This is a genomic window from Sphingomonas sp. CFBP 8760 (genome assembly GCF_014841615.1).
In the GTDB taxonomy this organism is placed as follows: domain Bacteria; phylum Pseudomonadota; class Alphaproteobacteria; order Sphingomonadales; family Sphingomonadaceae; genus Sphingomonas.
This window is the reverse complement of the sequence record NZ_JACYUG010000004.1, coordinates 170,551-227,623: the sequence shown is the minus strand read 5'-3', so window position 1 is coordinate 227,623 and position 57,073 is coordinate 170,551. Positions and strand designations below refer to the sequence as shown.

The 57,073-nt window shown below is 68.6% G+C and carries 51 protein-coding genes and 4 tRNA genes (2 of these 55 running past the window's edge); 19 read left to right on the top strand and 36 right to left on the bottom strand.

Features of this window, described 5'->3' with window-relative positions; genetic code table 11:
* Positions 1–376, top strand: partial view of an SDR family NAD(P)-dependent oxidoreductase gene (locus tag IFT82_RS07475; RefSeq protein WP_192125796.1) — the end only. 422 nt of this gene lie to the left of the window's left edge; the window shows 376 of its 798 coding nt (coding positions 423–798); its start codon lies beyond the left edge, outside the window; its stop codon occupies positions 374–376.
* 64 nt (positions 377–440) lie between these two features.
* Entirely contained in the window at positions 441–1,862 is a 1,422-nt protein-coding gene (locus tag IFT82_RS07470; RefSeq protein WP_192125691.1) for a sugar porter family MFS transporter, read from the top strand.
* Positions 1,863–1,874: 12 nt separating this feature from the next.
* Here IFT82_RS07470 and IFT82_RS07465 read toward each other — a convergent pair whose 3' ends face one another.
* From IFT82_RS07465 to IFT82_RS07425, 9 genes are all read right to left on the bottom strand, one after another.
* Positions 1,875–2,966 carry a LacI family DNA-binding transcriptional regulator gene (locus IFT82_RS07465; RefSeq protein ID WP_192125690.1) on the bottom strand — a complete coding sequence of 364 codons (1,092 nt, stop codon included), beginning with the start codon at positions 2,964–2,966 and terminating at the stop codon, positions 1,875–1,877.
* Positions 2,967–3,084: 118 nt separating this feature from the next.
* Positions 3,085–3,990 carry an SGNH/GDSL hydrolase family protein gene (locus tag IFT82_RS07460; protein WP_244646578.1) on the bottom strand — a complete coding sequence of 302 codons (906 nt, stop codon included), beginning with the start codon at positions 3,988–3,990 and terminating at the stop codon, positions 3,085–3,087.
* Positions 3,991–4,033: 43 nt separating this feature from the next.
* Positions 4,034–4,720, bottom strand: a complete 687-nt coding sequence (locus IFT82_RS07455; RefSeq protein ID WP_192125689.1) for a GntR family transcriptional regulator — start codon at positions 4,718–4,720, stop codon at positions 4,034–4,036.
* A gap of 166 nt (positions 4,721–4,886) precedes the next feature.
* Entirely contained in the window at positions 4,887–5,072 is a 186-nt protein-coding gene (locus IFT82_RS07450) for a Trm112 family protein (protein WP_192125794.1), read from the bottom strand.
* Positions 5,073–5,090: 18 nt separating this feature from the next.
* On the bottom strand, positions 5,091–5,723 hold the full coding sequence (locus IFT82_RS07445; RefSeq protein WP_192125688.1) for an LON peptidase substrate-binding domain-containing protein: 633 nt from the start codon (positions 5,721–5,723) through the stop codon (positions 5,091–5,093).
* Entirely contained in the window at positions 5,720–6,613 is an 894-nt protein-coding gene (locus tag IFT82_RS07440; protein ID WP_192125793.1) for a tetratricopeptide repeat protein, read from the bottom strand. Before IFT82_RS07440 ends, IFT82_RS07445 begins: the two co-directional genes overlap by 4 nt.
* 62 nt (positions 6,614–6,675) lie before the next feature.
* Positions 6,676–10,176, bottom strand: coding sequence for an error-prone DNA polymerase (locus tag IFT82_RS07435; RefSeq protein WP_192125687.1), 3,501 nt, complete (start codon positions 10,174–10,176; stop codon positions 6,676–6,678).
* 250 nt (positions 10,177–10,426) lie between these two features.
* Positions 10,427–11,977 carry a Y-family DNA polymerase gene (locus tag IFT82_RS07430; RefSeq protein ID WP_342355070.1) on the bottom strand — a complete coding sequence of 517 codons (1,551 nt, stop codon included), beginning with the start codon at positions 11,975–11,977 and terminating at the stop codon, positions 10,427–10,429.
* On the bottom strand, positions 11,883–12,719 hold the full coding sequence (locus tag IFT82_RS07425; protein WP_244646577.1) for an ImuA family protein: 837 nt from the start codon (positions 12,717–12,719) through the stop codon (positions 11,883–11,885). The genes IFT82_RS07430 and IFT82_RS07425 overlap by 95 nt, the downstream gene beginning before the upstream one ends.
* Positions 12,720–12,849: 130 nt before the next feature.
* Between IFT82_RS07425 and IFT82_RS07420 the strand changes: the two genes are divergently transcribed.
* A tRNA-Gly gene (locus IFT82_RS07420) sits at positions 12,850–12,924 on the top strand.
* A 263-nt stretch (positions 12,925–13,187) separates the two neighbouring features.
* Here the strand turns inward: IFT82_RS07420 and IFT82_RS07415 are convergent.
* Positions 13,188–14,219: an alpha/beta hydrolase gene (locus IFT82_RS07415; RefSeq protein WP_192125686.1), complete on the bottom strand. Its 1,032-nt coding sequence runs from the start codon at positions 14,217–14,219 to the stop codon at positions 13,188–13,190.
* Between the two features lie 421 nt (positions 14,220–14,640).
* A tRNA-Ser gene (locus tag IFT82_RS07410) sits at positions 14,641–14,730 on the bottom strand.
* Between the two features lie 153 nt (positions 14,731–14,883).
* Between IFT82_RS07410 and IFT82_RS07405 the strand changes: the two genes are divergently transcribed.
* Positions 14,884–15,642: a DUF1134 domain-containing protein gene (locus IFT82_RS07405; protein WP_192125790.1), complete on the top strand. Its 759-nt coding sequence runs from the start codon at positions 14,884–14,886 to the stop codon at positions 15,640–15,642.
* Here the strand turns inward: IFT82_RS07405 and pyrC are convergent.
* A complete protein-coding gene (pyrC, locus tag IFT82_RS07400; RefSeq protein WP_192125685.1) occupies positions 15,639–16,682 on the bottom strand; it encodes a dihydroorotase in 1,044 nt (347 codons plus the stop codon). The two genes, IFT82_RS07405 and pyrC, sit on opposite strands and share 4 nt — an antisense overlap.
* Positions 16,683–16,766: 84 nt before the next feature.
* On the opposite strand from pyrC, the gene ygfZ reads away from it, so the two are divergent.
* Together ygfZ and IFT82_RS07390 are read left to right on the top strand one after the other, a co-directional pair.
* Entirely contained in the window at positions 16,767–17,474 is a 708-nt protein-coding gene (gene ygfZ / locus IFT82_RS07395; protein ID WP_244646576.1) for a CAF17-like 4Fe-4S cluster assembly/insertion protein YgfZ, read from the top strand.
* Positions 17,431–18,447 carry a DMT family transporter gene (locus IFT82_RS07390; RefSeq protein ID WP_199860367.1) on the top strand — a complete coding sequence of 339 codons (1,017 nt, stop codon included), beginning with the start codon at positions 17,431–17,433 and terminating at the stop codon, positions 18,445–18,447. Before ygfZ ends, IFT82_RS07390 begins: the two co-directional genes overlap by 44 nt.
* Before the next feature lie 185 nt (positions 18,448–18,632).
* Here IFT82_RS07390 and IFT82_RS07385 read toward each other — a convergent pair whose 3' ends face one another.
* From IFT82_RS07385 to IFT82_RS07350, 8 genes are all read right to left on the bottom strand, one after another.
* Entirely contained in the window at positions 18,633–21,989 is a 3,357-nt protein-coding gene (locus tag IFT82_RS07385; RefSeq protein WP_192125684.1) for a glycosyltransferase, read from the bottom strand.
* A 103-nt stretch (positions 21,990–22,092) separates the two neighbouring features.
* On the bottom strand, positions 22,093–22,500 hold the full coding sequence (locus IFT82_RS07380) for an Hpt domain-containing protein (RefSeq protein ID WP_199860366.1): 408 nt from the start codon (positions 22,498–22,500) through the stop codon (positions 22,093–22,095).
* 103 nt (positions 22,501–22,603) lie between these two features.
* Positions 22,604–23,983 carry a ribosome biogenesis GTPase Der gene (gene der, locus IFT82_RS07375; RefSeq protein WP_192125682.1) on the bottom strand — a complete coding sequence of 460 codons (1,380 nt, stop codon included), beginning with the start codon at positions 23,981–23,983 and terminating at the stop codon, positions 22,604–22,606.
* A gap of 75 nt (positions 23,984–24,058) precedes the next feature.
* The gene (locus tag IFT82_RS07370) at positions 24,059–25,384 is read right to left on the bottom strand and encodes an outer membrane protein assembly factor BamB family protein (protein WP_192125787.1); all 1,326 of its coding nucleotides are present in this window, start codon (positions 25,382–25,384) and stop codon (positions 24,059–24,061) included.
* 26 nt (positions 25,385–25,410) lie between these two features.
* Positions 25,411–26,124 (bottom strand): tetratricopeptide repeat protein, encoded by a 714-nt coding sequence (locus IFT82_RS07365; protein ID WP_192125681.1) that lies wholly within the window; start codon positions 26,122–26,124, stop codon positions 25,411–25,413.
* Positions 26,125–26,252: 128 nt separating this feature from the next.
* Positions 26,253–27,113, bottom strand: coding sequence for a 3-methyl-2-oxobutanoate hydroxymethyltransferase (gene panB / locus IFT82_RS07360; RefSeq protein WP_192125680.1), 861 nt, complete (start codon positions 27,111–27,113; stop codon positions 26,253–26,255).
* A 48-nt stretch (positions 27,114–27,161) separates the two neighbouring features.
* The gene (locus tag IFT82_RS07355) at positions 27,162–27,506 is read right to left on the bottom strand and encodes an ArsC family reductase (protein WP_446740947.1); all 345 of its coding nucleotides are present in this window, start codon (positions 27,504–27,506) and stop codon (positions 27,162–27,164) included.
* Positions 27,507–27,578: 72 nt separating this feature from the next.
* Entirely contained in the window at positions 27,579–27,944 is a 366-nt protein-coding gene (locus IFT82_RS07350; RefSeq protein WP_207105749.1) for a hypothetical protein, read from the bottom strand.
* Positions 27,945–28,143: 199 nt separating this feature from the next.
* Between IFT82_RS07350 and IFT82_RS07345 the strand changes: the two genes are divergently transcribed.
* From IFT82_RS07345 to IFT82_RS07330, 4 genes are read left to right on the top strand one after another with little or no spacing between them, the layout of a single operon-like run.
* The gene (locus tag IFT82_RS07345; protein WP_192125677.1) at positions 28,144–30,225 is read left to right on the top strand and encodes an NAD(+) synthase; all 2,082 of its coding nucleotides are present in this window, start codon (positions 28,144–28,146) and stop codon (positions 30,223–30,225) included.
* Between the two features lie 34 nt (positions 30,226–30,259).
* Positions 30,260–31,138: a CDP-alcohol phosphatidyltransferase family protein gene (locus IFT82_RS07340; RefSeq protein WP_192125676.1), complete on the top strand. Its 879-nt coding sequence runs from the start codon at positions 30,260–30,262 to the stop codon at positions 31,136–31,138.
* Entirely contained in the window at positions 31,138–32,229 is a 1,092-nt protein-coding gene (locus IFT82_RS07335; protein ID WP_192125675.1) for an inositol-3-phosphate synthase, read from the top strand. Before IFT82_RS07340 ends, IFT82_RS07335 begins: the two co-directional genes overlap by 1 nt.
* Before the next feature lies 1 nt (position 32,230).
* Positions 32,231–32,941 carry an NTP transferase domain-containing protein gene (locus IFT82_RS07330; RefSeq protein WP_192125674.1) on the top strand — a complete coding sequence of 237 codons (711 nt, stop codon included), beginning with the start codon at positions 32,231–32,233 and terminating at the stop codon, positions 32,939–32,941.
* Positions 32,942–33,011: 70 nt separating this feature from the next.
* Here IFT82_RS07330 and IFT82_RS07325 read toward each other — a convergent pair whose 3' ends face one another.
* Positions 33,012–33,362 (bottom strand): tRNA-binding protein, encoded by a 351-nt coding sequence (locus IFT82_RS07325; RefSeq protein ID WP_192125673.1) that lies wholly within the window; start codon positions 33,360–33,362, stop codon positions 33,012–33,014.
* A gap of 3 nt (positions 33,363–33,365) precedes the next feature.
* Positions 33,366–34,037 carry a glutathione S-transferase family protein gene (locus tag IFT82_RS07320; RefSeq protein ID WP_192125672.1) on the bottom strand — a complete coding sequence of 224 codons (672 nt, stop codon included), beginning with the start codon at positions 34,035–34,037 and terminating at the stop codon, positions 33,366–33,368.
* A gap of 120 nt (positions 34,038–34,157) precedes the next feature.
* Between IFT82_RS07320 and IFT82_RS07315 the strand changes: the two genes are divergently transcribed.
* On the top strand, positions 34,158–34,688 hold the full coding sequence (locus IFT82_RS07315) for a zinc dependent phospholipase C family protein (RefSeq protein WP_192125671.1): 531 nt from the start codon (positions 34,158–34,160) through the stop codon (positions 34,686–34,688).
* Between the two features lie 28 nt (positions 34,689–34,716).
* On the opposite strand, the gene IFT82_RS07310 is transcribed toward IFT82_RS07315, so the two are convergent.
* The 7 genes from IFT82_RS07310 to IFT82_RS07280 form a co-directional block, all read right to left on the bottom strand.
* Entirely contained in the window at positions 34,717–35,379 is a 663-nt protein-coding gene (locus IFT82_RS07310) for a GNAT family N-acetyltransferase (protein WP_192125670.1), read from the bottom strand.
* Positions 35,380–35,454: 75 nt separating this feature from the next.
* Entirely contained in the window at positions 35,455–39,960 is a 4,506-nt protein-coding gene (gene gltB / locus IFT82_RS07305; RefSeq protein WP_192125669.1) for a glutamate synthase large subunit, read from the bottom strand.
* Positions 39,957–40,439 (bottom strand): hypothetical protein, encoded by a 483-nt coding sequence (locus tag IFT82_RS07300; RefSeq protein ID WP_192125668.1) that lies wholly within the window; start codon positions 40,437–40,439, stop codon positions 39,957–39,959. The genes gltB and IFT82_RS07300 overlap by 4 nt, the downstream gene beginning before the upstream one ends.
* Entirely contained in the window at positions 40,436–40,729 is a 294-nt protein-coding gene (locus tag IFT82_RS07295) for a nucleotidyltransferase domain-containing protein (RefSeq protein WP_192125667.1), read from the bottom strand. Before IFT82_RS07295 ends, IFT82_RS07300 begins: the two co-directional genes overlap by 4 nt.
* On the bottom strand, positions 40,726–42,168 hold the full coding sequence (locus IFT82_RS07290; RefSeq protein WP_192125666.1) for an NAD(P)-dependent oxidoreductase: 1,443 nt from the start codon (positions 42,166–42,168) through the stop codon (positions 40,726–40,728). The genes IFT82_RS07295 and IFT82_RS07290 overlap by 4 nt, the downstream gene beginning before the upstream one ends.
* A gap of 148 nt (positions 42,169–42,316) precedes the next feature.
* Positions 42,317–43,117 (bottom strand): undecaprenyl-diphosphate phosphatase, encoded by an 801-nt coding sequence (locus IFT82_RS07285; RefSeq protein WP_192125665.1) that lies wholly within the window; start codon positions 43,115–43,117, stop codon positions 42,317–42,319.
* A gap of 28 nt (positions 43,118–43,145) precedes the next feature.
* On the bottom strand, positions 43,146–44,081 hold the full coding sequence (locus IFT82_RS07280; protein ID WP_192125664.1) for a complex I NDUFA9 subunit family protein: 936 nt from the start codon (positions 44,079–44,081) through the stop codon (positions 43,146–43,148).
* Between the two features lie 95 nt (positions 44,082–44,176).
* On the opposite strand from IFT82_RS07280, the gene IFT82_RS07275 reads away from it, so the two are divergent.
* A tRNA-Leu gene (locus IFT82_RS07275) sits at positions 44,177–44,263 on the top strand.
* A gap of 343 nt (positions 44,264–44,606) precedes the next feature.
* Here the strand turns inward: IFT82_RS07275 and IFT82_RS07270 are convergent.
* Positions 44,607–44,680: transfer RNA gene (locus tag IFT82_RS07270), tRNA-Gln, on the bottom strand.
* Between the two features lie 157 nt (positions 44,681–44,837).
* On the opposite strand from IFT82_RS07270, the gene IFT82_RS07265 reads away from it, so the two are divergent.
* Entirely contained in the window at positions 44,838–45,881 is a 1,044-nt protein-coding gene (locus IFT82_RS07265) for a Ppx/GppA phosphatase family protein (RefSeq protein ID WP_192125663.1), read from the top strand.
* Positions 45,882–45,905: 24 nt separating this feature from the next.
* The gene (locus IFT82_RS07260; RefSeq protein ID WP_192125662.1) at positions 45,906–46,601 is read left to right on the top strand and encodes an RlmE family RNA methyltransferase; all 696 of its coding nucleotides are present in this window, start codon (positions 45,906–45,908) and stop codon (positions 46,599–46,601) included.
* Between the two features lie 377 nt (positions 46,602–46,978).
* On the opposite strand, the gene rpoZ is transcribed toward IFT82_RS07260, so the two are convergent.
* Positions 46,979–47,321 (bottom strand): DNA-directed RNA polymerase subunit omega (gene rpoZ / locus IFT82_RS07255; RefSeq protein ID WP_192125786.1); only part of this gene is annotated, 343 nt, incomplete at its 3' end.
* 209 nt (positions 47,322–47,530) lie between these two features.
* Between rpoZ and IFT82_RS07250 the strand changes: the two genes are divergently transcribed.
* Positions 47,531–48,691 carry a phospholipase D-like domain-containing protein gene (locus IFT82_RS07250; protein ID WP_192125785.1) on the top strand — a complete coding sequence of 387 codons (1,161 nt, stop codon included), beginning with the start codon at positions 47,531–47,533 and terminating at the stop codon, positions 48,689–48,691.
* A 203-nt stretch (positions 48,692–48,894) separates the two neighbouring features.
* On the opposite strand, the gene IFT82_RS07245 is transcribed toward IFT82_RS07250, so the two are convergent.
* Positions 48,895–49,506: a class I SAM-dependent methyltransferase gene (locus tag IFT82_RS07245; protein ID WP_192125661.1), complete on the bottom strand. Its 612-nt coding sequence runs from the start codon at positions 49,504–49,506 to the stop codon at positions 48,895–48,897.
* 183 nt (positions 49,507–49,689) lie between these two features.
* Here IFT82_RS07245 and IFT82_RS07240 point away from each other — a divergent pair, with 183 nt between their 5' ends.
* Positions 49,690–50,016, top strand: a complete 327-nt coding sequence (locus IFT82_RS07240) for an antibiotic biosynthesis monooxygenase family protein (RefSeq protein ID WP_192125660.1) — start codon at positions 49,690–49,692, stop codon at positions 50,014–50,016.
* Positions 50,017–50,111: 95 nt separating this feature from the next.
* On the opposite strand, the gene IFT82_RS07235 is transcribed toward IFT82_RS07240, so the two are convergent.
* Positions 50,112–52,403, bottom strand: a complete 2,292-nt coding sequence (locus IFT82_RS07235; protein ID WP_192125659.1) for a CDC48 family AAA ATPase — start codon at positions 52,401–52,403, stop codon at positions 50,112–50,114.
* Between the two features lie 247 nt (positions 52,404–52,650).
* Here IFT82_RS07235 and IFT82_RS07230 point away from each other — a divergent pair, with 247 nt between their 5' ends.
* Positions 52,651–53,544, top strand: coding sequence for a LysR substrate-binding domain-containing protein (locus tag IFT82_RS07230; protein WP_192125658.1), 894 nt, complete (start codon positions 52,651–52,653; stop codon positions 53,542–53,544).
* 34 nt (positions 53,545–53,578) lie between these two features.
* Here the strand turns inward: IFT82_RS07230 and IFT82_RS07225 are convergent, their stop codons facing one another.
* The 3 genes from IFT82_RS07225 to IFT82_RS07215 all read right to left on the bottom strand — a co-directional run bounded on the left by IFT82_RS07225 (position 53,579) and on the right by IFT82_RS07215 (position 55,452).
* Entirely contained in the window at positions 53,579–54,322 is a 744-nt protein-coding gene (locus IFT82_RS07225) for a TorF family putative porin (RefSeq protein WP_192125657.1), read from the bottom strand.
* Between the two features lie 14 nt (positions 54,323–54,336).
* Positions 54,337–54,813, bottom strand: coding sequence for a hypothetical protein (locus IFT82_RS07220; protein WP_244646575.1), 477 nt, complete (start codon positions 54,811–54,813; stop codon positions 54,337–54,339).
* Positions 54,814–54,996: 183 nt separating this feature from the next.
* The gene (locus IFT82_RS07215; protein WP_192125655.1) at positions 54,997–55,452 is read right to left on the bottom strand and encodes a peptidylprolyl isomerase; all 456 of its coding nucleotides are present in this window, start codon (positions 55,450–55,452) and stop codon (positions 54,997–54,999) included.
* Positions 55,453–55,589: 137 nt separating this feature from the next.
* Between IFT82_RS07215 and mgtE the strand changes: the two genes are divergently transcribed.
* Both mgtE and IFT82_RS07205 read left to right on the top strand, forming a co-directional pair.
* Positions 55,590–57,011, top strand: a complete 1,422-nt coding sequence (gene mgtE / locus IFT82_RS07210) for a magnesium transporter (RefSeq protein ID WP_244646574.1) — start codon at positions 55,590–55,592, stop codon at positions 57,009–57,011.
* Positions 57,012–57,053: 42 nt separating this feature from the next.
* A protein-coding gene (locus IFT82_RS07205) for a DUF1489 family protein (RefSeq protein WP_192125653.1) crosses the window boundary here: on the top strand, positions 57,054–57,073 show its 5' portion. 397 nt of this gene lie beyond the right edge of the window; 20 of the gene's 417 nt are visible here — the first part of the coding sequence; it begins with the start codon at positions 57,054–57,056; its stop codon lies beyond the right edge, outside the window.

Here is a 57,073-nt window from a genome sequence, read left to right as displayed (position 1 = left end):
GGCGGTGGTGCCGGCGATGCGCGAGGCGGGTGGCGGCGCGATCGTCAATTTCGGGTCGATCAGCTGGCATCTCGCCCTGCCCGACCTGATCCTCTACCAGACCGCCAAGGCCGCGACCGAGGGGCTGACCCGCAGCCTCGCCCGCGATCTCGGCCGCGACGGCATCCGCGTCAACACGATCGTCCCCGGCAACGTCCAGACGCCCCGGCAGGAACGCTGGTACACGCCGGAGGGGGAGGCGGAGATCGTCGCCACGCAATGTCTGGACGGGCGTATCCAGCCCGCCGACGTCGCCGCGCTGGCGCTGTTCCTCGCCTCGGACGACGCACGGATGTGCACCGCACACGAATATTGGGTGGATGCCGGCTGGCGCTGACCCCGCGCCCGCCAACCACCAACGAATCGGAGCGCCCCTCGAAGGGCGCCGCAAGGAGAGGATCATGGCCGTGGATGCCGATACCAACGATACCGGGCTCAATCGTGCGCTGATCGGCCGCATCGTCGCGGTGGCGACGATCGGCGGCTTCATGTTCGGCTATGACTCCGGAGTCATCAACGGCACGCAGAAGGGGCTGGAGGCGGCGTTCGATCTCGGCCGGCTCGGCATCGGCGTGAATGTCGGCGCGATCCTGGTCGGCTCGTCGATCGGCGCGTTCGGGGCGGGCCGCCTGTCCGACCGGATCGGGCGGCGGGGCACGATGATGGTCGCCGCGATCCTCTTCATCGTCTCCGCGCTGCTGGCGGGGGCGGCCGGATCGTCCGCGATCTTCATCCTCGCGCGCATCATCGGCGGGCTGGGGGTGGGCGCGGCCAGCGTCACCTCGCCCGTCTATATCTCCGAAGTCACCCCGGCGGCGGTGCGCGGACGATTGTCCAGCGTGCAGCAGGTGATGATCATCACCGGCCTGACCGGGGCGTTCGTCGCCAATTACGTGCTGGCCCGGTTCGCGGGCGGATCGATCGCGCCGCTGTGGCTCGACTATCCGGCCTGGCGATGGATGTTCTGGCTGCAAGTGATCCCGGCCGCCCTCTATCTGGTCGCGCTGTACTTCATCCCGGAAAGCCCCCGCTATCTGGTGGTGAAGGGGCATGACGACCGGGCGGAGGCGGTGCTGACCCGGCTGTTCGGCGCGGCGGCGGCCCGGCGCACGGTCGCCGATATCCGCGCCTCGCTGGCGGCGGACCATCACCGCCCGACGCTCGCCGACCTGATCGACCGGACGACGGGGCGGATCAGGCCGATCCTGTGGGTGGGCATCGGGCTGGCGGTGTTCCAGCAACTCGTCGGCATCAACGTCGTCTTCTATTACGGCGCGACGCTGTGGGAAGCGGTGGGCTTCACCGAGAGCAACGCGCTCCAGATCAACATCCTGTCGGGGGTGCTGTCGATCGGCGCCTGCCTGCTGGCGATGGCGCTGATCGACCGGATCGGTCGCCGGCCGCTGCTGCTGGTCGGGTCGGCCGGCATGACGGTGACGCTGGCGGTGGTCGCCTGGGCGTTCTCCACCGCATTGCCGGACGGGGCCGGCGGCGTCGCCCTGCCCGGCCATTCGGGGCTGATCGCCCTGGTCGCGGCGAACCTGTACGTCGTGTTCTTCAACGTCAGCTGGGGCCCGGTGATGTGGGTGATGCTGGGCGAGATGTTCCCGACCCAGATCCGCGGCTCGGCGCTGGCGGTGTCGGGGTTCGCGCAGTGGATCGCGAACGCGGCGATCTCGGTCAGCTTCCCGGCGATGGCGGTGTCGCCGGGCCTCGCGGTCACCTATGTCCTCTATGCGGTGGCGGCGGCACTATCGTTCGTCTTCGTCCGCGCGGCCGTGGCCGAAACCCGCGGGCGCGAGCTGGAGGACATGGTGGGATAGACACCGGCGCCGCTATCCCCGCTGCCGCACCCTGGGGCGCTGGCGGGGGGCGGCATCGGATTGCCGCCGGATCAGCGTATAGCCGAGCACCAGATGCTGCGGTTCGGCGCTGCCGCCGTTGCGCCGGTCGCGCAGCATCCCGGCCAGCAGTTCGACCCCCATCCGGCTCATCTCCGCGATCGGCTGGTGGATGGTGGTGAGTTCGGGCCAGATCGTCCGTGCGATCGCGCTGTCGTCGAAGCCGACGACGGTGAAATCCCCCGGCACGTCCAGCCCGCGGCGATGCGCCATCGCGACCGCGGCTGCGGCCATGTCGTCGTTGCTGGCGAACACGGCGGTCGGCGGATCGTCGCGATCGAGCAGTTCCTCCGCCGCATCCAGCCCCGACCGATAGGTGAACAGGCCGTGGGCCACCAGATCGGCATCGAACGCGATCCCCCGCCCCTCCAGCGCGGCGCGATAACCGGCCAGCCGTTCGTCGCTGGCGGTCAGGTTGGGGTTGCCGGTGATGAAACCGATCCGCTGGTGCCCCAGGTCGAGCAGATGCTGCGTCATCTCCTGCGCTGCGGCGCGGTCGTCGATCGACACCGCGCCGAACCCGGCGCGTGGATGGCTGGTCGCCACCACCACCGTCGGCACGCCGGCATCGCGCAGCAGATCCAGCACCAGCGGCGAATCGCACAGCGGCGGCGGCAGGATGATGCCGTCGACGCCGCTGGCGATCAGGCGGGCGGCGACCTCGCGCTCATGATCGTCGAGTTCGCATTTCTGCACGATCAGCTGCGTGTCCGCCCGGCTCGCCTGTTCGAGGCTGCCGAGCAGGAATGCGCTGAGATAGGCGTCGGACGGATTGCTGAACAACAGGCCGAGCCGCAGCTGCCCGGCCCCGGCAAGGCGGCGGGCGGAACGGTTGGGGGCGTAGTTCAGTGCGGTGATCGCCGCCTGCACCGCCTCACGCGTGCTCGCCCGCACGTTGCTTTCGGCGTTGATCACGCGCGACACCGTCATCGGCGATACCTGGGCGAGACGGGCGACGTCGGTGATCGTCGGCGCACCGGTCTGCCGGGAATTGCTGCGCCGTGGCTTGATTGGCTCCGTGGTCATGGCCGCACCGTATCACCGGACGGGGCAATGCAAAGCATTGCTGGCACATTCCTGTCGCTCCCGCCGGAACCCACATCGAACACCACCAGCCGTCATCGCGACGGACGGGCGGCAGGGATCACTGCCCGCAGGCGCCGTCCGTCGCGATCGCGCGGTGCGCGATCCGTTGCAGGTCACCTGCCTGCCGGGGTGACAGGCCGAGATCGGCGGCGGCGGCCTCGCGAACGCCCAGGCTGCGCGGATCGCGACCGGTGATCGCCCCGAACAGCATCAGCGCCTCCAGATAATAACCGGCGGTGCTGGCATGATAATGGTCGTCCGCCCACAGATCGAGCCGGCCGGGCGCGATTCCGTCATAGGGGTCGGCATCCGCCACGCCGGCGCGGATCGCGCAGATGAAGGCCTGCCCCACCGGCACCACGCCGCGCACGACCGGCCGGGCCTGCGCGGCGGCCCGGTCATAGGCGCGGCGCAGATCGTTCGCCATCGCCGCGATCGGCCGGCCCGTCCAGGGATTGCCCCCGCCTCGAACCAGATCGGGTCGCGACCACGTCGCAGTCAGGTGCAGTCTGACGCGCGGGTTGCGCACCGCGAACAGCGTGGCGAGTGTCTGGGTATCGGCGATGAAACGCGTCGGATCGCCGGCGCGCGCGGCGTCGAGCGTGCTGTACTCCTGCAACACGACATGGTCCCAGGCGCGGTCGATCCGCGCCCGGCGTTCCGCCAGATGCCAGCCGAGGCTACGCCCCCCGCCCGTCTCCACCGCCACGTCGTAATCGAAACCAGCCTGCTCGGCGAACCGGCGGAAGATCGCGGGCACGCCGCCGATCCCCTCGCCGTTCAGGTCGGTCACGCTGCCGGGACGGTAGCGCATCGCGGCGGACCCGGCACCGAAGGTGAAGCTGTTGCCGACGAACAGGATCGTCTCTGCTCCGGCGGTGGCGCCCGCCAGCAGGACAATCGCGACGGCCGCCAGGGAGCGGACGAAGCGCCGGCGGATCATGTCACCGATATTCCACGCCATGGCGTATCCTCGCTCCGACCCGGCCGTGTTCGACCGGCGGCCGTCAAATAGGGAGGGCTTCGGCCGGTCCCGAAAGAAGATTGGCGCCGGTACCGATCTGCGCGCGCAGATCCTGCAACGTGCCGTCGAGATGCAGGCGCATCAGCCGTTCCAGTTCGACCGCATCGCGCGCCATCCACGCATCGATCAGCAGGCGATGCTCCAGATGCGCTCGCGCATCGCGCCCAGCCGGTTCGAGATGGGTGATGACATAGCGTTCGGCGAGGATCGACAACCGCTCGACCAGTTGCGTCGTCAGCGGACGACCGGCGGGGCGCACCAAGGCGGTGTGGAAATGGCGATTGCAGACCGCGACGGCAGCAAGATCGGTGTTCGCCGCCTCGTCCAGCGCATGGAAGGCGGCCAGTGCCTCCGCCCGCTGGGTTTCGTCCGCCGCCAGCGCCCCCAGGCCACCGGCCGCAGGCTCGATCGCCAGGCGCAGGGCATAGATCTCGTCGGCTTCCTCCGCCGACAGGGCACGGACCACGTAACCGCGATTGGCCTGACTGCGCAGCAGCCCTTCCTGTTCCAGCCGGGCCAGCGCCTCACGCAGGGGAATCTTGCTGACGCCCAGATCATGCGCCAGCGCATCCTGCCGGACCGGCGTATCGTCGGGCAACACACCGGTCACGATCCGCTCGCGAACGATCTCGAATACCTGATCCGCGAGCGTGCGGGCGACGATGGTCAAGAACGGATTCCTTCGGGCAGGCGACGGGCGGGATCGACTATTCCCGATGATGTCACGTTACCGCCAAACCTTTCCAGAACGGATCGTTACGATCAATCCATATTGTTGCGATCAGTCCATATTGTGCCGAGACGATCGCACCGATCGCGCATTATGACCGGCACGCTCAACCGGAAGCATCGTCCTCACCGATCCGGCGCGCTTCCTCGATCAGCATCACCGGCACGCCGTCGCGGATCGGATAGGCGAGGCCGGCGGCCTCGGAAACCAGTTCGTCCCGCGTGGCATCGTGCCGCAACGGGGTACGGGTGGCGGGGCAGACGAGGCGTTCGAGCAGCCACGGGTCGATCATCGTCATCTTTCGGTCAGCCTATTGCAGCGTCACGCGGTTCTCGCCGCCGTGCCGCCCGAAGAACTGCATCAGCTGGATAATCAGTTCGGCGCGCGATTCGACATCGGGCGCCTCCAGCAGCGCCTGCTTGGCGGCGACATCGAACGGGGCGATCTGGGCGATGCCGTTGACGAGGCTTTCGTCATCCAGCCGGCCGACCGCATCCCAATCGACCGCATAACCCTGCACCTCCGCGAACCGTCGCGATTCCAGTTCGAGCGACGACCGGCGGCCGAGCGACAGCGTCTCGTCGGGGCGGACCGGCAGCAGGTCCGCCTCGATCTGGCGAAAGGCGGTGGTCACGTCGAGTTCGCGCACCATCCGGAACAGCGCGACCCCCTCCAGGATCAGGTTGTAGCGGCCGTCCTCCAGCGCCTCGACCTCGGCGATCTTGCCGACGCAGCCGATGTCGTAGAGCGCGGGCCGATCGGGATCGCCGACCTCCTCGTTCTGCATATCCCGGGGCTGGATCATCGCCACCCGCCGGTCGCGCGCCATCGCATCGCTGACGAGCGCGCGGTAGCGCGGCTCGAAGATATGCAGCGGCAGGTGCATCCCCGGAAACAGCAAGGCACCGGGAAGCGGGAAGATCGACAGGCGGGTGACGGTCATCCGAACAGGATCGCGGACAGGCGACGGCGCTGCGCCGATACCCACGGGTCCATCAGCCCGACGACCTCGAACAGCGTCAGCAACTGGGTGCGTGCCGCGCCGTCGTTCCACGTCCGGTCGGCGGCGACGATGTGAAGCAGGTTGTCGGCGGCGGCATCGCGGTCGCCCGCCGCCATCTGCGCGCCGGCCAGTGCGAAGCGCTTTTCGTGATCGTCGGGGTTCGCCGCCACCTCGGCGGCGAGGGCGGCGGTATCGTCGACCGGGGCGGCCGAGCGCGCCAATGCCAGCGCGGCACGGGCGCGGTCGATGCCGGGGTCCTTCAACTCGGCGGGCAGCGCCGCGATCGCCGCCTCCGCCTCGTCGTGCAAACCGGCCGCGACCAGCGCACGGATGTGGCCGGACAGGACGGCGGGGTTCTCCGGCGCCATCTCGATCAACTGGCCGAAGATCGACAGCGCGCGTTCGGCATCGCCCTCGGCCAGCACCTCCTCGCCCATCGCGATCAGCGGTTCGATCTCGGCCGCCTCGTCGGCGGCGGCGGACTGGATCGGCAACTGGCGCAGCAACTGGTCCAGCATCGTGCGCAGCGCGCTTTCGGTGCGCGCGGGCGTCAGGTCGGCGACCAGCTGGCCCTGGAACATCGCATAGACGGTCGGGATCGACTTGATCTGGAACTGGCTGGCGATGAACTGATTCTTGTCGGTATCGACCTTGGCCAGCACCACGCCCTTGTCGGCATAGGCGGCGGCGACCTTTTCCAGCACCGGGGTCAGCGCCTTGCACGGCCCGCACCATTCGGCCCAGAAATCGATGATGACGAGGTTCGTCATCGATGGTTCGACGACGTCATGGCGGAACGCGGTCACCGCGTCCTTTTCGGCTGCCGACATTCCCAAGGTGGCCAAGTGATATTCCCCAGATTGCGTCCCCACTATCTGGGGGCCGTGACGGCTTAATGAAAGTCCCGTGATTTGGGCAACACGCGCACGTCACGGGGATGGGTCGGCCGGGGCGGGGTGTGACGCGGGTCGGGGCTGCGGGTGTAGACCGGCTTCACCACCGCGTCGGCGGGCGCGGGGCGCGGGTCGGCGGCATAGTCCGACGACAGGCGGGCCAGTTCGTGGCTGCGATCATCGACCCGCGCGGTCATCAGGTGGACGACGCCCTCCTCGCTGCGCTGGACCACGCCGTGCAGGACCATCAGCCGCGACGCCATCACCGCGCGCCGGTTCGCCTCGAAATCGCGCGCCCACAACAGCCCGTTGGTGATGCCGGTCTCGTCCTCGATCGTCACGAAGATCGCATTGCCCTTGCCCGGCCGCTGCCGGACCAGCACGATGCCCGCCACGCTGGCGCGGCGGCCGTCCTTCACCCGCGCCAGATCGGCGGCGGACACGACCCCCTCGGCCCGGAACAGCGCGCGCAGGAAGGTCATCGGATGATCCTTCAGCGACAGCCGCGTCGTCTGGTAATCGGCGACGACCTGTTCGGCGAGCGGCATCGGCGGCAACGCGGCATCGGGCTCCACCCCCAGTTCGGGCGCATCGGCGGCGGCGAACAGCGGCAGTTGCGCGGGCGGGGTGCGCCGCACCTCCCAGCCCGCCGTGCGCCGGTTCTGCCCCAGCGACCCGCACGCATCCGCATCGGCCAGCAACCGCAGCGCGCGGGGCGGCAGGGTGGCGCGGCGCGCAAGGTCCTCGATCGAGACATAGGGCGCGTGATCGGTGATCGCGGCGGCCCAGTCGCCCCGGAACCCGTCGATCTGGCGAAAGCCGAGCCGGATGGCGACGGTGCCATCCTCCATCCCCCCCTGCACCTCCCCGGCGGAAGCCGGGGTGCAGTTGGGCGAACCGGTGTGATGACATACCGGGGCCATCCCGACTGGACCCCGGCCTCCGCCGGGGAGGCAGGAAAGTGGCGATGCCGTTTCTTCGGGAAGAAAAACGGCAGAAGCCGCGGTAACCCCCGCCTCCACCGCATTGTCCCATCCCGAATGATTGACATCGACCGGCCGCACGATGACGCCATGCTCCACCGCATCGCGCACCAGTTGCGCGGGTGCATAGAAACCCATCGGCTGCGAATTGAGCAGCGCCGCGCAGAACACCGCCGGATGGAAGCACTTCAGCCATGACGACACATAGACCAGTCGCGCGAAGGACAGCGCATGGCTTTCGGGAAAACCATAGCTGCCGAACCCCTCGATCTGCTTGTAGCACCGCTCCGCGAAGTCGGCCGGGTAGCCGCGACGGACCATGCCATCGACCAGCTTCGCGCGAAAATCGGTCATCCCGCCGACGTTGCGGAACGTCGCCATCGCCCGGCGCAACTGGTTCGCCTCGCCGGGCGTGAAGCCCGCCGCGACGATCGCCAGCTTCATCGCCTGTTCCTGGAACAGCGGCACGCCATAGGTGAAGCGCAGCAGCTGGTGCAGTTCGTCCGCCGGCCCATGACGCGGATCGGGGGCGGGAAATTCCACTTTCTCCTTCCCCGCCCGGCGGCGCAGATAGGGGTGGACCATATCGCCCTCGATCGGCCCCGGCCGCACGATCGCGACCTGCACCACCAGATCGTAGAACTCGCGTGGCTTCAGGCGTGGCAGCATGTTGATCTGGGCGCGGCTCTCGACCTGGAACACGCCGATGCTGTCGCCCTTCTGCAGCATCGCATAGACACGGTCGTCTTCCTCCACCGCCAGATTGTCGAGCGTCGGGCGGCCCAGCCCGTTCGCCGCCATCAGGTCGAACGCCTTCCTGATGCAGGTCAGCATCCCCAGCGCGAGGATATCGACCTTCATCACCCCCAGACAGTCGATATCGTCCTTGTCCCATTCGATGAAGGTGCGGTCGGGCATCGCGCCGTTGTGGATCGGCACCATCTCGTCCAGCCGCCCCTCGGTCAGCACGAACCCGCCGACATGCTGCGACAGGTGGCGGGGGAACTTCAGCAGCCGGTTCACCAGATCGTGCAGCCGCGCCATATCCGGGTTGGCGAGGCTGTGCCCGGTCTGCTCGAACCGCTCCGGCCCGAACCGGTCGGAGAAGCTGCCCCAGACGGTGCTGGTCAGCCGCTGCGTCACATCCTCGCTCAGGCCCAGCGCGCGGCCGATCTCGCGCACCGCGCTGCGCGGGCGATAATGGATCACGGTGGCGGCGATCGCCGCCCGCTCGCGACCGTAGCGGCGATAGATGTACTGCATCACCTCCTCGCGCCGCTCATGCTCGAAATCGACATCGATATCGGGGGGCTCGTCGCGCTCGGCCGATACGAAGCGCGAGAACAGCAGATCGTATTTCATCGGGTCGACCGAGGTGATGCCCAGCAGGAAGCACACCACCGAATTGGCCGCCGAGCCGCGCCCCTGGCACAGGATCGGCGGCGTGCAGGCCCGGGCGAAGCGGACGATGTCGTGGACGGTGAGGAAATAATAGGCGTATTCGCGGTCGGCGATCAGCGCGAACTCCTCGTTCAGCAGCCGCATCACCTTGTCCGGCACATGATCGTCGTAGCGGTCGAGCGCGGATCGCCAGACGAGATGCTCCAGCCATCCCTGCGGCTGCCACCCCGCCGGCACCGGTTCGTGCGGATATTCGTACCGGAGCTGATCGAGCGAGAAGCCGATCCGCGCCAGCAACCGCCCGCTTTCCGCCACCGCCGCCAGCCGGTCGCGGAACAGGCGCTGCATCTCGCCCTCGTCCTTCAGGTGCCGTTCGCCATTGACGGCAAGGCGGCGGCCGGCGGCCTGCACGGTCAGCCCCTCGCGGATGCAGGTGACGACATCGTGCAGATCACGGTCGCCCGGCCAGGCATACAACGCGTCACAGGTCGCGAGCAGCGGCACGCCCGCCGCATCCGCCACCGCCGCCAGCCGCGCCAGCCGCCGCCGGTCGCGCCCGGTGCGCGGCATCGTCACCCCCAGCCACACCGCATCGCCGCCCAGCCGGGTCAGCGCCGCCAGCGTCGCGGGCAGGCCGGGATCGGTGCGGGGCGGCGGCAGTTCGGCCCCCGGCACCGGCACGGCGCCACGATCGCTCGATTCGGGCAGCACGATCAGCAGCAGGTCGCGATGCAACGCGATCAGGTCGCCCAGCCCGAGGATGCAACCGCCCTTCTGCGCACGGCGGTTGCCCATGGTCAGCAGCCGGGTCAGCCGCCCCCAGCCCTCGCGGGTCGACGGATAGGCGACGATGTCGGGCGTGCCGTCCGCGAACACCAGCCGCGCCCCCACCGCCAGCCTGAAATCGAGCGGTGGCAACGTCGTGCCGAGCAGACCGATCCGCGCCCGCTTCAGGGCGTCATGCGCACGGACGACGCCTGCCACGGTGTTGCGATCGGCGATCCCGATCCCCGCCAGTTTCAGCTCGACCGCGCGCGACACCATGTCGCCCGGCTGACTGACCCCGTCGAGGAACGAAAAGGCGGTGGCCGCCGCCAGTTCGGCGAAGGCGGTCATGGCCAGGCCTTCGCGAGGCCCCTTCGTATGTCCGTGATGCGGGGTCGATCGTGCCGGCACATGCGAATAGCCGCGGAAACAGGCACCATCTCACCATCAAATCCTCCCCGGCGGAGGCCGGGGTCCAGTTGGGAAGGCCATCGTGACCTATCGCGACCCTCCACCCAACCCGACCCCGGCCTCCGCCGGGAGAGCAAAGGGGGTCTTTGCGAAGCCCTGCCAACATCGGGATGACCGCCAGTCGTCCGCATCACGCGAACAATCCGTGGACGTACCAGCGCGGACTCTCGGTTTCCGCATACAGCCCGTGGCGGAATATCCAGAACCGCCGGCCCCGATGATCCTCGATCCGGAAATAGTCGCGCGTGGGGATGGGCGCGTCGTGGCGGCGCCACCATTCGCCCGCGATCCGCTCTGGCCCCTCGGCCCGCGCCACGTCGTGGACGGTGCGGCGCCAGCGAAAGCGGGCGGGCGGGCCGTCCGGCGTTTCGGCGGCGATCGAATCGATCAACTGCGGCGGATCGAACAGATAGATCGGGCGCAGCGGCGGTTCGCCCGGTTCGGGCCGTGGCCATTCCGCCGACGATGGCGACGCGGCGGCGGCGGGCAGCATCAGTTCGGCCTGTTCGGGGATATGGCTGTCGCGGGCGGCGAACCGGCGCACGCGCGACCGCCCCAGCCGCGTCGTCAGACGATCGACCAGCGCGGCGACCTCCTGTTGCGGGCCATGCGCCTCACCGCCGCCCTCCAGCCGCAACTGGCAGGTGTCGAGCCGCTCGGCCAGCACGACGTGCAGGCGGATCAGGTCGTACCCGAAACCGGGGTCGAGCGGGTCGGCCAGCCCCTCGATCCGTTCCGCGAACAGCCGCATCAGCACCGCCACGTCGCGCGTCGGCCGCCCCGTCTCGATCCGGAGATGGCGCACCTGCCCGTCGCTGCGGAACAGCCGCGCCTCCCAGCGGCGGCCGCCCTCGGCCCGTTTCTCCAGTGCCGCCGCCGCCTCGCCGGCCAGGTCCACGATCGTCGCCAGCGCGTAATCGGTGCGCGCGACTGGTTCAGGGAAGCGGCGCTCGACGACCACGGGCGCCGCGACGATCCGGGGCGCGACCGGGGCCTTCGCCTCCCCCGACAGGCGGCGCACCGCCATCGCCGCCCCCTCGCCGAACCGCGCCGCGATCGTCGCCAGCGGGCGCGTCATCACGTCGCCCACCGTCTTCAGCCCGGCGCGGGTCAGCGCGTCGTTATCCTCCGGCTCCAACCCCAGCGCCGCCACCGGCAGTCGCCGCACCGCCCCGCGCTCGTCCGGGGCGGGAGCGCCGGCGAACCGGGCCAGCGCGTGCGCCACGTCCGCCGTATCGCCGAACGCATGGCGCACCAGCACCCCGCGCCGCGCCAGTCGAGCCTCGACATCGGCGGCCATCGGCCGCTCCCCCTCGAACGCATGGGTGCAGCCGGTGATGTCGAGCAGCAACGCGTCGGGCGGCAGCACCACCACGGTCGGCGTATAACGCGCGCACCCGTCCGCCAGCCGTTCCAGCCAGTCGAGATCGGCATGGGGATCGCCGTCATACACCTCCAGTTCGGGCACGCGGGCACGGGCATCGGCCAGCGTCAGCCCCGCCACCAGCCCCGCCTGCATCGCCGACCGGTCCAGCGCGGCGAGCCGCACCGCATTGCCGACCGTCTCGACCAGCGCGAGCGGGTGTTCACCCCGTCCGACGAACAGATGCGGGCGCGTCGCGCGCAGCCGCTCCACCGCCAGCCAGGGAAAGACCAGCGCCAGCCAGCGCCGGTTGCGCACCGGCGCCGCTACCGAGGGTGACGGGATCGAGGGGGTCGAAGCAACGGGTTTCACGGTTCCACTCCACGCGCCAGCGGGTGCCGGCGGGGCCGCCACGTCGCCGCAGACATTCGACATCGAAGGCGGGCAGGCCGGGAACGTCGCCCCCCGCCCCCGCCGTCAACAATTGCGACGCCGCGGCCGCGACGCCCCAGCGGGTGGCGGCCGCACTGGGCACCGGTTCGGCGCCGATCCGCACGCTCAGCACCGTCACGCCCGATGCCTCCGCGGCCAGCATCAGCCGCCGCGTCGCGGTCAGGTCCAGCCCGGCGGCGCGGCCCCGGCTTTCGACCAGCACCAGCCCCAGCCCCGGACAGCGCGCCGCATCCGCCGCCACGCGCAGCAGCGCCGGTTCGTCGGGTACCAGCACCAGCACCAGCGATTCGGGCGGCAGCCCCAGTTCGGCGAGCCCGGCGGCATAGGGGCGACCGGCACCGCGCTCGTCATGCTCGATCCGCACCCACAGCGTCGGCAGCGCTCCCGCCGCCAGCGCCAGCGCCAGCGCGAAGCCGGTCGCCGCCGCGGCATCGTCCGGCGTCACGGCATAGACCTCATGCAGTTGCGCGCGTGCCATCCCCGCCGTTCGCCACGCATCGCCCGGCGGCCCATCCCCTACCACGACCGTCGCGCCTGCCACGCGCCGCAACTGCGCGATCCGCGCGGCGGGTGCCGTTTCAGCAAGCAGGACAGTCGACTCGATCATCAATCGTTCTTGTAATGTTCTATCGATGAAATCGCCAAGCAAGAAATTCGTTCATTTGCGCTTGCAGCATTCCCCACCCGCTGCTAGTGGCCCGCCTCACCCAGCCGGTCCGCCGGCTCATGGCGCCAGAGCGGGCGTAGCTCAGGGGTAGAGCACAACCTTGCCAAGGTTGGGGTCGAGGGTTCGAATCCCTTCGCCCGCTCCAGTTTTTCCAAACATTGTCATGCAGTTACGATGGTCCCTCGGGGCCACCCCCTGCATCGCGCAGTTGTTTCATCGGCGTACCAACAGCGACAAGCCCGAAGGCTGAGGTAAAGCAGGCCCTCATTCGGATCGACATTAACGGCGCGCTTCCGCAACGAACCCGTATGATGCGGCTTGGCCACCTCCCACCGACGGGATCGCATCCGGAACCGGTTCTCCGGCATCGGCCCCACGCGGGACCGACACCGGAAAAACCGTCAATGGTCAGAGATTGGCCCTGGGTTCGTCCTCGCCTCCCGCCTTGGCGATCGGGCCGCCCAGCACGGCCTTGAACCAGGTGACCACCCGGTCGATCACGGGCTGCTGGAACCAGGTCAGGTCGCCATGTCCGGCCCCCTTCACCAATACATAATCCGCCTTGCTGCCCTTGGCCCGCAATGCCTCAAACAACTGCTTGCTCTGTACCGGCGAGACGAGCACGTCGGCCGTGCCATGCATGATGAGGAACGGAGGCTCGACGCCGTTCAGGTGGCCCATCGAACTTGCGGCCAGCGCCTTGGCCGGATCGGTTGAAATCGCCGCGCCGGCGAAACCGCCGAACGCCGGACCGTTGACCAGAAGCGCCTCGGTCACTGCGGGGGACTGGTGCGTCTGCTGGATCTTCGGCGGGAATCCTTCGCCGATGTTGAGGAGATTCGAAATGCCGTACAGCGTGACCGCCGCCTGCACGTCGGATGACTGGTCAAGATAGTCGCCCTTGTCGAAGCTCTTCTCGCCATTGGTGACGGCAACCATCTGCGAGACGTAACCACCGGCCGAATCGCCGAGTACGCCGATCCGAGCAGGGTCTATGCCGTATTCCGCCGCATGGGCCCGCAGGTAACGGACCGCCGCCTTGCCGTCCTGCACCAGGGCCGGGAACCTGTCGGGGACGACGCGATATTCGGCCGCCGCGACGACGAAGCCGGCCTGCGCCAAGGCGGAACGCATCTCGAAATACTTCTCGTGATCGGCGGAGGTGAAGCCACCGCCCGGGAAATAGACGATTGCGGGCTTCAGATCGCTGGTCCGCGGCACGATCAACGACATGCGCAACTGTCGCACCGCCCGTGTCGATCGGATCTGCGAATAGATCACGCCACTGATCTGATCGACCTGGCTCCGCTTTCCATCGACGCTGACGACCTGCGCACCGGCCGAATAGCCGGGCAGTTGCGCATCGCCCGCCGAAGCCTCCGCGGCAACAACACCCATGGCGACAACACTCCCCATCCGGATCATCTTGATAAGGTTCATGTTTATTTCCCTGTGCCGTTGAGATGGCCCCAGTCTACATCAAATCCGATTCGGATGTGTGTCAGGCATGGTGCGGCGGGCATTTTCCCGGGCATCTGGTGGCCGGATCGATGGCAAGCGTGCCGGCTCCTGTCGCCCGAAGCCGGCGACAGGATTGCAGGGCGTGCGGCCTTGGCTACTCCGAACCGCCGGACGGCAACCTGGATGGTCAAGGATCAGGAGATACGCATGTAACCGGGCAGCCCCGCCAGATACTCGGCCGGCGTCCGCGAAGTCCTATTTGCCCGACGCCCAACATGAAGATTGCTCATGCAGAGATTTGTTCGGTGCCGATCGCTTGCGGCCGATATGGACCGCATCGAATGCCGACGCGCCACGTTTCGCAACGATAAGCTTCGGGGATGGTCGGGAGAAACCGAAATGGCGGAGACGGAGGGATTCGAACCCTCGGTACGGTTTCCCGTACGACGCTTTAGCAAAGCGTTGGTTTCAGCCGCTCACCCACGTCTCCGGATCGGCAGGGTGCAGGCTATAGCCATGGTATCGCGACCGATCAACCGCCTCGTGCGATCGGTCGTGAAGATCGTTCATTGCGCCGCAAGGCGGGAGTTGGTCTACGGGGGAACAGGCGAACGTCGGAACGGATAACGGAGACATGGGTCGGATGCGCAGCGTGTGGATGGGATTGGCGCTGCTCGCGTCGCTCGGTGGTCAGCCGGGCATGGCGCAGGTGCGCACGATCGATCCCAACCGGGCGATCGATGGCGATCTGGCTGGGCCGCCGCCTGCGGCCAGCACGGCGCGCGTTGCGCCGGGGCAGGATGCGCCACCGGTGCAGGAGCCGTTCGAACCCGCCGCCCCGCCAGCCGCTCCAGCCGCCACCCCCCTCCCGGCGGATCAGGCCGCCGCGACGCGGGCCGAACGGACCACGGCGGCGGCCGACACCTTCCAGCGCGACGACCTGTTGGCCGCGGGCGAGGGCGTGTTCGGCAAGGGTGCGGAGGGGCTCGCCGGGCTGCTGGAAAAGGTGTTGAAGGAACAGGGCCGGCCCAACGCCTATATCGCGGGGCGCGAGGCATCGGGCGCGTTCATCGTCGGGGTCCGCTATGGCTCGGGGGTGATGACGCACAAGGTGGAGGGGCAGCAGCCCGTCTACTGGACCGGGCCGTCGCTGGGCTTCGACGTGGGCGGCGACGCCAACAAGGTCTTCGTGCTCGTCTACAATCTCTACGATACCGAGGAACTGTTCCACCGCTTCCCCGGCGCGGAGGGGAGACTGTATCTGGTCGGCGGATTCGCCGCGACCTATCTGCGGCGCGGCACCGTGGTGCTGATCCCGATCCGTCTGGGCGTCGGCTGGCGGGCGGGTGTCAACGTCGGCTATATGAACTTCACCCACAAGAGCCGCTGGTTGCCTTTCTAGATATCGTCGGCCAGCCGCCACGCCAGCGTTTCGCCCGCCATGAACGGCACCACCTCGGTGGCGCCGTCGCCGGTCGTGGCCGGCACCTGCTGCGCGACGCGTTCCAGCGTCACCGTGCCCTCGTTGAGCGGCAGGCCATGGAAACGCGCCCCATGTTCCGCGGCGAAGCCCTCGAACCGGTCGATCGCGCCTTCCTCGTCGAACACGCGGAGATAGGTTTCAAGCGCGAAGGGCGCGTTGAAGATGCCCGCGCAGCCGCAGCCCGATTCCTTCGCGCCGACGACGTGCGGCGCGGTATCCGTGCCCAGGAAGAAGCGCGGGCTGCCCGATATTGCCGCGCGCCGCACCGCCAGCCGGTGCGCCTCGCGCTTGGCGACGGGCAGGCAATAGGCATGGGGGCGCAGGCCGCCGTCGAAGATGGCGTTGCGGTTCAGGATCAGGTGCTGCGGCGTGATCGTCGCGGCGATCGGGTGGTCCGCTTCCGCCACGAAGGCCGCGGCTTCGGCGGTGGTGATATGCTCCATCACGATCCGCAAGGCCGGATAGTCGCGGAGCAGCGGGATCAGCACCCGCTCGATGAACACCGCCTCGCGGTCGAAGATATCGATCGAGCGGTCGGTCACCTCGCCATGGATCAGCAACGGGATGCCCGCCCGCTGCATCGCCTCCAGCACCCCGGTCATCGCGCGGATATCGGTGACGCCGTGGGCGGAATTGGTCGTGGCGTGCGCGGGGTACAGCTTGCAGGCGGTGAACACCCCCTCGGCATGGCCGGCGACGATATCGTCGGGATCGCTGCGATCCGTCAGGTAACAGGTCATCAGCGGCTGGAAATCCGTATCCTCGCCCAGCGCGGCCATGATCCGGTCGCGATAGGCACGCGCCGCCGCCGCATCCGTCACCGGCGGCGTCAGGTTGGGCATGATGATCGCGCGGGCGAACTGGCGGGCAGTATAGGGGGCCACCGCGTGCAGCATCGCGCCGTCGCGCAGGTGGACGTGCCAGTCGTCGGGGCGGCGGATGGTCAGGCGATCGGTCATGCCGATGCCCTAGGATCGCCGGCGGCGGGCGGCAATCCCGATCGCCGCATTGTGCCTGGCAGGTGGCATCGCCAGATAGGCGGGATGACGATGCTGGCGAACCGGACGGTGCTGAGGGTGGCGGGCGAGGATGTCCGCGGGTTCCTGCAGGGGCTGGTCACGCACGATGTCGCCGGGACGCTGCCGGTCTGGGCGGGGCTGCTGACGCCGCAGGGCAAGGCGCTGTTCGATTTCCTGCTCTGGGCGGATGACGACGATATCCTGATCGATGTCGAGGCGGCACAGGCGGAGGCGGTGGCGCGACGGCTGACGATGTACCGGTTGCGCCGCGCGATCACGATCGCGATCGATCCCGCGCTCGCGGTTCACTGGTCGCGGGATGGCAACGCCGGCATCGCCGACCCGCGCCTACCCGAACTCGGCCGGCGATGGCTCGCCCCGCCGGGCGGGACACCGGTCGACGACGCATGGACCGCGCACCGCCTGTCGCTGGGCGTGACGGAGGGGACGGGCGAACTCGGGTCGGGCGAGACGCTGTGGCTGGAATGCAATGCGCGCGAGCTGAACGGCGTCAGCTTCACCAAGGGCTGTTATGTCGGACAGGAGAACACCGCGCGGATGCACCACCGCGCCAAGGTGAACCGCCGGCTGGTCGTCGCGCCGATCGCGCCGGCAGGCGACCGCACCCGCGCCTTTTATCCGGCGCTGGGGCTGATGGTCGAGCATCGCCGCGTCGAAGCATCGGGCGATGCGCTGCGCCCGGCCTGGCTGGCGGCGGCACTGGCTGACTGAGGGCGATCCCTCCGCCATCACCGGCGCGGATCGATCTCCCCTCGCCATGCGGGCGGCGGCGGGGCATGGGGTGGTGATGCACCGCGCCGCCTTCATCGCCCTCGCTGTGGCGGGTCTGTTCTGGGGACTGGGCTTCCCGCTCGGCAAGCTGGCGCTGCGCGCGGTGGAGCCGGCGCATATGGTATTGCTCCGCTTCGCGGTCGCCAGCATCGCGGCGCTGCCCTTCGCCCTGGCCGGTGCGGAGGCACGGGCGCTGTTCCGGTCGCCGCCGGTGTTGCTGGCGGGCGTGTTCTACGGCCTCGCCTTCATGGTGCAGTTCGAGGGGCTGGCCGGCGTCACCGTCACGCTGGCGGCGCTGCTGGTCGGGGCGATGCCCGCGCTGATCGCGGTCGCGGCGCATCTGATGGGGGAACGCGTCAGCCGCGCGTCATGGACCGGGGTGGCCGCCGCGACGATCGGCGCGGGCCTGATCGCGGGCAAGCCGGGTGGCGCGGGCACCGCGATCGGCATCGCGCTGTCGCTGTTGTCGCTGCTGATCTTCCTCGCCTGGCTGATCGTGCTGAAGCGGGCGCCTGTCACCCGCTCGGCGATGGCGGTTCCCTCGGTCACGCTGGTCGTCGCGACCGCCACCGTGCTGCCGGTCGCGCTGTTGCTGCACGGTGCGCCGCCGCTGGCGCTCGGCACCGTCGCATGGAGCGGCATCATCGGACAGGGTCTGCTGTCCACCTTCCTCGCCACCGCGGCCTGGCAATATGGCGCAGCGCGCGTCGACAGCGCCAGCGCGGGCGTGTTCATCAACATCGAACCACTGATCGGCGCCGCGCTGGGGATCGGCCTGTTCGGCGATCCGGCGGGCTGGCCGCTGGTATTGGGCGGGGTGCTGATCGTGGCGGGCAGCATCGTCGTCGTCCGTGGCGAGCGATCCGACACCACCCACGCCGCCGATGCGACCCACGGCCTGTCGCTGGATTGAGGCGGTCCGCGCAGCGCAGAAGAATGGGTTCACGCGGAGACGCGGAGGTGATCCGCCTGATGCCGATGATCCGCTTCTTCAGCGGACTGACGGTCAATGACCGCCGTTATCGCATGATCGGCTGCGCCGCCAGAATCCCTCCGCGTCTCCGCGTCTCAGCGTGAACCCATTCTTCTGAAAGCCCGTTACGCCGCCCGCCGGAAGGGCACCCGGACCGGTATCGACACGACGGTCGCCGGCGTCGCGGCGGGGGTGGTGACGCGCCCGCTGCGCTCCAGCTTGCCCCAGCCGATCCTCGGCCCCGTCACCGCCGCCGCGATCGCGCGCAGCACCACCGCGTAGAGCAACTGGCGATAGCCGAAGCGCATCGTCAGCAGCCGGATCGCCGGGAACCGCCCCTCGCGCGCGTCCATCCGGAACGCCGCCCAGCCGCAACCCAGATCGACCGCGGTGAACGCCGCCCAGAACGCCAGCACGGTGCCCGTATCGCCCCCCGTCGCCGACCAGCTATCGCGGGCGATGCGCCAGCCGGTGCCGATCACCGCCCCCGCCAGCGCCAGATCGACCAGCGGCGACACCGCGGCGAGCAGAAACTGGAAAACGATCGCCTGGGGCAGGCCGATCCGTCCCAATCCGCCCCGACCGATCGCACCGCAATGCTTCCACAGGCATTGCAGCGTGCCATAGGCCCAGCGGAACCGCTGCTTGAACAGCGCGCGCGTCGTCTCCGGCGCCTCGGTCCACGCCACCGCCGCCGTGTCGCAGGCGATGCGCCAGCCGGCGCGCTGGATCGCGATCGTCAGGTCCTGATCCTCGGCCAGCGTGTCTTCGGGATAACCGCCCACCGCATCCAGCGCGGTGCGCCGCCAGGCGCCGACCGCGCCGGGCACCACCGTCACCGCCCCCAGCGCCGCCAGCGCGCGGCGTTCCAGATTCTGCGCGGTGACATATTCCACCGCCTGCCAGCGGGTGATCCAGTTCACCGCATTGCCGATCTTCGCATTGCCCGCCACCGCGCCGATTGCCGGATCGGCGAACCAGCGCGCCATCAGCGCGATCGTGTCCGGTTCGAACTGCGTATCCGCATCGAGCGCGACGATCAGGTCGCCGCGCGCCTGCCGCAGCGCGGCATTGAGCGCCGCCGCCTTGCCCCCGTTCGCCAGCGTCAGCAGCGTGACGCGCGGGTCGATCCCGAACGCGGCCCGCACCACCGCGGACGTATCGTCGGTCGACCCGTCGTCGATCACGATCACCTCCAGATGCACGTCGCGGCTGTGCAGGATGCGCCGCACCGACGCCTCGATCACCCGCGCCTCGTTGAAGGCGGGGATCAGCACCGACACGAAGCGCGGCACCAGATGCGGTGCCGCCACCGGCGGCTCGCCGCGATGGCGATGCCGCCACGCCAGCGTGGTCAGTGCCAGCGACCGCGCCATGCCCAGCACGATCACCGCGACGAACAGCAGCCCCAGTCCCTCGCGCAGCCCCCACAGCCCGGCGAACAGGCCGCTCGTCCGCGCCGCCCGCACGGTCGTGCCAGCATCGAGGCGCGGCATCGTCGCCGCGCGCGGCAGCCCGGCCAGCGTCGACACCGTCACGAAATCATAGCCGCGCGCACGCAACGTCCGGATGATCCGCGGCAGCGCCGCCACCGTCTGGCTGCGGTCGCCGCCGGCATCGTGGAGCAGCACGATCTGCGCCGGACGGGCATCGGTGCCCGCCATCACCTGCCGCACCGTGTTCGCGACGATCGCCTCGACGCCGGGCGCCCGCCAGTCGAGCGGATCGACGTTCAGGCCGACCGTCAGATACCCCAGGTCCGCCGCTGCCCGCGACGCATGCAGTTCGTCGTGCGTGCCCGGATCGGCGTCGCCCAGAAAGGGCGGGCGGAACAGCCGCATCCCGCGCCCGGTATAGGCCTCGACCAGCCGCGCCGTCGCGTTCAGCTCCAGCTTCACCAGCGCGGCGGGTTCGCGGCCCAGATCGGCATGGCTGGTGGAATGGTTGCCCAGTTCGCTGCCCTCGTCGACGATGCGGTTGAGCAGCGCGCGCTGCCCCAGCGCATTGGTGCCGGTGACGAAGAACGTCGCGGGGGCGTGTTCGCGCTTCAGCACGTCCAGGATCTGCGGCGTCCATGCCGGGTCCGGCCCGTCGTCGAAGGTCAGCGCCACCAGCCGCCGCCGCGCGCCGGTGCGCTGCACCAGATCGCCGCTCGCCAGCCCATCGATCCGCACGTCGCGGATCAGGCCGTCGCGATCATAGGCCAGCGTCCGCCGCCCCGCCGCCGCCTGCCGGTCGAGCCGCATGATCTCACCGACCCCCGTCACCTCGATCCCGGCCGGGGCGGGCAGCACCGACAGGTCGGGCCACCCACCGGCCCCCGCCGCCAGCGCGTCCCACAATCGCGGGTCCTCGCTGCCCAGCCGCCACAGCGCGATGCCCGCCGCCCCGGTGCGCTCGATCGCGCGCCGCTGGTTCCACGCGGTCGTCGCGTCGAGCAGCCACACCTGATGCGTCCGCCCGTTCCTCGTGTAGGCGAAATGCGGATTGCCGCTTGCCCGGTCGAATTGCGGCGTCACCCCGGCCTGCGCCGCCAGCTGCCACGCGGCCGCCACCGTCAGCGGCGTCGTGCGGCGACCGTCCCAGTCATAGGCATAGTTGCCGATCGCGACGATCGCCTTGTCCGCGCCGGTGCGGGCCACCGCCGCCGCAACGGCCTGCGCGAACCAGCCCTGCGAGGCGATCGGCCCCGCCTCGCCCCCCATCCAGTGTTCGTCATACGCCATCAGCACCAGCCGGTCCGCGACGGCGGCATAGGCGGCCAGATCCCATGCCGGATCGCCGACCGGCACCGCCAGCATCACCGCCCAGCCGCGCGGCGCGAACCGGGCGCGCAGTTCGCGCAGGAACAGCTGATAATCGCGGTGCGCCGAAGCGGGCAGGCTTTCTAGGTCGAGCATCACCCCCGCGCCCCGCTCCGCCGTCACCAGCGCGACGAGCCGGTCGGCGAATCGCGCCCGCGCCGGCGCGTCGGCGAGCAGACGGGCGGTGCCCTCGCCGTCCCAGCGTCCATCCGTCATCGCATTCTGGATCATCGGCAACAGCCGTGGCGACCGCGCCTGCCCGGCGAGCAGCGTCGCCAGTTCCCCGTCATGCTCGTAGGCGACGTGGTGATTCGCCCCCGTCACCGTCGCCAGCCCCGCCGCCAGCCAGTCGAGATCAGCGACATGGGCGGCAAGCGATGCCCGCGACGCGGCATCCCATGGCATGTAGAACCCCAGTCGCAGCGGCGCCTTGCCCGCCGCTGCGGTGCCCGTCTTGGGCAGCCAGGCCGCCGCTGTGCCGGTGGAGGCGGTCACCGCCAGTCCCTGCGGGGTGCCGGTATCCTCGGCAAAGCGCAGCGGCGCATGGGGATCGCGCGCGCCCAGGACGGTCGCGGCCCACCAGACCAGCAGCGCCAGCCCCAGTGCCAGCACCAGCAGCGTCGCCCCGGCGATTCGCCGGCGGCGGCCACTGGCGTCGTAGAAGATCGGTTGGGTCATGCGGACTTTCGGCACCAGAAGATGGTCCGGCGGCTACCCGATCAAGGCAAACAGCCCGTTAACGCCGGGCATTATCCCTGCCCCGCCGCCCTGTCCCGGCCTTCTATCCCGCCGGCAACGTCCGGCGGCCGAATCCCCCGGCAGGGGGACGCCGCACCGGCATCACCGGTGCCGATTCGCTTTCGAGCAGCGCCAGCGTCTCGTTGAACAACGGCCGCAGCCGCGCCACCGACTCCAGCGCCTCGTCGGGCGTATCCTGCCGCTCCACGCACTCGCGCGCGATCACCTCGATCGTCTCGGCCAGCGCGGCCAGCGGCAGCGCGCCGAACTGCCGAGCTTCGCCCTTCAGCGTGTGCGCGGGCATCACCAGCGCCGCCGCCTGTCCCTTGCGCATCGCCGCCTCGATCGCGGCGACGGATTTCACGCCGTCCTCGCGGAAATATCCCAGGATGCGGACGAAACCCGTGCCCAGTTCGGCCCGAGCGGCCGCATAGGCCGCCCGATCCACCAACCTGCTTTCCTCGAACGACACCGTGCCTGCTCCGCCCCGTCTGTTGCCACGTCCCGATCCTATCAGTCGGCGGTAAACAGGATGTTGCGCACCGATCCGGCGGCTAGTCCTTCTGGTCGAACGGATTCTTGGGCGCGCGCATGGTGACGCGCACCGGCACCGCGCCGAACCCCAGTTCCTTGCGCATCGAATTGACCAGATAGCGTTCGTAGCTGGCGGGCAGCTGGTCGACCCGGGTGCCGAAGATCACGAAACTGGGCGGCCGCGTCTTCACCTGGGTGACGTAGCGCATCTTGATTCGCTTGCCGCCGGGGGCGGGGGGCGGGTTGGCCTCGATCGCGCGCTCGAACCAGCGGTTCAGTTCGCCGGTGCCGACGCGCTTCGACCACGCCTCGCGCACCTGGAACGCCGCGCTCATCAACTGGTCGACGCCCTTGCCGGTGGCGCCGGAAACCGTGACGACGGTCACCCCCTTCACCTGGGACAGGCCGTCCTCCAGCGCGCGCTTCACGCCGTTGAACAGCGACGACGGATTTTCCGCCACATCCCATTTGTTCAGCGCGATGATCATCGCGCGTCCTTCCTCCAGCACCTTGTCGGCGATGCGCAGGTCCTGCGCCTCCAGCCCCAGCGTCGCGTCGAGCAGCAGGACGACGACCTCGGCGAAATCGACCGCGTGCAGGCCGTCGGCGACCGACATCTTCTCCAGCTTGTCCTGCACCTTGGCGCGCTTGCGCATCCCGGCGGTGTCGATCAGCTTCACCGGGCGGGGTTCGCCATGCGCCCCGCGCAACGGATCGCGCCATTGCCAGTCGACCGCGATCGAATCGCGGGTGATCCCGGCTTCGGGGCCGGTGATCAGCCGGTCTTCGCCCAGCATCCGGTTGATGAGTGTCGACTTGCCGGCATTGGGCCGACCGACGATCGCCAGCTTCAGCGGCGCGTCGAGACGTTCGTCCTCCTCGTCGTCGGGGATTTCCTTCCCCTCCAGCAGCGGCAGCAGCACCTCGAACAGGTCGCCCAGCCCCTCGCCATGTTCGGCGGACAGCTGCACCGGATCCCCGAAGCCCAGGCTGAGCGATTCGAGGATACCCTGGTTGCCGGCATTCCCTTCCGCCTTGTTGGCGGCGAGGATGACCGGGGTGGACGACTGGCGCAGCCAGCGGGCGATCTCCTCGTCCAGCGGCACGATGCCGGCGCGGGCGTCGAACAGGAACAGCGCGACATCCGCCTGCGCCACCGCCGCCTCGGTCTGCATCCGCATCCGGCCGGGCAGCGTCTGTGCGTCCTGATCCTCGTAACCGGCGGTATCGATGACGCGGAAATCGAGGCCGATCAGATGCGCGTCACCCTCGCGCCGGTCACGCGTCACGCCGGGCCGGTCGTCGACCAGCGCGAGTTTCTTGCCGACGAGACGGTTGAACAAAGTCGACTTGCCGACATTGGGCCGGCCGACGATCGCGACCACGGGGAGTTTGGGCATCCTGCGCCCTTAGCCGCTGCCGGCCCCGCCGTCACCCTGTACGGACGGGATGACACGGGGCCATGCGGGCAGCCATCACCGATAGGCGGTAATTCGCCCCTTCTGGTCGAGCGTGTAGAGCGTTGAATTGGCGACCACCGGCGACAAGGCGAACGCCACCTTCGTCTCCACCGTCTGCACCACGCTGCCGTCCGTGGGCGATGCGTAGACGATCTGCCCCTGCGAATTGGTCAGCACCAGCCGGTTGCCCGCCAGCACCGGACCGAACCACGTGATCGGCCCTGACCGCTTCTTCAGGTTGCGATAGCGCGGCAGCTGCGCGATCCAGCGCGCCTTGCCGCTGGCCCGCGACAGTGCGGCGAGGCGCGCGTCGTCGGTCATCACGAACAGCCACTCGCCCGCGATCCACGGGGTCGAGATGCCACCCAGATTCTGTTCCCACAGTCGCTGCCCGGTCGACAGTTCCAGGGCGACCATGCGCCCGCCCTGCCCGACCGCATAGACCCGGCCGCCATCCACCACCGGCGCGGCGTCGATATCGGCCAGGCTGGATACGGAGGTCGTGGACGAGGTGCGCGACAAGGCATCCTGCCACAGCACGCGCCCGTTCTCGTAGCGATAGGCGGACAGTTCGCCCGACGAATAGCCCGCGACCACCGATCCCTGGCTCGCCGCCGGTGCCGCGACGCCGAACACGCCCTGCGTCTCCAGCGTGCCGGACTGCGCCCACTGCACCTTGCCGTCGAGCTGGTTGATCGCGAAGATCTGGTTGTCCTGGCTGAGGACATAGACGTTGCCGTTGGCGATCGTCGGTGCGCCGCGCAACGGGCCGCCGGGCTTGGCGCGCCACAGTTCCTTGCCGTCCGCAGCGTTCAGCGCGACCACGTCGCCCAGCCCGTCGGTCGCATAGACCTTGCCGTCGTCATAGGAGGCGCCGCCGCCGAAGCGCGAGCCGCTGTTCTGCTTGCCGGGCGACAGTTCCGCCGTCCACAGCACCGCGCCGGTATCGGCGGCATAGGCATGGACCGCGGCGGTCACGTCGATCACGAACAGCTTGTTTTCCGCGATCACCGGCGTCGCCGCCAGCCGTTCGCGCGGCGAACCGCCGGCGATCGTCGCCTGCCATGCCCGTGCCGGCTGCGCGCCCAGCGTCAGTTGCCCCATCGACTTGGCGGCATTGCCGCCCGACTGGGTCCAGGCGTCGTTGGCGGCGGCGGCGGGCAGCGTCACCGCGACGGTCGCCATTGCGGGGTCGGCGACGATGCCGTTCTCCGACGACAGGATCGACACCCGTTCGCCCACGGTCGGCGTCTTCTTCGGACCACCGCCCTTGAAGATGCCGCAGGCGCTCAGCGCCATCAGCGCCGCCACCATCACCGGCGCACGGAAATGCCCTGTCATAAGACGGGGAGTCATCGGACGGGGGGTCATCGGGCGGTTTCCTGCGTAGCGGCGGGGGCCGCGGGAACGGCGTCGACGCCCAATAGGCCCGCCATCTGAACGGCGCGTTGACGGATCGATCCGGGCACGCCCTCGTCCCGCGCGATCCGGGCGAACAGCTGCCCGGCCTGTGCCTTCTGGCCGAGGCGCAACTGCGCCACCGCCATCATCTCGCCCGCGCTGCCCAGCCACGCTCCGCCCGGCACCGCCAGCGGGCGCATCCGCTCCACGACGACCTGGGGCTTCAGCGTGTCGAACTCGGCGGCGGTCTGGCGGATCAGCGCCAGATCGCGAATCGGCTGTGCCTGACCGGTATCGCCCGCCACCTCGGCGAATTTGGCTGCCGCGGCCTTCAGGTCGTTGCGCTGAAGGATGATGTCCGCCTCGGTGAACTTGGCCAGCGCGCGATAGACGTCGCGGTCGGAGGCGCCGAGGTCGGCGAGCGCGGGCTGCGCCTTGTCGATCCGCCCCTGGCCCAGCGAGTCATAGGCCGCCTGCAACCGTTCGCCCTCGGCCCCCGCGGCCTCGCGGCTGCGGTGCTGCCAGTAGAGGACGCCCGCCAGCACGGCGAGGCCCAGCACGATCGCGGCGATCGCGACCTTGCCCCAGCGGGTCCAGAACTGGGTCATCCGGTCGCGGCGGACCTCTTCGTCCACCTCCCGCATGAATACTTCGGCATTGGCATTCGGCGGCAGGGCCAAGGAACGGCTCCGGGATGCAGGGAAAACGATCCGGGCTCATAGCCGGGCGGCCCGCCAAACGGAAGGGCGCTTGCCGCCGCCGCCTGTCCCGGCGGCGGAAAGACGCCCCGCCGGGGGGAAGGCGACGCCTATCCCTTGGGCACGTACACCTGCTCCGCTCCCGGAAAGACCCGTGCCCGCACCTCGGCGGCATAGCGGGCCGCGGCGTCGGAAATCCGCCCGCCCAGATCGTCGTACCGCTTCACGAAGCGCGGCACGCGTTCGAACATCCCCAGCATATCCTCCGCCACCAGCACCTGCCCGTCGCATTCGGCCGATGCGCCGATGCCGATCACCGGGCAGGCGACCTCGCGCGTGATCGCCACCGCGATCGGCTCCATCACCCCTTCCGCGACGATCGCGAAGGCGCCCGCCGCCGCGATCGCGCGGGCATCGGCGGCGATCTTCTCCGCCTCCGCCGCGCTCCGCCCGCGCGCGCCATAGCCGCCCAGCACGTTCACCGCCTGCGGGGTCAGGCCGATATGCCCCATCACCGGGATGCCGCGTTCGGACAGGAAACGGACGGTCGCGGCCATCGCCTCGCCTCCCTCCAGTTTCACCGCCGCCGCCCCGGTCTGCTTCAACAGCCACGCGGCGCTCTCGAACGCCTTTTCGGGCGATGCCTCGTAACTGCCGAACGGCATGTCGATCACGACCAGCGCCTGCAGGCTGCCGCGCACCACCGCCGCGCCGTGCGCCGCCATCATCTCCAGCGTGACCGGCACGGTCGAGGGCAGGCCGTAGATCACCTGCCCCAGGCTGTCGCCGACCAGCAGCATGTCGCAATGCGGATCGAGCAGTTGCGCGGTCCGCACCGTATAGGCGGTCAGCATCACCAACGGCTCGCCCCCCTTGCGGGCGCGAATGGCGGGCACGGTCAGGCGCTTGCGCGGTGCCGGCGTGGGATTGGCGCGACTGGTCGCGGTGTCGATCGTGTAGGTCGTGGACATGGGCCGGATCGTAGCGACGTGGATGCCCGCGATCCAGCGCCTGCGGGATCAGTCCATGATCGCCGCGTAGCGATCCGGCCTGAACCCCGCCTCCAGCAAATTGCCATGCACCAGCATCGGCCGTTTTATCATCGACGGCTGCGCCAGCATCAGCGCGATCGCCCGCGCCGCATCCAGATCCGCCCGTTCCGCCTCGGGCAGTTTGCGGAACGTGGTGCCCGCCCGGTTCAGCACCGTTTCCCATCCCAGCCGCTCGACCCAGCCCTGCAAGGTGGCAGGATCGACGCCCGCTTTCTTGTAGTCGTGGAAGACATAGGCGACGCCGCGCGCATCGAGCCATGCCCGCGCCTTCTTCACCGTGTCGCAATTGGGGATGCCGAACATCGTCGTCATGGTCATGCTCTCATTCCGGTCTGCTCGACGAAGACGCCCGTGACGGCGGCGTGGCAAGCCAATCGATCGCGATCATCGTTTCGGCCGCAACCGCTGCTGCCCGACGATATCGCGCATGACCGCGGCACGTGTTTCCAATTCCCGATGTTCGGCGGCGGATGTCCCGCCCACTGCATATCGATCGGCCAATTCACCGATCACGCGGTTTTCGTCCCGCAATCGCCGCGCGTCGCGCCGCGACAACTGCCCCCCGTCGCGACCGTCGCGTATATCGCGGTCGATCTGGTCGATCTGCCGGAGGACATCGGTGCCGGCACGGGCATCGGGACCCGGCACGTCGATGCGATAGGATGACGGCGCCACCGGCGCTTTTTGCGTACTCCATCGTTGGGGGGAGGCAGCAGCGGAGGCCGATCCGATCATGGCGAATACCATCACGATCCCGTCAATCCGCATTTCGCCGCTCCCCATGGGTACCGATAATGACGATATGTCGCACGGGTCGATGAACCGTGCCTGACCGCGCCGGCCCAATCGTTTCTGGACCACGATCCCCTGTCCGCCGACAGGAAACGGCCCGTGGGGACGACGTATCCGTCGTTTCTGCCCGCCCGCTTTGCGATAAGGACATGACCGCATGACCCATCCCTTCTTTTCGCTCCATCGCCAGCGCATGATCCGCGTCGCCGCCGCGACGCCGCCCGCCAGCGTCGGCGACGTACCCGCCAACGCCGCCGCTACGATCGCGCTGGCGCGGGAAGCGGATACGCGCGGCGTGGATCTCGTCGTCTTTCCCGAACTGAACCTGACCAGCTACGCGATCGACGACCTGCACCTGCAATCCGCGCAACAGGCGGCGACCCGCGCGGCGATCGATTCGGTGCGGGCGGCCTCTGTCGATCTCAAGCCGCTGCTGCTCGTCGGCGCGGCGATCGCGCGCAACGGGCGGCTCTACAATTGCGCGCTGGCGATCCATCGCGGCCGCATCCTGGGCGTGGTGCCCAAGACGTTCCTGCCCAACTACCGCGAATATTACGAGAAGCGCTGGTTCGCCAGCGGCGCGGGCCTGACCGGCCTGACGATCGACCTGGGGGGCGACCTGGGGAGCGAACCGGGGGGCGACCCCGTCCCGTTCGGCACCGACCTGCTGTTCGCCGCCAGCGACCTGCCCTTCTTCACCGTCCATGCGGAAATCTGCGAGGATTACTGGGCGCCCACCCCGCCTTCGACGATGGGGGCGCTGGCCGGCGCGCTGGTCTGTTGCAACCTGTCCGCCTCCAACATCGTGATCGGCAAGGCGCGCGAGCGGACGATGCTCGCCGCCGCGCAGAGTGCGCGTGCGGCCTGCGCCTATGTCTATGCCGCCGCCGGGATCGGGGAAAGCACCACCGACGTGGCATGGGACGGCCAGGGCCTGATCCACGAACTGGGTGAACTCATCGCCGAATCGACGCGCTTCTCCCGCACGCCCGAACTGGTCGTCGCCGACATCGATGCCGAGCGATTGTTGCAGGAGCGCGCCCGCACCGGCACGTTCAACGATGCCGCCGCCGTCGCCGGCCATCCCGAACTGCGCTTCCGCCGCATCGGCTTCGTGCACGGCGAGGATCTGGCGGATCGTGGGCTGGAACGCTCGATCCGCCGCTTCCCCTTCGTCCCCAACGATCCCGCCAAACGCGACGCCGACTGTTACGAGGCGTTCAACATCCAGGTCGAGGGGCTGGCGAAGCGACTCGAGGCGGCGCGCGCGGATACGCTGGTGATCGGCGTGTCGGGCGGGCTCGATTCGACCCATGCGCTGATCGTCGCGGCCAAGGCGATGGACCGGCTCGGCCGCCCGCGTTCGTCGATCCTGGGCTTCACCATGCCGGGCTTCGCGACCGGCGAGGGGAGCAAGGCCAATGCCTGGGCGCTGATGCGCGCGCTGGGCATCGCCGCCGACGAGATCGACATCCGTCCCGCCGCGCGCCAGATGCTGGCCGACATGGGCCACCCCTTCGGCCGGGGCGAGCCGGTGTACGACGTGACGTTCGAGAATGTGCAGGCGGGCCTGCGCACCGATTACCTGTTCCGCCTCGCCAACCAGCGCGGCGGGATCGTGCTGGGGACGGGCGACCTCAGCGAACTGGCGCTGGGCTGGTGCACCTATGGCGTCGGCGACCAGATGAGCCATTATGCGGTCAATGCCGGCGTGCCCAAGACGCTGATCCAGTTCCTGATCCGCTGGTGCATCCGGACCGACCAGTATGATGCGGAGACGAACCATATCCTCGCCGCGATCCTGGCGCAGGAAATCTCGCCCGAACTGGTGCCCGCCGATGCCGATACGGGTGCGATGCAATCGACCGAATCGATGATCGGGCCTTATGCGCTGAACGACTTCTTCGCGCATTACGTGCTGCGCCATGGCCTGGCCCCCTCCAAGATCGCCTTTCTGTGCTGGCACGCGTGGCGCGATCTGGACGCGGGACGCTGGCCGGAGGATTTCCCGGCCGACGCCCGCGTCGCCTATGACCTGCCGGTGATCCGCCACTGGCTGGAGTCGTTCTGCCGCCGATTCTTCCAGACCAGCCAGTTCAAGCGCAGCGCGCTTCCCAACGGGCCGAAGGTATCGGCGGGGGGCGCGGTCAGCCCGCGGGGCGACTGGCGCGCCCCTTCCGACGGCACCGCCAGGGTCTGGCTGGAGGAGTTGGCCGCAAACCTGCCGCAACCATCTTGAATAATCGGCGGCGTCGGCGCATTGTGACCCGCCTATGACAGTGCCTCCTCCGGATGGATCGCGCGATCGCCGGATCGAGGATCCTTCCAATCTCTGGCTGATCCATCCGCTCGGCCGCCTGCTCCTGCCGGTTGCGGTCGCGCGCGGGATATCCGCCAATGCCGTGTCGATCGCGGGACTGACGTTGGGGACCGCCGCCGCGCTCGCCTATGCCCGCTTAGGCGACTGGCGATTCGCGCTGATCGGGCTGATGCTGTCGATCGGCTGGCTGGTGGCGGACGGACTCGACGGCATGGTCGCGCGCGCCACCGGCACCGCCAGCCCGCTCGGCCGGATGCTCGACGGGCTGTGCGATCACGGGGTCTTCCTCCTGATCTATGTCGCGCTTGCGACCGTGTGGGGCACGCCGGCCGGCTGGGCACTGGCATTCGCCGCGGGTGGGGTGCACGCCGTGCAGTCCAGCCTGTTCGAGGGGGAGCGCACTCGCTTCCATCGCCGGGTAAAGGGGGTGGCGCTGGTCGCTGCGCCGCCGGCACCCGCCGCGTCGTCGCTGGTACGGCTGTACGACCGCGTCGCCGGCATGCCGGACCGGCTGGCAATGGCGTTCGAGCAGAAACTGGCCGCCAGCCCCGATCCCGTCGCGACCGGCGCACGTTATGCACGGGCGGCGGTGGCGCCGATGCGGCTGTTGTCGCTGGAAACCGCCAATGTCCGCATCTTCATGGTTTTCGTCGCGTGTCTGGCGGGCGATCCGCGCCTCTTCTGGTGGTTCGAGATCGTTCCGTTGACAGCGATCCTCCTGATCGGCCTCGCCTGGCATCGCCGGGTCGAGCGCACGCTTCTTTCTTCCGTCATCTCTTCCGCCCCGGCCGAGGCGCCGGCGCGATATCTCGTCAAGGAACAGGGACAGTAATGGGCACCATCCGCATCGCGATCGTCGGTATCGGCAATTGCGCCTCCAGCCTCGTGCAGGGCCTCGATTATTACGGCGAGGGCAGCAATGACCATGTCGGCCTGATGCATTACGAGGTCGGCGGCTATCGCCCCGGCGACATCAAGGTCGTGGCCGCGTGGGACGTGGATGCACGCAAGGTCGGCCGCGATGTGGCCGAGGCGGTGTTCGCCAAGCCCAACTGCACCGCCGTGTTCGCCGCCAACCTGCCCGCCACCGGCACCGTCGTGAAGATGGGCAAGGTGCTGGACGGCGTCGCCGAGCACATGGCCGACTACAAGGACGACCGCACCTTCATCGTCGCCAACGACACGCAGCCGTCGAAGGAAGACGTGATCGCCGAACTGAAGGCGAGCGGTGCCGACGTGCTGATGAACTACCTGCCGGTGGGTTCGCAGGAAGCGACCGAATTCTATGCCGAATGCGCGCTGGAAGCCGGTGTCGCCTTCGTCAACAACATCCCCGTCTTCATCGCCTCCAACCCGGTCTGGGCGAAGCGGTTCGAGGATGCCGGCGTCGCGATCGTCGGTGACGACATCAAGGCGCAGCTGGGCGCGACCATCGTCCACCGCGTGCTGACCGACCTGTTCGCCAAGCGCGGCGTGAAGCTGGACCGTACCTACCAGCTCAACACCGGCGGCAACACCGACTTCCTCAACATGTCGAACCATCGCCGGCTCGAATCGAAGAAGATTTCGAAGACCGAGGCCGTCCAGTCGGTCGCGGCGGAACGACTGGACGACGACAACGTCCATATCGGCCCCAGTGATTACGTGCCGTGGCAGAACGACAACAAGGTCTGCTTCCTGCGTATGGAGGGCCAGCTCTTCGGCGGCGTGCCGATGAACCTGGAACTGCGCCTGTCGGTCGAGGATTCGCCCAATTCGGCGGGTGTCGCGATCGACATGATCCGTTGCGCCAAGATCGCCAAGGATCGCGGCATCGGCGGCGTGATCGACCCGGCCTCCGCCTATTTCTGCAAGCATCCCCGCACCCAGATGACCGACGACCTTGCCCAGATCGAGGTCGAGAAGTTCATCGCGGCCGCCTGATATGCCGATCCGCACCGGCGTGCTGCTCGCCGCCGGGCACGGCACCCGGCTGCGGGGCAGCGCGCCCTACAAGCCGCTCTGCCCCGTCGCCGGCCGGCCGCTGATCGATCACGCGCTGACCGGCATGGCGGAGGCGGGGCTGACCCGCGCGGTCGTCGTGCTGGGTTACGGGGCGGAGGCGATCGCCGCGCATCTGGCGGCGCGCCACTGGCCGCTGGCGGTGGAGACGGTGATGACCCGCGACCACCGCGAGCCCAACGGCGTCTCCGTCCTCGCCGCCGCGCCGGTGCTGGCGGGGGAGCCGGCGGTGCTGGCGATGTGCGACCATCTCGTCACCCCCGCGCTCTATGCCCGTCTCGCCGCCACCGGTACCGGCGGCGGCGCGACCTTGGGCATCGACCGTCGCATCGGCCACCCCTGGGTCGATCCCGACGACGTGACCTGGGTGAAGACCGATGGCGACGCGATCGTCGCGATCGGCAAGGGGCTGGCGGACGCCGACTGCTACGACACCGGCGTCTTCGCGATCGGCCCCCGCCTGTTCGCCGCGCTCGGCAGCCTCGGCGCGCCGTCGCTTACCGACGGGATGCGCCTGCTTGCGGGCGATGGCCGCGCGCGCGTGGTGGATTGCAGCGATCTCGACTGGATCGACGTCGACGACCCCGCCGCGCTGGCCAAGGCGGAGGCGTGGCGGCTGGCGCTGGCGGCGTAGTCCACCCGCGTTCGTCGTTGCGAGCGGCGCGAAGCAATGACGGGATGGGTCGGTCTCTCGCTGTCGTGGCCTAAAACAGCCGCCCGCCGTCCGGCACGCCCTGTGTCGGCGTAATCAGCACCACCTTGCCGCCCGCATCGGGAAAGCCGAGCGTCAGCACCTCCGACATCATCGGCCCGATCTGGCGCGGCGGGAAGTTCACCACCGCCGCCACCTGCCGCCCGACCAGCATGTCGGGCGTGTAATGCTCGGTGATCTGTGCGGACGATCGCTTGCGTCCGATCTCGGAGCCGAAATCGATCGTCAGCCGCAACGCGGGCTTGCGCGCTTCGGGAAACGGCTCGGCCGCGACGATCGTCCCGACGCGGATGTCGACCTTCAGGAAATCGTCGAACGCGATGGTTTCGGCGGGGGTGTCCACGCCTCAGAAATCCAGATTGTCGTAATGGGCGGGCGGGCCGATCATCTCCATCCGCTCGGCCAGCAGCGGGCGGAAGGACGGGCGGCTCTTCAGCCCGCGATACCAGCGCGCGGTCTGGTCATGCCCCTTCCAGTCGATGCCGCCCAGATAGTCCGCGACCGAAATCTGCGCCGCCGCGGTCAGGTCGGCCAGCGTCATCGTCGCGCCGCCCAGCCATTGCCGATGATCGAGCAGGTAATCGGTATAGTCGAGATGCCCGACCGCGGCCTTCATCGCCTCACGCAGCGCCTTGGCATCGGGCGTGGCGCGCTGCGCGATGCGCTTCACCATCCGCTCATGCAGCAGCGGCCCGGTGACGTCGTGATAGAAATGCGTGTCGAACCACGTCACCAGCCGGCGGATCTCGGCCCGGCTGGTCGCGGTGCCGTTGATCATCACCGCCTTGTCGATGGTTTCCTCGAAATACTCGGCGATCGCCATCGAATCGATCAGTAGGATGCCGCGATCGGCATCCACCATCACCGGCGTCTGCCCGGTGGGATTCATGTCGACGAACTCGTCGCGCCGCAGCCAGGGTGACTCGCGGACAAGCTCGTACCCCACGCCCTTTTCACCCAGCAGCAGGCGGACCTTCCGGCTGAAGGGACACAGGGGGAATTGATAAAGCTGCCACATGCCGCACCGTTAGCGTCCCTCCGGCGGAGGCGGAAGGGCCGCAGCGGCGGTTATCGGCATGCGTCGACTATGTTTCGGCATGGCGGACGCTACAGCGGGCGGATGGACGCGGTGCTTTTCATGGCAACGGCAGCGATACTGGTCGCGCTGGGCGATCGCTGGCCGATCCTGCTGCCGGCCGCGGTGCCGGTGGCGGCACTGGCGGGGACGACGCTGCCCGATCTCGACATGACGCTGGGGCTGGGCCACCGCAGCGGCCTGACCCATTCGGTGTTGCCCGTCATCCTGCTGGCGTCGCGACCACGCTGGTGGCCGGTGGCGGCGGGGCTGGCATTGGGCATCGGGCTGCACCTGTCCGCCGACGTGTTCCCCAATGCCATGCGCGGCTTCGCGACGGTGAAGGTGCCGGGCATGGGATCGATCGGGCGCGGCGGATCATGGACATGGCTGGCGGGCAATGCGCTGGCGGCGCTGGCGATCGGTACCATGCTGTTGTGCCGGATCGCGACCGTCCGGATGACGGCGGCAGTGCTGGCGATCGTCGCGGTGATCGGCACGGCCTATCTGTTCGTCACCGATGGCGGTTGGCCGGCACTGCTGGTTTACGGCAGCACCGGCTGGGCGCTGGTGCGGCGGCGGCCTACCGGTTGAAGCATCGCCTACCCATTGCCCGGTCGCGTCACATCATCGATTTTCTCGCCCCGCCGTCTGCGTCGAAGTTGCCGTCATCCAGCCATGCCTCGAACCGTTGCCGCTGTGCGGGCCATTCCGGCTCCAGAAGCGAGAACCAGGCCGTATCGCGTCGACGCCCCTTCACGATGCTGTCGCCCCGCCATGTCCCCTCATAGACGAAGCCGAACCGTCGCGCGGCGCGCATGGACGCCGCGTTAAGGGCATTACAGCGCCACACGACCCGGTGATAACCGAGCGCGAAGGCGTGTTGCATCATCAGGAATATCGCCTCCGTGGCGGCGCGGGTCCGCTGGAGGCGCGGCGAGAACCAAATGCTGCCGATCTCGATCGCGGCATCGGTCTGAACGATGTCGCAAAACGAGGTCCAGCCCTCGGCCTTGCCGCTGGATGTCGGGATGACGGCGAAGAACGGTTGTGGGGCAAGGCCGCCGATCCGTTCGACATGGGCAGCCAGCGCCGCTTCCGTCGGGAAGGGGCCGTATCGCAGATAGGCCCATGACGCGTCCGCCGATCGGGCGGCATCCCACAGGTCGGCGACATGGCGGGCAGCCAATGGTTCGAGCGTGACCGCCCGGCCTGGATGCCGCCGCAACACCGGCAACGTTCGCGTCGCGTCGGCGACGATCGGGCCAAGCGGCATATCGGTCATCGGTACCCCATGGCCCTGCGAGACGGACCGCTTGCCGAGGGACCGGAAGGGGACGGCGTCCCCGTCCGGTCATCCCTATTCCGCCGCCACCAGTTCGACCGTGTCGTCGAGGGGGTGTGCCAGCCGGGTCAGCATCTCCTTCGGCACCACCTGCCAGAAATCGCCGGCCGTGCGCGCCCAGTCGTCGAGCAGGCCCTTCGACCAGCGGCTGTCGGTGGCCTTGGCATGCGCCTCGATCAGATCGCGCAGCACGCCTTCCCAATGCGCCGTGCCCAGCCGGCGCCAGGTGATGCTCTCGGGATTGGCGCGGGCATCGAAACGGCCTTCGGGATCGTAGACGAACGCCATGCCACCGGTCATCCCCGCACCGAAATTGGCACCGACCTGTCCCAGCACCACCGCGATGCCGCCGGTCATGTACTCGCAGCCATTGGCGCCGCAGCCTTCGACCACCACGGTCGCGCCCGAATTGCGTACCGCGAACCGCTCGCCCGCCTGCCCTGCCGCCAGCAGCCGGCCGCTGGTCGCGCCGTACAGCACGGTGTTGCCGATGATCGTGTTCTCTTGGCTGCGCAGCGGCGAGGACACCGCCGGCCGCACGACGATGGTGCCACCCGACAGGCCCTTGCCGACATAGTCGTTGGCATCGCCGAACACCTCCAGCGTGATCCCCTTGCACACGAACGCGCCCAGCGATTGCCCCGCCGACCCGCGCAGGCGGATGGTGACGTGGCCGTCGTTCAGCTTGCTCATCCCGAAGGTGCGGGTGATCTCCGACGACAGGCGCGTGCCGACCGCACGGTGGGTGTTGCGCACCGAATAGGTCAGCTGCATCTTCTCGCCGCGGCTGAACACCGCGGCGGCATCCTTGATGATCTGCGCATCGAGGCTGTCGGGTACCTCGTTACGGAAGGTCGACAGGCTGAACCGGCGCTCGGCATCGGTGGCATCCACCTTGGCGAGGATCGGGTTCAGGTCGAGATCGTCGAGATGCTCCGCCCCGCGATTGACCTGACGGAGGAATTCGGTGCGCCCGATCACCTCGTCCAGCGACCGGCATCCGAGGCGGGCGAGGATGTCGCGCACCTCCTCCGCGATGAAGGTCATCAGGTTGATGACCTTTTCGGGCGTGCCGGTGAACTTGGCGCGCAGCCGCTCGTCCTGCACGCATACGCCGACCGGGCAGGTGTTGCTGTGGCACTGGCGCACCATGATGCAGCCCATCGCCACCAGCGACAGCGTGCCGATGCCGAACTCCTCCGCGCCCAGGATCGCGGCGATCACGATGTCGCGCCCCGTCTTCAACCCGCCATCCGCGCGCAGCCGGATACGCCCGCGCAAGCCGTTCAGCGTCAGCGTCTGGTTGACCTCCGACAGCCCCATTTCCCACGGGGTGCCGGCATATTTGATGCTGGTCTGCGGGCTGGCGCCGGTGCCACCGACATGGCCGGACACCAGGATCACGTCGGCATGCGCCTTCGCCACGCCCGCCGCGACCGTGCCGATGCCGGCTGAGCTGACCAGCTTCACGCAGACGCGCGCGCGCGGATTGATCTGCTTGCAGTCGTAGATGAGCTGCGCAAGATCCTCGATCGAATAGATGTCGTGATGCGGCGGCGGGCTGATGAGCGTGACGCCCGGCGTCGCGTGGCGCAGCTTGGCGATGAACTCCGTCACCTTGAAGCCGGGCAACTGCCCGCCCTCGCCGGGTTTGGCGCCCTGCGCGACCTTGATCTCGATCTCCTCGCAGGCGCCGAGATATTCGGCGGTCACGCCGAACCGGCCGGAGGCGATCTGCTTGACGCCGGAATTGGCATTGTCGCCGTTCGCATAGGGCTTGAAGCGGACGGTATCCTCGCCGCCCTCGCCCGACACCGCCTTGGCCCCGATGCGGTTCATCGCGATCGCCAGCGTCTCGTGCGCCTCGGGCGACAGCGCGCCGAGCGACATGCCGGGCGTCACGAAGCGCTTGCGGATTTCGGTGATCGCCTCGACCTGGTCGATCGCGACACCCTCCGCCGGGAAGTTGAACTGCAACAGGTCGCGCAAGTACACCGGCGGCAGGTCGCTGACCCCGCGCGAGAATTGCAGATAGCTGGAATAGCTGTCGGTCGCGACGGCGGTTTGCAGCAGGTGCATCAGCTGCGCGGAATAGGCGTGCGTCTCCCCGTCCGCGCGCTGGCGATAGAAACCGCCGATCGGCAGCGTCGCGACCGCACTGTCGAACGCCGCCTCGTGCCGGATCATCGCCGACAGGTGGAGCGAGGTGTAGCCCTCGCCCGAAATCTTCGCCGGCATCCCCGGGAACAGGTCGTTGACCAGCGCGCGCGACAGGCCGACCGCCTCGAAGTTATAGCCGCCGCGATAGGACGAGATCACCGCGATGCCCATCTTCGAGATGATCTTGAGGATGCCCTCCTCCACCGCGATCCGGTGGCGGGTCAGGCATTCGTCCAGCGTCAGCGCCCCGAACAGGCCGCGGGTATGCCGGTCGACGATCGATGCCTCGGCCAGATAGGCGTTCACCGTCGTCGCCCCGACACCGATCAGCACCGCATAATAATGCGTGTCGAGACATTCGGCGCTGCGCACGTTGATCGACGCGTAGGAACGCAGACCCCGCCGGACGAGGTGGGTGTGGACGGCGGCCGCCGCCAGCACGCCGGCGATCGCGACCCGGTCCTCCGACACATGCTCGTCGGTCAGGAACAGTTCCGACCGGCCCTCGCGCACCGCCTGCTCGGCCTGGTTGCGAATGCGCTGGATCGCGGCGCGCAGGCGATCGGGGCCACCATCCGCCTCGAACGTGCAGTCGATCTCCGCCGCCGACCGGCCGAAATGCGCCTTCAGCCGTTCCCAGTGCGCGCCGGTCAGCACCGGCGAATCGAGTACCAGCACCTTCTCGCGCTGGTCGCGCACGTCGAGGATGTTGGCGAGGTTGCCGAACCGCGTCTTCAGCGACATCACATGGCGTTCGCGCAACGGATCGATCGGCGGGTTCGTCACCTGCGAGAAGTTCTGGCGGAAGAACTGGCTGATAAGGCGCGGCTTGTCGGAGATCACGGCGAGCGGCGTATCGTCGCCCATCGATCCGATCGCTTCCTTGGCGACATCGACCATCGGCGACAGGATCAGTTCCATGTCCTCCATCGTCTGGCCAGCGGCGACCTGACGGCGGGCGAGCTCGGCGCGGGAGAAGCGCACCGTCGCCTCGTCGCCGGCGGGGGGCAGGTCCTTCAGCGTCAGGAACTCGCCGGTCATCGCGGCATAATCCTGCTCGCCCGAAATCCGGTCCTTGATCGCGCGGTCCTCCAGCACGATGCCTTCCTGCAGGTCGACCGCGATCATCTGCCCCGGTCCCAGCCGGCCCTTGGCGACGATGGTCGATTCCGGCACGACGACCATGCCGCTTTCCGATCCGACGATCAGCAGGCCGTCATTGGTGCGGGTGTAGCGCAGCGGGCGCAGCGCGTTGCGGTCCATGCCCGCCACCGCCCAGCGGCCGTCGGTCATCGCCAGCGCGGCGGGCCCGTCCCACGGCTCCATGACGGAGGCGAGATACTGGTACATCGCGGCATGATCGGCGGGCATGTCGTCACTCGCCGCTTCGGGCACCAGCATCAGCTTGGCGGTGGGTGCATCGCGGCCGGAGCGGCAGATCGCCTCGAACACGGCGTCCAGCGCGGCGGTGTCGGACGCGCCGGCCGGGATCACCGGCTTGATGTCCTCCGAATTGTCGCCGAACGCGATCGACGCCATGCGGATCTCGTGGCTCAGCATCCAGTTCTTGTTGCCGCGGATCGTGTTGACCTCGCCGTTATGCGCCAGACAGCGGAACGGCTGCGCCAGCCACCATTGCGGGAAGGTGTTGGTCGAATAACGCTGGTGGAAGATCGCGACGCGGCTCTCGAACCGCTGGTCCTGCAGATCGGGGTAGAAGATCGACAGGCTTTCGGCGAGGAACAGGCCCTTGTACACGATCGACCGTGCCGACAGCGAACAGATGTAGAACCCCTGGATCTGCGCGGCGATGATCCGCTTTTCGATGCGGCGGCGGACGAGGTACAGGTTCTTCTCGAACTCCGCCTCGTCCTGATCCGCCGGCAGCGGGCCGGCGATCATGATCTGCTCGATCTCCGGCCGGGTCGCCTGCGCCTTCAGCCCGATGACCGACACGTCGACGGGCACCTGCCGCCAGCCATAGATGGTGTAGCCCGCCTCGATGATCGCCGATTCGACGATCGTCCGGCACGTCTCCTGCGCGCCCAGATCGGTGCGCGGCAGGAATATCTGGCCGACCGCCAGCCGGTTCGGCCGCACCTTGTGGCCGGAACCCGCGATGGCGTCGTCGAAGAAGCGCAACGGCAGGTCGAGATGGATGCCCGCGCCGTCACCGGTCTTGCCGTCGGCATCCACCGCGCCGCGATGCCACACCGCCTTCAGCGCATCGATCGCCGACTGCACGACCCGGCGCGACGGTCGCCCGTCGGTCGCCGCGACGAGGCCGACGCCGCAAGCGTCCGATTCGAAATCGGGACGGTACATGCCGTGTTCGGCGAGATAGGCGTGCTGGTCAGTCATGGTATCAATTTCTCCGCACGGAGGGTCATGATCGTCTGGTGGGTGGCCGCGATCAGAACAGGCAGGTCCGACCATGCGCGATTGGCACGCTGCGCCCGTGCGACGACGTTGGTCGGATAATCGTGTACCAGGATGTTGCGGGTGGCGCCGATTTCGATCCATCGGTCGGCGCTCTCGATCCCGCCTAGCGCTTCGACCCGCCGAAACTGGTTCTGCGCGGACAATCCCGCGACCGTCTCTCCCGACAGGAAAAGAAGACCGCGAAAGAGCTTCCGGCTGGTCAGGTCATAAAGCTGCTCGAACATCCGCAACAGCGCGTGCAGCCGCTCCCAGGGATCATCGTCCCATTCCGACAGTGCCGTCGCATCGGCCGGCAGGAGCGTCGCCATGCGACGTGCCAGTCGCTCCAGATGCGCGGCCAGCTGTTCGGCCGCCTGCGCCGCCTCGACCGTCGCGTCACGCACCTCGTCGCGCGTCACAGGACGATCCCCTCGCGGCGGGCCGCCCGGTCGATCCAGCGATCCTCGCCCCGCGCCGCGACGACGACGTCGATCTGTTCCTCGTCCAGCGCCTTCCACAGCAGGCTGCGGAAGCGTACCTCGTGATCGACATCGGCCTTGTCCTGCGCCGTCTCGACATGCAGGTCGATATCGCCGCCCCGGCGATCGTCGTCGGTACGGCTGCCGAACAGCCGGATGACGGCATCATCGCCGAAGGCGCTGGCAGCCGCCACCTTGATGGCGTCCACCTGCTCCTCGGTCAACCTCACGCCGCCACCTTCTCGGCCCGCGCCTTCGCCTTCAGCCATTTGTGCATCGATGCGGCCACGTCGCGGCCGTCGCGGATCGCCCACACCACCAGGCTGGCACCGCGAACGATGTCGCCCGCCGCGAATACGCCGTCGAGGCTGGTCATCAACGTCTTGCCGTCGACCAGCACCGTGCCCCAGCGGCTGACACCCAGTTCGGGCGCGCCCCACAGGGTCGGCAGGTCCTCCGCGTCGAAGCCCAACGCCTTGATGACCAGATCGGCGTCGAGCGTGAGGCCGGCGCCCGGATCGACCTCCGGCGCGCGGCGGCCGCTGGCGTCGGGCGCACCCAGGCGCATCCGGCTGGCGCGGACCGTGCTGACCTGGCCTTCGCCATCGAAGCCGAGCGGGGCGGAAAGCCAGACGAACTCTGCGCCTTCCTCCTCGGCATTGGCTACTTCGCGCTGGCTGCCGGGCATGTTGGCGCGGTCCCGGCGATAGAGGCATTTGACCGAGGCAGCACCCTGACGGATCGCGGTACGGACGCAGTCCATCGCGGTATCCCCCCCGCCGATCACGACGACGTTGCGCCCGGCCGCATCCAGCCGGCCGTCGTCGAATGCCGGCACCGCATCGCCGAAGCTCTTGCGGTTGGAGGCGGTCAGATAATCGAGCGCGGCGACGACGCCGGGCGTCTCGTTGCCGGTCACGTCGACCTGCCGCGCCTTGTACACGCCCGTCGCGATCAGCAGTGCGTCATGCTGCCGGCGCAACGCGTCCAGCGTCGCATCCTCGCCGACCGCAAAGCCGTAGTGGAACTCGATCCCCGCCGCCGCCAGCCGTTCGATGCGGCGCATCACCACGGGCTTTTCCAGCTTGAAGCCGGGGATGCCATAGGTCAGCAGGCCGCCGGCGCGGTCATGCCGGTCGTAGACATGGACGTCGTACCCATGGCCGCGCAGATACTCCGCCGCGGTCAGCCCGGCCGGGCCGGCGCCGATCACCGCCACCGATTGCCCGCGCGAAGGACCGACCACGACCGGCTCGACCCAACCCTCCGCCCAGGCGGTATCGGTGATGAACTTCTCGACCGAACCGATCGTCACCGCGCCGTGGCCGGAGAACTCGATCACGCAATTACCCTCGCACAACCGGTCCTGCGGGCAGATGCGGCCGCAGATTTCGGGCATGGTCGAGGTGCTGTTCGACAGCTCATACGCTTCGCGGAGCCGCCCTTCCGCGGTCAGGCGCAGCCAATCCGGGATATGATTGTGCAGCGGGCAATGCACCGAGCAATAGGGCACGCCACATTGCGAACAGCGCGACGCCTGATCCTCGGCATCGGGCACCGCATAGCGATCCGCGATCTCGCGGAAATCCGCGGCGCGCAGATCGGCGGCACGCTTCGCCGGATAGGACTGACCTTCGGTGACGAACTTCAGCATCGGGTTGTCCGCCATGCCGTATCTCCGCTCGATAATTACCCGAACGGCCCTACAACGGACAACAATCGACCTCAAGTAAGCATTACTTACCTATTTACAGGAAATCCCCGCTCAGGCCCCCTCAATAAAAAGAAGGGGCCTGAATTTAGTAACCGAAGCGGACCTACCTGCCGTACAGGAACAGCAGGGCCAGTGCTCCGGCGATGATTCGATACCAGGCGAAGGGCGCGAATCCGTGTTTCGTGACCACCGCCATGAAGGCCTTCACCACCACCAGCGCGACGACGAACGACACGACAAAGCCGATCGCGATCAGTTCCAGCCCCGCCCCGGTGATCGCGTCACGATGCTTGACCATCTGGAGCACGGTCGCTCCCGTCAGGGTCGGCAAAGCCAGGAAAAAACTGAACTCGGCAGCCGTGCGGCGATCGATGCCCAGCGACATCGCCCCCATGATCGTCGCGCCCGACCGGCTGACCCCCGGGATCATCGCCAGACACTGGACCACCCCGATCTTCGCGGACTGGATGGCGGATACGCCGGCGATGCCGCCCACGGCCTGCGTCTTGGCCAGCCGCTCGACGATCAGGATCGCGACGCCGCCGACGATCAGGGCCCAGGCCACCACGACGGCGTTTTCCAGCAACGCCTCGATCTGGTCGTTGAAGGCCAGCCCCAGCGCCACGGCCGGCACGAACGCGATCAGCAGATTGCGGACGAACGCGACCGAGTTCGGCTCGCGCTTCACCAATCCCGCCAGCACCGCCATGAAGGTGCGCCAGTACAGCACGACGATGGCGAGGATCGCACCCGGCTGGATCGCGATGTTGAACACCGCCCAGCGCGACGCGTCATAGCCCATCAGTTCGGTCGCCAGCACCAGATGCCCGGTCGACGAGACGGGCAGGAATTCCGTCACCCCTTCGACGATGCCGAGCAGGATGGCGACGAGATAATCGGTCAACGGCCATGCTCCGGACACGGGGAAAGCGTCACAACGCCTGCTCGACGGTGCGACGGCCGAACCGGCCCTGCTGGCGGAACCGGACCAGCCATTCCGGCGCGGCGGCGGCCAGCGGCGTGGCCGCGACGCCGAGCGCGGCCAGCCCTTCCGCCCCTGCGCCCACGACATTGTCCTGCTGGAGCATCAGCCACTGGTCGCGCGTGATCGGCCCGCCCGGCACCTTGGCGAGCAGCGCGCCGATCGCATCGGGCAGTTCCAGCACCTGCGGCGAACGCCCGATCGCATCGGCGATGAAGCGGATCAGTTCGCCCATCGAGATCACGTCGGGGCCGCCCAGTTCGTAGACATGGCCGCCGAACCGGCCGGGATCGCCCGCCGCCACGGCGATCGCCTCGCCCAGGTCGCCCGCGAAGATCGGCTGGAAACGGACGGGTGCGCGCAGCACCGGCACCACCGGGCTGGCCGCGATCATCCCGGCGAAGCGATTGACGAACTGGTCCTCGCGCCCGAACACGATCGAGGGGCGGAGGATCGTCGCCTGTGCGAATGCCTCGCGCACCGCCGCCTCGCCCTCGCCCTTGCTGCGGCCATAGGCGGCGGCACTGCCGGGGTCGGCCCCGATCGCGGAGACATGGACCAGCGCCCCGGCGCCGGCCCGCGCCGCCGCCACCGCGACGGTGCGGGCGCCGTCGACATGGACGCGGTCCATCGCCCCGCCCATCACGCCGACCAGGTTGACGACCACGTCCGCGCCCGCGACGGCACGGGCCACGGTGTCGGGCCGGGTCACGTCGGCGGCGACGAACTGCGTCTGGCCCAGGCCACCCTGCGTCTTCAGGAACCAGGCATGGCGCGGATCGCGCTGCGCCACCCGTACCCGCGCGCCGGCATTGAGCAGCGCCCGGACCGCATAGCGTCCGACGAACCCTCCGCCGCCGATCAGCGTCACCAGCTTGTTCTTCATGATTTGCATCCCGATGCGGTTTTCTGGCCTTTGCCGATCACAACGGCTGTTGACAAGGCTCCTGCACCGCCCCTAAAGCCCGCCACCTACCCCGTGCCCAGATGGCGGAATTGGTAGACGCACCAGCTTCAGGTGCTGGCGATCGCAAGGTCGTGGAGGTTCGAGTCCTCTTCTGGGCACCATTTCTCCTGCTACAGGCAGTAGAGGTTGTTACGTTTTCCTGTGATGGGTTGTGATGATCACCCCGCAGGGGCCCCCATGTTGCTTACCAGATAGCAGCGACCATTGGTGGACAGTAGCGTACTGTTCCGGCCGACCTACGCCACCCCCTACCGATGCCTCAAATCATAGCAGTCGACGGCTTGCCGTCCACGTTTGCCATGGAAAAACCGTGTCGCGTGAACAGACCGGTCGCCCCGGCCGATGGACGAAAATCATCGGATTCGACCGGAAAGCGATAGGGGCGCAAAATACCGGTGCCGGCCCCCGATGAGGACCCTAACCTGTCAAAATATCTGGGAAATATGGATGCCCGACAAGGACTCGAACCTTGATTGACGGAGTCAGAGTCCGCTCTCTTACCATTAGAGGATCGGGCAATCGAAGCGCGCCTCTAGGCCGGGCGGGGCGCGGTGTCAACGGGGGAATCGACGCCGCTTGTCGTCGGGCCGGGGGAGCGCTACGTTGGGGGCAGACACCGAGCGGGCGCATCCTTGCGGTCGTGACGGCAGAACACGAACGGAAAGTATCACGGCGATGGGGGATGTTTCCGCCCGAGAGCCGTACCGGCAGGATCGCCCTGCCCGTCCGGCGCCGAACCGGCCGCCCCGCGGCCGGTGGGGCGATGCGCGGGCCTATGCCGCGCTCGATCTGGGCACCAATAACTGCCGGTTGCTGATCGCCCGGCCGCAGGGGTCGGGCTTTGCGGTGGTCGATGCCTTTTCGCGCATCGTCCGGCTGGGCGAAGGCGTGGCGGCGAGCGGGCGGTTGAGCGATGCGGCGATCGAGCGGACGCTGGCGGCGCTGCGCGTGTGCGCGGACAAGCTGAAGCGGCGCAACGTCGTCCTCGCCCGATCGGTCGCGACCGAGGCGTGCCGGCGCGCCGCGAACGGCGCGGATTTCATCGAGCGCGCCCATGCCGAAACCGGCATCCGGCTCGACATCATCTCGGCGGAGGAAGAGGCGGGGCTGGCGGTGCTCGGCTGCCACGCGCTGATCGAGCCGGGCAGCGACCCCGCGCTGGTGTTCGACATCGGCGGCGGATCGACCGAACTGGTGCTGGTCGACACCGCCGGGCCGGAGCCGCGCGTGCTCGACTGGCATTCGGCGCCATGGGGCGTCGTGTCGCTGACGGAGCGGGCCGGCGCCGCCGGCAATGGCGACCCGGCCGCGCTGGCACGGGCCTATGCGGAGATGCGGGCGCTGGCGGCGGCCAGCATGGCGCCGTTCGCGGCGCGGCTGCCCCGGGTCGACCAGCCGCGGCTGCTGGGCACCAGCGGCACGGTAACGACGCTGGGCAGCGTGCATCTGGGCCTGAGCCATTACGACCGATCGGCGGTCGACGGGCTGGTCGCACCGGCGGCGGCGATGCGCGAGATCAGCCGGTCGCTGTCGGGCAAGTCGATCGCGCAGCGGGCCGAGGTGGCGTGCATCGGCAACGAGCGCGCCGATCTGGTGGTGGCGGGCTGTGCGATCCTGGAGACGATCATGGACCTGTGGCCGGCCGAGCGGCTGGGCATCGCCGATCGCGGCATCCGCGAGGGTATTCTGCGCCGCCTGATGGGCGAGCGCCGGCCATGAAGACGGCGACATGAGGAACAAGACATGAGCAGGGGTGGATCGGGCGGACGGACGCGCGTGAAGACCGCGCGCAACCGCACCGCGGCATCGACGCGGTGGCTGGAGCGGCAGTTGAACGATCCCTATGTCCGCAAGGCGCGGGCGGAGGGCTATCGCAGCCGCGCGGCATACAAGCTGATCGAGCTGGACGAGCGATTCGGGCTGCTGAAGGGCGCGCGCCGGGTGATCGACCTGGGCATCGCACCGGGTGGCTGGACGCAGGTGGTACGGCGGCAGGTGCCGGCGGCGACGATCGTCGGGATCGACCTGTTGCCGGTCGACCCGATCGACGGCGCGACGATCCTGCAACTCGATTTCATGGACGATACGGCACCGGGCCTGTTGCAGGAGGCGCTGGGCGGCGCTGCCGACCTGATCCTGTCGGACATGGCGGCCAATACCGTCGGCCATCCCCAGACCGATCACCTGCGCACCATGGCGCTGGTCGAGGCGGGGGTGGAATTCGCGTGCGACGTGCTGAAACCCGGCGGCGCGTTCGTCGCCAAGGTGCTGGCGGGTGGCGCCGACAATGATCTGGTGGCGACGCTGAAGCGCAATTTCCAGACGGTAAAACATGCCAAGCCGCCGGCCAGCCGCAAGGATTCGTCCGAATGGTATGTGATCGCGCAAGGTTTCAAGGGGCGGACGGCGAACGATCCGGTGCCAGACGACGCGGACTGAAAAGTCACGCTAACGTCGCGAAAGTCGCATCCTACAGGGGGTGCCTCAGGCGTGTGACCGACGATGCGAAAGAGCGGCGGCGACGTGGCCGTGGCGCGATCGTAGCGGGGCACGCCGGTGTAGGACAGCCCGGGGTCGGTACGGCCGGCGGGATGACATCGGCCCGGCCGATCCCGGCGTCGTCAGCGTGGCGAGGCACGTCAGGGGCTACCATGCCTCGCGCCAGATTCCCTCGCTAGAGCGGGATGACATGAGGTTGATCCGTCATGGCGAGCGTAGCGAAGCAATCCAGTGCCGGACCAGGACGCCCTGGATTGCTTCGCTACGCTCGCCATGACGAACATCCGGATCAATCTCATGTCATCCCGTTCTGACGNAGCCGTCGTAGTCGGCACCCAGATTCTGGTTGCGCGGCGGCGCGGCAGCGGTGAGGCGCAGTGCCTCCGCCTGCGCGGACAGCGAGCCGACGGCATCGACCTCGTCATCGTCGTCGACCCGTACCTTCTGCAACGAGGTGACGACCGATTCCTGCAGGTGATCGGGACGGACCGTCTCTTCCGCGATCTCGCGCAGGGCGACGACCGGGTTCTTGTCGCGATCGCGATCGATCGTCAGATCGGCGCCACCCGAAATCTGGCGTGCCCGCTGCGCCGCGAACAACACGAGGTCGAACCGGTTGGAAACCTTGTCGACGCAATCCTCGACGGTGACGCGCGCCATGCCGTGTCCTTCAAAACGCTGAAATCAGGAGAATGGCGGCGGATAGCGCAAGAGCCGGTGAAAATCAAGGTTGGCGTCGGCAAGGTGACATGGATCAACCCGCCCCGCCCGTGCGTAGTGAGACTATGCCGGTGTCCGACCGTACCCCGCCCCTGCCCGACGGCGCAGCGCCGGCGCCTGCCCCGCCTGCCCGCCCGGCTGCGGACGACATGCCCGAACAACCGGTGTTCACCGTCGATGGCAACCGGCTGACGCTGCTCGACACCGGACCGCGACGGTTGCGGGCGTTGATCGACCTGATCGACGGCGCGCGCCATTCGCTGCGCATCCTCTATTATATCTACGCCGACGACGACACCGGCCGGCGGATCAACGCGGCGCTGGCGGCGGCGGCCCGGCGCGGGGTGACGGTGGCGGTGGTCGTCGACGGGTTCGGCAGCGACGGCACCGACGATTCGTTTTTCGACGACATCCGTGCCGCCGGGGTCGATGTGTGCTGGTTCACGCCCTCGTTCGGGCGGCGTTACCTACTGCGCAACCATCAGAAACTGGCGCTGGCCGATGCCGATGAGAATCCGCGGATCATCATCGGCGGCTTCAACGTCGAGGACGATTACTTCGGCACCGTCGCGGACAAGGCGTGGCGCGACCTGGGGCTGCTGGTCGAAGGGCCGGCGGCGGCGCGGATGGGCGGCTATTTCGACGCCCTGCGCGCCGCGATCGAACATCCCAAGCTGCGCGTCGGCCCGATCAACCGGTCGTTGGCGCAGTTCAGCGAACGGCATGGCCGGATGCGCTGGCTGATCGGCGGCCCCACCCGCCGGCTGTCACCCTGGGCGCGAACGGTGCGCGACGACATGGCGAGGGGACGCTACATCGACATGGTGGCAGGCTATTTCCTGCCCAGCCCGATGCTGTTGCGCCGGATCGAGCGCGCGGGCCGGGCCAGCCACCGGGTCCGCATCGTCACCGCCGCCCGGTCCGACAACAACGCCACGATCGCCGCCGCGCGCTTCACCTATGCCGGGCTGATGAAGCGGGGGGTGCAACTGTTCGAATATCTGCCGACCAAGCTGCACACCAAACTCTATGCGATCGACGATATCGTGCATATCGGTTCGGCCAATTTCGACATGCGCAGCCTGTTCATCAATCTGGAACTGATGCTGCGGATCGACGATGCCGCCTTTGCCAATCATGTGCGCGCCTATGTCGATGGCGAGATCGCACAATCGCAGGCGGTGACCCCCGACGTGTACCGGCGCGAGACGGGCTGGTGGCAGCGGGTGAAGCAGTTCGGGGCGTATGTGATGCTGGGGGTGATCGATCCCAGCGTGTCGCGCGGTCTGAATTTCGGGATCGACGAATAGGTCACGCCGTCACGGTGAGCGTGGTGACGCGATCATGATGGTCCACGTAGCGCTGAACCGCTTCATCGTGTGTGCGACGATGGGGAAAGGTACGACGGCAAAGCCGCCGTCTTTACGTCGGACGGGATCGGCGATGCCGACCCGCCGGCCGGACTTCGCGCTGCCGCCGGGCGGCACCGACGCGGGCGTGGCCGCGTCTGCGCTCAGTCCTTCCAGGCCCAGTACAACTGCGCGGGCGGCACGTTCCACCATTCCATGTCGTGGTCGATCCGCTGCCAGTGCGGGACCAGGAAGTCCTTCACCTTGGGGCTGAACTGATAGACCAGGAAGGCACCACCGGGATTGAGCGTGGCGTGCGTCGCCGCCGCGATCGCCGGGCCGACGCCGGGGGGCAGCGTGGAGAAGGGCAGGCCCGACAGGATATAGTCCGCCGCAGCGAACCCCCGTTCGGCGATGATCGTCGCGACATCGGCCGCCGACCCCTCGACCGGCTGGAACCGCGGATCGACGATCGTGGCATCGAGATAGCGGATGAAGTCGGCATTGGTGTCGATCGCGATCAGCGTCGCGTCGGGCGCCATGCGTTCCAGGATCGGACGGCAGAAGGTGCCGACACCGGGGCCGTATTCGACGAACAGCTTGCAATTGGCCCAGTCCACCCGGTCCAGCATCTTGCGGATCAGCTTGTCGGACGACGGGATGATCGATCCCACCATCACCGGGTGCTTGAGAAAACCCTGGAAGAACATCTGTGCCGGGGAAGGAATTCCGGCGGGGCGGCGCACGCGGCGGGCGGCGGAGGTCGAGCTTGCCATCGAAATCCTGTCGATCGTGGTCCCCACACGAACGGCGAGGTCTTGACCCCTCCGTCGCACAGGTGCCGAACGTGTTGCAAGGGATAGGGTTTCAATCGTGCGACAGACCGCCCCGCGATGGGGCACCGCCGACCCCGCACTTCCCCTTCCCTGCCGCTACGGCGATGGGGTATTCCAGGGGGCATGACCGACCGGACGGGACAGGTGGCGGTGATCTTTTCATCGCAGCGACGCAGTGATGGTGAAGCGGATTATGCCGCCGCCGCCATCGCGATGGATCGTCTGGCCGCCCTCCAGCCCGGTTATCGCGGCGTCGACAGCGCACGCGGGGCGGACGGGTTCGGCATCACCGTCAGCTGGTGGGCGGACGAGGCGGCGGCACTGGCATGGCGCGCGCACCCCGACCATGCCGCGATCCGCGACGGTGGGCGGGCGGAGTGGTACGACCGCTACGAAGTGGCGGTGACGACGGTCGGGCGGTCATACCGGTGGGCGCGGGATCGCGGATGATGTTTGCGGCTGGTCCGTCACCGCGAGCGTGGCGGGCCGCACCCACAACGCACGGGATCGCTTCGCTACGCTCGCGGTGACGGATGAGGCGGGGTCTACTCCCCCTTGCTGCCTCGCGGCGTCAACTGGCCGGGGCTGATGAAACCGATCGGCTGGACCGCGGTGGCATCCTGTTTCAGGCGGGCGGCCATCTGCTCGTAATCGCGCTCGGTTTCGGGCGTGACACTGGCGCGCGATTCGGTGAGGGCCGATTCGAAATCCGCCATCGTCACCTCGGTGCTCTGGAGCGAGCGGCGCAGCGCGACCAGACCGGCGCGGCGCGTCACGTCCTCCAGGTCGGCGCCGGTGAACCGTTCGGTCCGGCGCGCCACCTCCTCCAGATCGACATCGGCGGCGAGCGGCATCTTGGCGGTCTGGATCTTCAGGATGCGCAGCCGCCCCGGGGTATCGGGCAGGCCGACATAGATCAGCTCGTCGAACCGGCCCGGCCGCAGCAGCGCGGGATCGACCAGATTGGGCCGGTTGGTCGCGCCGATCACCACCACCGACTGGAGCTCCTCCAGCCCGTCCATCTCGGCGAGGATGGTGTTCACCACCCGCTCGGTCACCTGCGGTTCGCCCGCGCCGGACCCGCGCGCGGGGACGAGGCTGTCGAGTTCGTCGATGAAGATCACCGTCGGCGCCACCTGCCGCGCGCGCTGGAACAGGCGGGCGATCTGCTGTTCGCTTTCGCCATACCATTTGCTCAGCAGGTCGCTCGACTTGGTGGCGATGAAGTTCGCCTCCGCCTCGCGCGCCACCGCCTTGGCGAGCAGCGTCTTGCCGGTGCCGGGCGGGCCGTAGAGCAGGAAGGCGCGCGCCGGCCGGATGCCGAGCCGCCGGAACGCGTCCGGGTCCTTGAGCGGCAGTTCGACGCCTTCCTTCAGGCGCATCTGCGCATCGTCGAGCCCGCCGACATCCTCCCAGCGGACACGCGGTGCCTCCACCATCACCTCGCGCATCGCCGACGGCTGCACGCGCTTGAGGGCACCTAGGAAATCCTCGCGCGTCACCGACAGCGTGTCGAGCACCTCGGGCGGGATGGTGCGTTCCTCAAGGTTCAGCTTCGGCATGATCCGCCGCACCGCCTCGATCGCCGCCTCGCGGGTCAGCGCCGCCAGATCGGCACCGACGAAGCCATAGGTGGTCCGCGCGAGCTCGGCGAGGTCGACCTTGTCGCCCAGCGGCATCCCGCGGGTGTGAATGCCGAGGATTTCGCGGCGGCCACGCTCGTCGGGCACGCCGACCACGATCTCGCGGTCGAACCGGCCGGGACGGCGCAACGCCTCGTCGATCGCCTCGGGGCGGTTGGTGGCGGCGATCACGACGAGGTTGGCGCGTGCCTCCAGCCCGTCCATCAACGTCAACAGCTGCGCGACGACGCGCTTCTCCGCCTCACCCTGCACCTGGCCGCGCTTGGGGGCGATCGAATCGATCTCGTCGATGAACACGATGGAGGGCGCGGCCTTCGCCGCTTCCTCGAACACCTCGCGCAGCCGGCCTTCGGACTCGCCGTAGGACGAGCCCATGATCTCCGGCCCGTTGATGAGGAAGAACTGCGCGTCCGATTCGTTGGCGACCGCGCGGGCCAACCGCGTCTTGCCGGTGCCGGGCGGGCCATGCAGCAACACGCCTTTGGGGGGATCGACGCCCAGCCGCTGGAACAGTTCGGGGTAACGCAGCGGCAGCTCGACCATCTCGCGCAGATTGTCGATCGTCGCCGCCATGCCGCCGATATCGTCATACGTCACGTCGGCGCGGCGGGCGTCGCGCACCTCCTCATATTCGGGACGCAGCTCGATCTCGGTATTCTCGTCGATATGGACGACGCCCTTGGGACTGGCGGAGACGACTTGAAGCCGGATTTCCTGCAACGCATAGGCAGGGGCGTTCATGAAGCGCTGCACGGTCGGCGGCATGTCCGCCACGCGCTGGTGCCCCGCGGTCGCCACCACGTCGCCCTGGCAGAAAGGGCGGCCTAGGAAGGTGCGCTTCAGCGCGTTCGACGATCCCTGCAAGCGCAGATTCTGTTGTGCGGGCGCGAAGACGACGCGGGTGGCGGGCTTCGATTCGGCGCGGCGCACCTCGACGAAATCGCCCGAGCCGACGCCGGCATTGGCGCGCTGCAAGCCGTCGATGCGCAGCAGGTCGAGCCCCTCGTCCTCCGGATAGGGGCCGACCGCGCGCGCCGGCGTCGACTGTTTGCCGACGATCTCGATCACGTCGCCCTCGCCCACGCCCAGCGCCGCCATCAGCGTGCGCGGCAGGTGGGCGAGGCCACGGCCCGAATCCTCCGGCCGGCTGTTCGCCACCTGGATCTTGCGTGGGGGAGTATCGGTATCGGCCATCAGGCATCCTTTCGGGCGTCGAACCCGTCAGGTAGGAAGCCGGATGCGATGGCGCGAGGGGCTGGCGCCATGCGCCGCGCACAAAAAAAGGGCCAGCGAAACCGCCAGCCCGTGAAGTTTTTAGGAGAGGATGCCTGAAAGGCACGCCCTTTCTGATCCATGTTGGTCTATGCTGCAAGTGCGAAAAGCGATATCGCGATTGCATGTCTGACAATTGGCGGGCACATCGGACGACGGGAGAGGAGATATGCGAAGGCTGCCACCCCTGGGATCGATCGAGGCGTTCGTGCAGGTCGCACGGCTGGGTTCGATCAAGGCCGCGGCCGAGGAGCTGTCGCTCTCCGCCCCCGCGCTCAGCCGACGCATCCAGTCGCTCGAACGCTTCATCGCCAAGCCGCTGTTCGCCCGCCGCCATCAGGCGATGGTGCTGAACGAGGATGGCGAGTGGCTGCTGGTGCAGATCGCGCCCGTGCTCGACCAGCTGTCCGATGCGGTGGAGGCGATGACGGTGGGGTCCGGCCTGTTGCGGCTGCGGCTGGGCGTGCTGCCGCTGTTCGCGGCGCAGCGGCTGTTCCCGCATCTGGGTGCGTTGCGACAGGCGCATCCGGAACTGCACCTCGACATCGACACCGCCGGGCATGGCATCGCGCGGCTGGGCGACGGGCTGGACGCGGTGATCGCGCTGGGGCGGGAGATCGATCCGGCGCTTTACGCGCGGCGCTTCGACCGCAATTCGGTCTACGTCATCGGCGCGCGCCACCTGATCGAGGGGCCACGACCGATCGCGCATCCGTCGCAATTGGCCGGGCAGACCGCGCTGCTCCATCGCGAGATGCCCGACACGATCGGCGCCTGGTCGAGCGCGGCCGGCATCGGCCCGCTGAAACCGATGGCGGTCGACCTGTTCGATTCGGGCGGACTGATGCTGGAGGCGGCGGCGCAGGGGCTGGGCATCGCCTTCATGCATGCCAGTCACTTCAACCACGCCAACGACCCCCGCCTGGTCCGCCTGTTCCCCGATATCGAGGTGGAGAGCCCATACAGCCACTGGTTCGTGTGCCGCCCGCGCGCGATGCAGACCCGGCCGGTGAAGATGTTCCACGACTGGCTGTTCACGCTGACCGACGAACGCGAGGCCTGATCCGCCACAGGCAGACCCGCTACAGGCCGAACTGCTACAGGCCGAACTGCACCCGGCCCAGGATGCGGTCGCCGGCATGGCGCGCATCGGCGAAGGGGCCGAAGGCATCGGCGCGCCGGACATCGGTGCCGGTATAGTCGAGCGCCAGCGTCAGCGGCCCTTGGCGGTGTTCGATCCCCAGCCGCCAGTTCGTATAGTCGCCGCCGGGACGCAGGCGTTGCGCACGGGCGGGCGCCCGGACGGCATCGCCGACCCCGCCCGACGAATGGCCGATGCCCGCGACCAGCGTGACCGGGGTGCCGGGGATGCCGGCATCGGCATCGGCGAAGAGGTGGAGGTTGCTGCCGCCGATCGCGGCTTGCGAGGGGGCCAGCATCGCGCCGCCGGTCATGCGCAGGGGACCGATGCCATAGCTGGCGGTGCCGCCCGCCTCGACATAATCCATTCCGCCGCGCGCCCCCGTGAACAGATGTCCCGTCACGGTCGCCCGCAACCGGATCGCGCCGACGTCCCAGCCCGTGCCCACGCCCAGATCGAGCACCGCATCGGCGCCGCCGTGCCGGCCCGATCCGCGTATCGCGGCGATCCGCGCGGACGCATCGACCGGGCCGACCGGCAGCAGCACGTCACCCGACGCGGACGCCCGCCCCTCACTCCAGCTGAGGCCGCGGCGGCGTTCGTCGGTCGTCGCCTCGACGCCGAGCGTCGGCGACACCTGTGCCAGCGCGGGCGCGGCGACCGTCGTCGCGCCCGTCATCACCGCCAGAATATGTCTCATTCCCGGAATATGCCTCATCCGACGTCGACGTTACCGTGGAAGCGATCCAGTTCGGCGCGCAGGACCTGATGATCCTCCCGCGCCACCGCCTGGAGATGACGGTCCAGCGCATCGCGGCGCGCCGCGATCTGCGCCGCGATCGCCCGGCGCTGCGAACCGCACCAGCCGACATGGCTGCCGGTGACGACCGCATCGCGCGATACGACACGCGTCATCATCGCGCCCGATGCCGTCCGCGCCTCACGCGCAACGGTCATGTCGCCCGCCCAAGTGCAGCGCAGCGTCGAGGGGCGGCCGCCGGGGCCGACCGCGCCGACCTGTTGCTGGCGGATCTTTACGTCGCCGCGGTAGCGGGCGTCGACGGGGCCGGCGTGATGATCCACCCGCAGCGCGTGATCGACGGAAAGGACGGGATTGGAGAAAGCGGGGGCAAGCGGCGCCAGCGCGGTGAGCGCGAGCGCCGCCCCGGCGGCGAGAATACGGGTCATCATGCTCTCCTTGCGAACGGTCCGGCCCATATTGGCCGATATCGTACATGACAAAAATGTCATGTTGGCCGAACGCACGGAAGGCGCGGGGGTTTCAACGCAAACGCCCCGCCGTGCATCCCTGCGCGGCGGGGCGGTGCGGGCCGGACGTATCCCGCGGACGAGATACGGTGTCCGGTCGGGTCGTCAGGCGGTGCGGGCCTTCACGATCTTGCCCGGCTCACGCGGGGGCTCGCCCTTGGGCAGCGCGTCGACCAGTTCCATGCCGTCGGTCACCTGACCCCAGACGGTGTACTGCTTGTCGAGGAAGCGGGCGTCGTCGAACACGATGAAGAACTGCGAGTTCGCGGTATCCGGCTGGTTGGTGCGCGCCATCGAGCAGACGCCGCGCACATGCGGCTCGGCCGAGAATTCCGCCTTCAGGTTGGGCTTGTCGGAACCGGACATGCCGGTGCCGGTGGGATCGCCGCCCTGCGCCATGAAGCCGGGGATCACGCGGTGGAACACGACGCCGTCGTAGAAGCCGTCGTTCGCCAGCTCGACGATGCGCGCGACGTGGTTGGGGGCGAGATCGGGGCGCAACTTGATCGTCACGTCGCCGCCGTCCAGCGTCAGGATCAGCGTGTCGGGGATATCGGCCATGAGGGAAGCTCCTTTGGGGAATTGGTGAACGCCTTAACGTTGCGCGCCAGATAGGGATGCGGGGGGACGCTGGCAAACTTGTCGCGGCTGGCCGGGCACGGTAGGGCCGCGGCCTGCACACCATGAGGGAGGCGGCGATGGTCGACAGCGAGCTGGCCCCCGACGACACGATCGATACCGAGAACGAACTGCCGGAAAACGAACTGGACGAGGACGACCACCTGCGTCCCGAATTCATCCGCGCGGTGCTGGACGCGGTGGCGGCCGGCAACGACGAGGAGGCGCGCGCGCTGGTCGGGCCGCTCCACCCCGCCGACATCGCCGACCTGTTCGAGCTGACCCCGCAACCCGATCGCGCCGCGCTGGCCCGCGCGGTCGCCGAACTGCTCGACGGCGACGTGTTCGCCGAGATGAACGATTACGTCCGCGAGGACCTGATCGATGCGCTGTCGCCGACCGAGGTCGCCGATCTGGCGGCCGAACTCGACACCGACGACGCGGTCGCGATCATCGAGGACATGGACGAGGACGAGCAGCGCGCGGTGCTGCGCGCGCTCGACCCCGACGATCGCGCCGCGATCGAGGAGGCGTTGTCCTATCCGGAGGAATCCGCCGGCCGCCTGATGCAGCGCGAGCTGATCGCGGTGCCCGAGCATTGGACGGTGGGCGACGTGATGGCGTATCTGCGCGGCGCGCAGGAACTGACCACCGACTTCTGGGAAGTCTTCGTCGTCGATCCGCAGCACAAGCCGGTCGGCACCTGCGCGCTGTCGTGGATATTGCGCACTCCCGAATGGGTCAGCGTCGCCGACGTGATGCAGCGCGAACAGACGCTGATCCCGGTCGACATGGATCAGGAGGAGGTCGCGCTCCGTTTCCAGAAATACGCGCTGATCTCCGCCGCGGTGGTCGACGGCGCCGGCCGGCTGGTCGGCATGATCACCGTCGACGACATCGTCCACATCATCCAGCAGGAGGCGGGCGAGGACGTACTGCGCCTGTCGGGCGCGGGCGAGGGCGACATCAACGAACCGATCCGCTTCACCGTGCGGACGCGGCTGACCTGGCTGGTCGTCAACCTCGGCACGGCGATGTTCGCCGCCAGCGTCGTCGGGCTGTTCCAGGATACGATCGCGCGGTTCGCACTGCTGGCGGTGCTGATGCCGATCGTGTCGGGCATGGGCGGCAATGCCGGCACGCAGACGCTGGCGGTGGTGGTGCGCGCGTTGGCGACCAACCAGCTGACCTCGTCGAACACGGTGCGGATGATCGTGCGCGAATTCCGCATCGCGGCGGCCAACGGCCTGTCGCTGGGGCTGTTGATCGGCGTGGGCACGTTCGTGGTGTTCGGCAACCGCGACCTGTCGCTGGTGATCGCGCTGGCGATGGTCATCAACAACCTCGTCGCCGGGCTGGCGGGGGTGATCGTGCCGGTGACGCTGGACCGGTTCCGGATCGATCCGGCGGTATCGTCGGCGGTGTTCGTGACGACGATGACCGACACGATGGGCTTCTTCGCGTTCCTCGGCCTCGCCAGCCTGTGGGGTCTGGGCGCGTGATCGCCGCTTGATCCCGGCCGCGCCATGCCCAGATGGGCGGATATGGCGCTTCACCTGACCAA

Excerpts from the sequence above, each read along its gene's own strand:
- IFT82_RS07470 (WP_192125691.1), top strand. The coding sequence starts at position 441 with ATGGCCGTGGATGCCGATACCAACGATACCGGGCTCAATCGTGCGCTG.
- IFT82_RS07465 (WP_192125690.1), bottom strand. The coding sequence starts at position 2,966 with ATGACCACGGAGCCAATCAAGCCACGGCGCAGCAATTCCCGGCAGACC.
- IFT82_RS07460 (WP_244646578.1), bottom strand. The coding sequence starts at position 3,990 with ATGGCGTGGAATATCGGTGACATGATCCGCCGGCGCTTCGTCCGCTCC.
- IFT82_RS07450 (WP_192125794.1), bottom strand. The coding sequence starts at position 5,072 with ATGATCGACCCGTGGCTGCTCGAACGCCTCGTCTGCCCCGCCACCCGT.
- IFT82_RS07445 (WP_192125688.1), bottom strand. The coding sequence starts at position 5,723 with ATGACCGTCACCCGCCTGTCGATCTTCCCGCTTCCCGGTGCCTTGCTG.
- IFT82_RS07440 (WP_192125793.1), bottom strand. The coding sequence starts at position 6,613 with ATGTCGGCAGCCGAAAAGGACGCGGTGACCGCGTTCCGCCATGACGTC.
- IFT82_RS07435 (WP_192125687.1), bottom strand. The coding sequence starts at position 10,176 with ATGACCGCCTTCGCCGAACTGGCGGCGGCCACCGCCTTTTCGTTCCTC.
- IFT82_RS07425 (WP_244646577.1), bottom strand. The coding sequence starts at position 12,719 with ATGATCGAGTCGACTGTCCTGCTTGCTGAAACGGCACCCGCCGCGCGG.
- IFT82_RS07415 (WP_192125686.1), bottom strand. The coding sequence starts at position 14,219 with ATGAACCTTATCAAGATGATCCGGATGGGGAGTGTTGTCGCCATGGGT.
- IFT82_RS07405 (WP_192125790.1), top strand. The coding sequence starts at position 14,884 with ATGCGCAGCGTGTGGATGGGATTGGCGCTGCTCGCGTCGCTCGGTGGT.
- pyrC (WP_192125685.1), bottom strand. The coding sequence starts at position 16,682 with ATGACCGATCGCCTGACCATCCGCCGCCCCGACGACTGGCACGTCCAC.
- ygfZ (WP_244646576.1), top strand. The coding sequence starts at position 16,767 with ATGACGATGCTGGCGAACCGGACGGTGCTGAGGGTGGCGGGCGAGGAT.
- IFT82_RS07390 (WP_199860367.1), top strand. The coding sequence starts at position 17,431 with ATGCGCTGCGCCCGGCCTGGCTGGCGGCGGCACTGGCTGACTGAGGGC.
- IFT82_RS07385 (WP_192125684.1), bottom strand. The coding sequence starts at position 21,989 with ATGACCCAACCGATCTTCTACGACGCCAGTGGCCGCCGCCGGCGAATC.
- der (WP_192125682.1), bottom strand. The coding sequence starts at position 23,983 with ATGCCCAAACTCCCCGTGGTCGCGATCGTCGGCCGGCCCAATGTCGGC.
- IFT82_RS07370 (WP_192125787.1), bottom strand. The coding sequence starts at position 25,384 with ATGACAGGGCATTTCCGTGCGCCGGTGATGGTGGCGGCGCTGATGGCG.
- panB (WP_192125680.1), bottom strand. The coding sequence starts at position 27,113 with ATGTCCACGACCTACACGATCGACACCGCGACCAGTCGCGCCAATCCC.
- IFT82_RS07355 (WP_446740947.1), bottom strand. The coding sequence starts at position 27,506 with ATGACGACGATGTTCGGCATCCCCAATTGCGACACGGTGAAGAAGGCG.
- IFT82_RS07345 (WP_192125677.1), top strand. The coding sequence starts at position 28,144 with ATGACCCATCCCTTCTTTTCGCTCCATCGCCAGCGCATGATCCGCGTC.
- IFT82_RS07340 (WP_192125676.1), top strand. The coding sequence starts at position 30,260 with ATGACAGTGCCTCCTCCGGATGGATCGCGCGATCGCCGGATCGAGGAT.
- IFT82_RS07335 (WP_192125675.1), top strand. The coding sequence starts at position 31,138 with ATGGGCACCATCCGCATCGCGATCGTCGGTATCGGCAATTGCGCCTCC.
- IFT82_RS07330 (WP_192125674.1), top strand. The coding sequence starts at position 32,231 with ATGCCGATCCGCACCGGCGTGCTGCTCGCCGCCGGGCACGGCACCCGG.
- IFT82_RS07320 (WP_192125672.1), bottom strand. The coding sequence starts at position 34,037 with ATGTGGCAGCTTTATCAATTCCCCCTGTGTCCCTTCAGCCGGAAGGTC.
- IFT82_RS07315 (WP_192125671.1), top strand. The coding sequence starts at position 34,158 with ATGGCAACGGCAGCGATACTGGTCGCGCTGGGCGATCGCTGGCCGATC.
- IFT82_RS07310 (WP_192125670.1), bottom strand. The coding sequence starts at position 35,379 with ATGACCGATATGCCGCTTGGCCCGATCGTCGCCGACGCGACGCGAACG.
- gltB (WP_192125669.1), bottom strand. The coding sequence starts at position 39,960 with ATGACTGACCAGCACGCCTATCTCGCCGAACACGGCATGTACCGTCCC.
- IFT82_RS07290 (WP_192125666.1), bottom strand. The coding sequence starts at position 42,168 with ATGGCGGACAACCCGATGCTGAAGTTCGTCACCGAAGGTCAGTCCTAT.
- IFT82_RS07280 (WP_192125664.1), bottom strand. The coding sequence starts at position 44,081 with ATGAAGAACAAGCTGGTGACGCTGATCGGCGGCGGAGGGTTCGTCGGA.
- IFT82_RS07265 (WP_192125663.1), top strand. The coding sequence starts at position 44,838 with ATGGGGGATGTTTCCGCCCGAGAGCCGTACCGGCAGGATCGCCCTGCC.
- IFT82_RS07260 (WP_192125662.1), top strand. The coding sequence starts at position 45,906 with ATGAGCAGGGGTGGATCGGGCGGACGGACGCGCGTGAAGACCGCGCGC.
- IFT82_RS07250 (WP_192125785.1), top strand. The coding sequence starts at position 47,531 with ATGCCCGAACAACCGGTGTTCACCGTCGATGGCAACCGGCTGACGCTG.
- IFT82_RS07245 (WP_192125661.1), bottom strand. The coding sequence starts at position 49,506 with ATGGCAAGCTCGACCTCCGCCGCCCGCCGCGTGCGCCGCCCCGCCGGA.
- IFT82_RS07240 (WP_192125660.1), top strand. The coding sequence starts at position 49,690 with ATGACCGACCGGACGGGACAGGTGGCGGTGATCTTTTCATCGCAGCGA.
- IFT82_RS07235 (WP_192125659.1), bottom strand. The coding sequence starts at position 52,403 with ATGGCCGATACCGATACTCCCCCACGCAAGATCCAGGTGGCGAACAGC.
- IFT82_RS07230 (WP_192125658.1), top strand. The coding sequence starts at position 52,651 with ATGCGAAGGCTGCCACCCCTGGGATCGATCGAGGCGTTCGTGCAGGTC.
- IFT82_RS07225 (WP_192125657.1), bottom strand. The coding sequence starts at position 54,322 with ATGAGACATATTCTGGCGGTGATGACGGGCGCGACGACGGTCGCCGCG.
- IFT82_RS07220 (WP_244646575.1), bottom strand. The coding sequence starts at position 54,813 with ATGATGACCCGTATTCTCGCCGCCGGGGCGGCGCTCGCGCTCACCGCG.
- IFT82_RS07215 (WP_192125655.1), bottom strand. The coding sequence starts at position 55,452 with ATGGCCGATATCCCCGACACGCTGATCCTGACGCTGGACGGCGGCGAC.
- mgtE (WP_244646574.1), top strand. The coding sequence starts at position 55,590 with ATGGTCGACAGCGAGCTGGCCCCCGACGACACGATCGATACCGAGAAC.